The organism is Acinetobacter sp. KS-LM10, assembly GCF_036896575.1.
In the GTDB taxonomy this organism is placed as follows: Bacteria; Pseudomonadota; Gammaproteobacteria; order Pseudomonadales; family Moraxellaceae; genus Acinetobacter; species Acinetobacter avistercoris.
The window spans coordinates 2479874-2537544 of sequence record NZ_CP145906.1; the positions used below are offsets into that span (position 1 = coordinate 2479874).

At 37.4% G+C, this 57671-nt stretch carries 50 protein-coding genes and 1 tRNA gene (2 of these 51 running past the window's edge); 29 read left to right on the forward strand and 22 right to left on the reverse strand.

Annotated features, from left to right (window positions below; translation table 11 throughout):
- The 3 genes from V5M36_RS11255 to V5M36_RS11265 all read right to left on the reverse strand — a co-directional run.
- Nucleotides 1-1024: the 5' portion of a cation:proton antiporter gene (locus tag V5M36_RS11255; RefSeq protein ID WP_338559018.1), read on the reverse strand. Its footprint begins 476 nt before the window's first position; 1024 of the gene's 1500 nt are visible here — the first part of the coding sequence; it begins with the start codon at nt 1022-1024; its stop codon lies beyond the left edge, outside the window.
- Nucleotides 1025-1275: 251 nt separating this feature from the next.
- Nucleotides 1276-2178, reverse strand: coding sequence for a KPN_02809 family neutral zinc metallopeptidase (gene ypfJ / locus V5M36_RS11260; protein WP_338559021.1), 903 nt, complete (start codon nt 2176-2178; stop codon nt 1276-1278).
- Nucleotides 2179-2270: 92 nt separating this feature from the next.
- Nucleotides 2271-3197 carry a DUF808 domain-containing protein gene (locus V5M36_RS11265; protein ID WP_338559024.1) on the reverse strand — a complete coding sequence of 309 codons (927 nt, stop codon included), beginning with the start codon at nt 3195-3197 and terminating at the stop codon, nt 2271-2273.
- Nucleotides 3198-3372: 175 nt separating this feature from the next.
- On the opposite strand from V5M36_RS11265, the gene trpS reads away from it, so the two are divergent.
- From trpS to V5M36_RS11290, 5 genes are all read left to right on the forward strand, one after another.
- Nucleotides 3373-4386, forward strand: coding sequence for a tryptophan--tRNA ligase (gene trpS / locus V5M36_RS11270; RefSeq protein WP_338559026.1), 1014 nt, complete (start codon nt 3373-3375; stop codon nt 4384-4386).
- 536 nt (nt 4387-4922) lie between these two features.
- Nucleotides 4923-5567 (forward strand): YqiJ family protein, encoded by a 645-nt coding sequence (locus V5M36_RS11275; RefSeq protein WP_338559028.1) that lies wholly within the window; start codon nt 4923-4925, stop codon nt 5565-5567.
- Nucleotides 5568-5590: 23 nt separating this feature from the next.
- Nucleotides 5591-7300 carry a flotillin family protein gene (locus V5M36_RS11280; protein WP_338559031.1) on the forward strand — a complete coding sequence of 570 codons (1710 nt, stop codon included), beginning with the start codon at nt 5591-5593 and terminating at the stop codon, nt 7298-7300.
- Nucleotides 7301-7515: 215 nt separating this feature from the next.
- Nucleotides 7516-8250, forward strand: a complete 735-nt coding sequence (locus V5M36_RS11285) for a sulfite exporter TauE/SafE family protein (protein WP_338559034.1) — start codon at nt 7516-7518, stop codon at nt 8248-8250.
- Between the two features lie 196 nt (nt 8251-8446).
- Nucleotides 8447-8761 (forward strand): hypothetical protein, encoded by a 315-nt coding sequence (locus V5M36_RS11290; protein WP_338559036.1) that lies wholly within the window; start codon nt 8447-8449, stop codon nt 8759-8761.
- Nucleotides 8762-8894: 133 nt separating this feature from the next.
- Here the strand turns inward: V5M36_RS11290 and V5M36_RS11295 are convergent, their stop codons facing one another.
- Together V5M36_RS11295 and V5M36_RS11300 are read right to left on the reverse strand one after the other, a co-directional pair.
- The gene (locus V5M36_RS11295; protein ID WP_338559039.1) at nt 8895-9476 is read right to left on the reverse strand and encodes a 1-acyl-sn-glycerol-3-phosphate acyltransferase; all 582 of its coding nucleotides are present in this window, start codon (nt 9474-9476) and stop codon (nt 8895-8897) included.
- A gap of 370 nt (nt 9477-9846) precedes the next feature.
- Nucleotides 9847-11448: an isocitrate lyase gene (locus V5M36_RS11300; RefSeq protein ID WP_338559041.1), complete on the reverse strand. Its 1602-nt coding sequence runs from the start codon at nt 11446-11448 to the stop codon at nt 9847-9849.
- 581 nt (nt 11449-12029) lie between these two features.
- Between V5M36_RS11300 and V5M36_RS11305 the strand changes: the two genes are divergently transcribed.
- From V5M36_RS11305 to V5M36_RS11315, 3 genes are all read left to right on the forward strand, one after another.
- Nucleotides 12030-13022, forward strand: a complete 993-nt coding sequence (locus tag V5M36_RS11305; protein ID WP_338559043.1) for a LysR family transcriptional regulator — start codon at nt 12030-12032, stop codon at nt 13020-13022.
- Nucleotides 13023-13149: 127 nt separating this feature from the next.
- Nucleotides 13150-14472 (forward strand): hemolysin family protein, encoded by a 1323-nt coding sequence (locus tag V5M36_RS11310; protein ID WP_338559045.1) that lies wholly within the window; start codon nt 13150-13152, stop codon nt 14470-14472.
- A gap of 724 nt (nt 14473-15196) precedes the next feature.
- Entirely contained in the window at nt 15197-16537 is a 1341-nt protein-coding gene (locus V5M36_RS11315) for a CitMHS family transporter (RefSeq protein WP_338559047.1), read from the forward strand.
- 135 nt (nt 16538-16672) lie between these two features.
- On the opposite strand, the gene V5M36_RS11320 is transcribed toward V5M36_RS11315, so the two are convergent.
- On the reverse strand, nt 16673-17185 hold the full coding sequence (locus tag V5M36_RS11320; protein ID WP_338559049.1) for a hypothetical protein: 513 nt from the start codon (nt 17183-17185) through the stop codon (nt 16673-16675).
- Between the two features lie 128 nt (nt 17186-17313).
- On the opposite strand from V5M36_RS11320, the gene V5M36_RS11325 reads away from it, so the two are divergent.
- Complete coding sequence (locus tag V5M36_RS11325) at nt 17314-17967, forward strand: IS1595 family transposase (protein ID WP_338558390.1); 654 nt, start codon at nt 17314-17316, stop codon at nt 17965-17967.
- Between the two features lie 301 nt (nt 17968-18268).
- Nucleotides 18269-18943, forward strand: a complete 675-nt coding sequence (locus V5M36_RS11330; RefSeq protein ID WP_338559051.1) for a DUF421 domain-containing protein — start codon at nt 18269-18271, stop codon at nt 18941-18943.
- A gap of 181 nt (nt 18944-19124) precedes the next feature.
- Here V5M36_RS11330 and V5M36_RS11335 read toward each other — a convergent pair whose 3' ends face one another.
- Nucleotides 19125-20030: an AEC family transporter gene (locus V5M36_RS11335; RefSeq protein ID WP_338559054.1), complete on the reverse strand. Its 906-nt coding sequence runs from the start codon at nt 20028-20030 to the stop codon at nt 19125-19127.
- A 345-nt stretch (nt 20031-20375) separates the two neighbouring features.
- Here V5M36_RS11335 and V5M36_RS11340 point away from each other — a divergent pair, with 345 nt between their 5' ends.
- Nucleotides 20376-20864 (forward strand): hypothetical protein, encoded by a 489-nt coding sequence (locus tag V5M36_RS11340; RefSeq protein WP_338559057.1) that lies wholly within the window; start codon nt 20376-20378, stop codon nt 20862-20864.
- A gap of 474 nt (nt 20865-21338) precedes the next feature.
- Nucleotides 21339-22526 carry an ammonium transporter gene (locus tag V5M36_RS11345; RefSeq protein ID WP_338559059.1) on the forward strand — a complete coding sequence of 396 codons (1188 nt, stop codon included), beginning with the start codon at nt 21339-21341 and terminating at the stop codon, nt 22524-22526.
- Nucleotides 22527-22863: 337 nt separating this feature from the next.
- On the opposite strand, the gene V5M36_RS11350 is transcribed toward V5M36_RS11345, so the two are convergent.
- Together V5M36_RS11350 and V5M36_RS11355 are read right to left on the reverse strand one after the other, a co-directional pair.
- Nucleotides 22864-23595 (reverse strand): HAD family hydrolase, encoded by a 732-nt coding sequence (locus V5M36_RS11350; RefSeq protein ID WP_338559061.1) that lies wholly within the window; start codon nt 23593-23595, stop codon nt 22864-22866.
- A gap of 136 nt (nt 23596-23731) precedes the next feature.
- On the reverse strand, nt 23732-24991 hold the full coding sequence (locus V5M36_RS11355; RefSeq protein WP_338564171.1) for an MFS transporter: 1260 nt from the start codon (nt 24989-24991) through the stop codon (nt 23732-23734).
- A 159-nt stretch (nt 24992-25150) separates the two neighbouring features.
- Here V5M36_RS11355 and V5M36_RS11360 point away from each other — a divergent pair, with 159 nt between their 5' ends.
- The 5 genes from V5M36_RS11360 to putP all read left to right on the forward strand — a co-directional run bounded on the left by V5M36_RS11360 (nt 25151) and on the right by putP (nt 29961).
- Entirely contained in the window at nt 25151-25768 is a 618-nt protein-coding gene (locus V5M36_RS11360; RefSeq protein ID WP_338559063.1) for a 1-acyl-sn-glycerol-3-phosphate acyltransferase, read from the forward strand.
- 74 nt (nt 25769-25842) lie between these two features.
- Nucleotides 25843-26775 (forward strand): patatin-like phospholipase family protein, encoded by a 933-nt coding sequence (locus tag V5M36_RS11365; protein ID WP_338559065.1) that lies wholly within the window; start codon nt 25843-25845, stop codon nt 26773-26775.
- A gap of 95 nt (nt 26776-26870) precedes the next feature.
- The gene (locus tag V5M36_RS11370) at nt 26871-27344 is read left to right on the forward strand and encodes an NfeD family protein (protein WP_338559068.1); all 474 of its coding nucleotides are present in this window, start codon (nt 26871-26873) and stop codon (nt 27342-27344) included.
- A gap of 83 nt (nt 27345-27427) precedes the next feature.
- Nucleotides 27428-28282, forward strand: a complete 855-nt coding sequence (locus tag V5M36_RS11375) for an SPFH domain-containing protein (RefSeq protein ID WP_338559070.1) — start codon at nt 27428-27430, stop codon at nt 28280-28282.
- Nucleotides 28283-28470: 188 nt separating this feature from the next.
- A complete protein-coding gene (gene putP, locus V5M36_RS11380) occupies nt 28471-29961 on the forward strand; it encodes a sodium/proline symporter PutP (protein ID WP_338559072.1) in 1491 nt (496 codons plus the stop codon).
- Between the two features lie 376 nt (nt 29962-30337).
- Here putP and V5M36_RS11385 read toward each other — a convergent pair whose 3' ends face one another.
- From V5M36_RS11385 to prpF, 3 genes are all read right to left on the reverse strand, one after another.
- The gene (locus V5M36_RS11385) at nt 30338-31246 is read right to left on the reverse strand and encodes a polyprenyl synthetase family protein (protein ID WP_338559074.1); all 909 of its coding nucleotides are present in this window, start codon (nt 31244-31246) and stop codon (nt 30338-30340) included.
- A 172-nt stretch (nt 31247-31418) separates the two neighbouring features.
- Nucleotides 31419-32372: a sensor domain-containing diguanylate cyclase gene (locus tag V5M36_RS11390; protein WP_338559077.1), complete on the reverse strand. Its 954-nt coding sequence runs from the start codon at nt 32370-32372 to the stop codon at nt 31419-31421.
- A 610-nt stretch (nt 32373-32982) separates the two neighbouring features.
- Nucleotides 32983-34170, reverse strand: a complete 1188-nt coding sequence (prpF, locus tag V5M36_RS11395; protein ID WP_338559079.1) for a 2-methylaconitate cis-trans isomerase PrpF — start codon at nt 34168-34170, stop codon at nt 32983-32985.
- A 313-nt stretch (nt 34171-34483) separates the two neighbouring features.
- On the opposite strand from prpF, the gene V5M36_RS11400 reads away from it, so the two are divergent.
- From V5M36_RS11400 to V5M36_RS11420, 5 genes are all read left to right on the forward strand, one after another.
- The gene (locus tag V5M36_RS11400) at nt 34484-35836 is read left to right on the forward strand and encodes an amino acid permease (protein WP_338559082.1); all 1353 of its coding nucleotides are present in this window, start codon (nt 34484-34486) and stop codon (nt 35834-35836) included.
- A gap of 124 nt (nt 35837-35960) precedes the next feature.
- Nucleotides 35961-36033 (forward strand) — tRNA-Arg (locus tag V5M36_RS11405).
- Between the two features lie 232 nt (nt 36034-36265).
- Complete coding sequence (locus V5M36_RS11410; protein WP_338559084.1) at nt 36266-37498, forward strand: OmpP1/FadL family transporter; 1233 nt, start codon at nt 36266-36268, stop codon at nt 37496-37498.
- Between the two features lie 355 nt (nt 37499-37853).
- Nucleotides 37854-39182 (forward strand): outer membrane protein transport protein, encoded by a 1329-nt coding sequence (locus V5M36_RS11415; RefSeq protein WP_338559086.1) that lies wholly within the window; start codon nt 37854-37856, stop codon nt 39180-39182.
- A gap of 334 nt (nt 39183-39516) precedes the next feature.
- Entirely contained in the window at nt 39517-40671 is a 1155-nt protein-coding gene (locus V5M36_RS11420; protein ID WP_338559089.1) for an OmpP1/FadL family transporter, read from the forward strand.
- Nucleotides 40672-40776: 105 nt separating this feature from the next.
- Here the strand turns inward: V5M36_RS11420 and thrH are convergent, their stop codons facing one another.
- Nucleotides 40777-41394 carry a bifunctional phosphoserine phosphatase/homoserine phosphotransferase ThrH gene (gene thrH, locus V5M36_RS11425; protein WP_338559092.1) on the reverse strand — a complete coding sequence of 206 codons (618 nt, stop codon included), beginning with the start codon at nt 41392-41394 and terminating at the stop codon, nt 40777-40779.
- Between the two features lie 199 nt (nt 41395-41593).
- Between thrH and V5M36_RS11430 the strand changes: the two genes are divergently transcribed.
- Together V5M36_RS11430 and V5M36_RS11435 are read left to right on the forward strand one after the other, a co-directional pair.
- Nucleotides 41594-42328: a phosphoadenylyl-sulfate reductase gene (locus V5M36_RS11430; protein ID WP_338559094.1), complete on the forward strand. Its 735-nt coding sequence runs from the start codon at nt 41594-41596 to the stop codon at nt 42326-42328.
- Nucleotides 42329-42479: 151 nt separating this feature from the next.
- Nucleotides 42480-43835, forward strand: a complete 1356-nt coding sequence (locus V5M36_RS11435; protein WP_338564174.1) for a WS/DGAT/MGAT family O-acyltransferase — start codon at nt 42480-42482, stop codon at nt 43833-43835.
- A 262-nt stretch (nt 43836-44097) separates the two neighbouring features.
- Here the strand turns inward: V5M36_RS11435 and V5M36_RS11440 are convergent, their stop codons facing one another.
- From V5M36_RS11440 to V5M36_RS11465, 6 genes are all read right to left on the reverse strand, one after another.
- Nucleotides 44098-44271 (reverse strand): PA1571 family protein, encoded by a 174-nt coding sequence (locus V5M36_RS11440; RefSeq protein WP_338559095.1) that lies wholly within the window; start codon nt 44269-44271, stop codon nt 44098-44100.
- A gap of 133 nt (nt 44272-44404) precedes the next feature.
- Nucleotides 44405-45859, reverse strand: a complete 1455-nt coding sequence (gene rng, locus V5M36_RS11445; RefSeq protein ID WP_338559097.1) for a ribonuclease G — start codon at nt 45857-45859, stop codon at nt 44405-44407.
- A 51-nt stretch (nt 45860-45910) separates the two neighbouring features.
- Nucleotides 45911-46477, reverse strand: coding sequence for a Maf family nucleotide pyrophosphatase (locus tag V5M36_RS11450; protein WP_338559099.1), 567 nt, complete (start codon nt 46475-46477; stop codon nt 45911-45913).
- Nucleotides 46465-46962, reverse strand: coding sequence for a rod shape-determining protein MreD (gene mreD / locus V5M36_RS11455; protein ID WP_338559101.1), 498 nt, complete (start codon nt 46960-46962; stop codon nt 46465-46467). The genes V5M36_RS11450 and mreD overlap by 13 nt, the downstream gene beginning before the upstream one ends.
- Nucleotides 46949-47806: a rod shape-determining protein MreC gene (gene mreC, locus V5M36_RS11460; protein WP_338559103.1), complete on the reverse strand. Its 858-nt coding sequence runs from the start codon at nt 47804-47806 to the stop codon at nt 46949-46951. The genes mreD and mreC overlap by 14 nt, the downstream gene beginning before the upstream one ends.
- A 28-nt stretch (nt 47807-47834) precedes the next feature.
- Nucleotides 47835-48875, reverse strand: a complete 1041-nt coding sequence (locus V5M36_RS11465; RefSeq protein WP_338559105.1) for a rod shape-determining protein — start codon at nt 48873-48875, stop codon at nt 47835-47837.
- 134 nt (nt 48876-49009) lie between these two features.
- Here V5M36_RS11465 and gatC point away from each other — a divergent pair, with 134 nt between their 5' ends.
- The 3 genes from gatC to gatB are packed head-to-tail and all read left to right on the forward strand — an operon-like array spanning nt 49010 to nt 52330.
- Nucleotides 49010-49324, forward strand: a complete 315-nt coding sequence (gene gatC, locus V5M36_RS11470; RefSeq protein WP_338559107.1) for an Asp-tRNA(Asn)/Glu-tRNA(Gln) amidotransferase subunit GatC — start codon at nt 49010-49012, stop codon at nt 49322-49324.
- 49 nt (nt 49325-49373) lie between these two features.
- Nucleotides 49374-50852 carry an Asp-tRNA(Asn)/Glu-tRNA(Gln) amidotransferase subunit GatA gene (gene gatA, locus V5M36_RS11475; protein WP_338559109.1) on the forward strand — a complete coding sequence of 493 codons (1479 nt, stop codon included), beginning with the start codon at nt 49374-49376 and terminating at the stop codon, nt 50850-50852.
- Nucleotides 50852-52330, forward strand: coding sequence for an Asp-tRNA(Asn)/Glu-tRNA(Gln) amidotransferase subunit GatB (gene gatB, locus V5M36_RS11480; protein ID WP_338559112.1), 1479 nt, complete (start codon nt 50852-50854; stop codon nt 52328-52330). The genes gatA and gatB overlap by 1 nt, the downstream gene beginning before the upstream one ends.
- Nucleotides 52331-52386: 56 nt before the next feature.
- Here the strand turns inward: gatB and V5M36_RS11485 are convergent, their stop codons facing one another.
- Nucleotides 52387-53490 (reverse strand): GTP pyrophosphokinase, encoded by a 1104-nt coding sequence (locus V5M36_RS11485; RefSeq protein ID WP_338559115.1) that lies wholly within the window; start codon nt 53488-53490, stop codon nt 52387-52389.
- Between the two features lie 378 nt (nt 53491-53868).
- Between V5M36_RS11485 and V5M36_RS11490 the strand changes: the two genes are divergently transcribed.
- Nucleotides 53869-54339, forward strand: a complete 471-nt coding sequence (locus V5M36_RS11490; protein ID WP_338559117.1) for a hypothetical protein — start codon at nt 53869-53871, stop codon at nt 54337-54339.
- 331 nt (nt 54340-54670) lie between these two features.
- Nucleotides 54671-56314 (forward strand): SLC13 family permease, encoded by a 1644-nt coding sequence (locus V5M36_RS11495; RefSeq protein ID WP_338559119.1) that lies wholly within the window; start codon nt 54671-54673, stop codon nt 56312-56314.
- A gap of 361 nt (nt 56315-56675) precedes the next feature.
- On the opposite strand, the gene V5M36_RS11500 is transcribed toward V5M36_RS11495, so the two are convergent.
- Complete coding sequence (locus V5M36_RS11500; RefSeq protein ID WP_338564176.1) at nt 56676-57131, reverse strand: hypothetical protein; 456 nt, start codon at nt 57129-57131, stop codon at nt 56676-56678.
- 400 nt (nt 57132-57531) lie between these two features.
- On the reverse strand, nt 57532-57671 hold the 3' end of the coding sequence (locus V5M36_RS11505; RefSeq protein WP_338559121.1) for an Ig-like domain-containing protein. It continues 2050 nt past the right edge of the window; 140 of the gene's 2190 nt are visible here — the last part of the coding sequence; its start codon lies off the right edge, out of view — the gene reads right to left on this strand; it ends in the stop codon at nt 57532-57534.

The following is a 57671-nucleotide window of genomic DNA, read 5'->3' on the forward strand; positions in this document are numbered from 1 at the left end:
TGGCTGCAAAGCGTGAGAGATGCAACAGAATAAATGCAACAATGCCACCCAGAATCATACTGGCGCTTAAATCTAATATGAATAACTCTAAACCGATTAGCGTAAACAGGAATGAATTAATAATCCCTTCAACGGTATGCCAAAAATGATTCACTTCTCGTATTTCACGATCTTGTAATATTTCTTTCCATCTATTACCAACAATGAGCCCACCTATAACACAAGCAATCGGCGCTGAAGCATGTGCAAATAAGGCAACCAAATACGTACCACAGGCCAAGAGTGCCGTTGTCAGAATCAAGGATTCCATTTCATGCTTACCACGAAGTATTCGTAAAATGGCCCAACCAAAAGCCCATCCGATCGCAACGGCTACAACAATCTCGTACAACAATGTCTGTAAAGTTGCCAATAAACTAAAATGCTCTCCTTCCAATACATTTAATAAAGTCATGAAGACAGCAATACACATTGCATCATTAAATAATGATTCGCCTTCAAGTTTCACTATTAAATGATGCGGAGCTCGAACTGAACTTAATACCCCTTTAATACCAATCGGATCCGTTGCACCAAGTGCCGAACCGAGTAATAACAGCACTAAAATCGGCACGGGATTACCGATTAAATATTGAAATCCAAAGATCAATCCACCAAACAACGCAGCGCAAATGAGGAGTGCAATAGTGGCCAATATACTGATAGGCTTCCAATAAACCTGTAGATCAGAAACCTTAAATTTCAAAGCAGAAGACGTTAAAATAAAACAAATCACACCATTGACCAAAAAGTCATAGAAGTCGATTTTACGGACGGCGGTTTCAATGTTTTGCAGATTAATCGTAATAAATTGATTGTCACCGAGTAAGTTAGCAGCCCACTGTAAAATAAATACAAAAATAGCCGAAACAATAGGTACACCAATGGCTTGAGGAAAACCCAATACACGCTTATTAAAAATGGTTGTGGCTATCGACAGTGCAAAAACGACGTTGAATACTTGAAGAAAGAAATAACTACCCATTTAACGCCTCTCTCTAGATTCAAGTATTCACAAATGAATGTTCACAAATACCTATATTTATTTAATAAATGACAACCTTGCGATCATTTATAAATTTTATACGTATTTAATTGATAATAAAACCTCAGTTTTCATTAATTTTGCATAATTGGTTCATAAGAAAAAGGGCACGCAATTAATAATCCCCTAAATATCAACTTTTTTAACGATTCATTTCATCATATTTTTTCAGTGTTCGATTTGAATCAAAACTAAATGTTTGACTTAAAGGTATCGCATTGATTTATATCTCCAGACTGCAATCCTTTATCAAACCATTGCATGCGTTGCGCACTTGTACCATGGGTAAAACTATCAGGTACAACTTGTCCACGACCACGTTTCTGTAAGTAGTCATCACCAATTTTATGCGCAGCATCCATCGCTTCCTCAACATCCCCCTTTTCAAGAAATTGCGTGCGTTGCTGATTTGAATTAGCCCATACACCAGCAAAACAATCTGCCTGTAACTCTAGACGCACAGACAGCTGGTTACCCTGTGTTTCACTTGCTTGTTGACGTGCTTTCTGAACTTCTGAAGAAATACCCAATAGATTCTGAATATGATGCCCGACCTCATGAGCAATCACATAAGCTTGAGCAAAATCACCTGCTGCCTGATTATCAGTAAGTTCTGTATTGTTTTGCTCTCCAGAAATTCCCATCTGAGTGCGCATATCTTTAAAAAATTGTGTATCGATATAAATTTTTTGATCAGCGGGACAATAAAAAGGACCCATGGCAGAATCTGCTGTACCACAACCAGATTTCACCATTCCATTAAACATAACTAACTTCGGTGCAATATACTGTGCACCGTTTTGTTGAAAAATTGGCGTCCAAGTATCCTCAGTATCCGCCAGAACTGTACCAACAAATGCAGTCGCTTCTTGCTGCTGAGGTGTCGGATTTTCTATAGCAGATGCTTGCTGAGCAGCTCCTTGAGAAGTCACCTGTTGGGTGGCTTGATAAGCTTGCTGTGGATCTACTCCAAAAAACTTCCATGCAATAAATGCGACGATTAATCCGAGGATACTGATCCCACCCGCTTTAACCCCGCCCCCGCCTCGACGATCTTCTAAATTATTACTGACACGACGCCCTTTCCAACGCATAGTCTTATCCTTATTTTTAAAAAAAGTAACGCTGTATAAATATGATCTGATGTATCTAAGTCTGCTGTTTCTGAATCTGCTGTATCTAAAAATTAAGATTTATTTGATTTTGAAAAAACTTTTTTTGACATCATCACAATCAACAACACCACGAGACCAGCAATAAAACCAATCACAAAGTTAATTAAAGTTGGAGTCAAAGCGCCAACAATATTACCGACAGCAGGTATGTGCTCTACATAATCCACTGAGTCTTCTGAAAAATGATGAAATAGTGGAATACCATGATTGATAATACCGCCACCCACTAAAAACATAGCGATGGTCCCTACAATCGTTAGGGTTCTCATTAATTTCGGTGCAAAAGCCAGTAAACCACGACCTATTGTTTGTTTTAAGGAAGATGTTTTTTGGACCAGATAGAGTCCTAAATCATCAATTTTGACAATCATCGCCACAAACCCATAAACACCAACAGTCATTAAAATTGCAATAAAACAAAGTGTTGCTATTTTTACCGTTAAAGTCGCCGCAGCAACTGTCCCCAAAGAAATTACAATAATTTCAGCAGATAAAATAAAGTCAGTTCGTATAGCCCCTTTGACTTTCTCTTTCTCAAAAGTGACGAGGTCTGTTTCGATGTTTATTTTTTCAATCTCAGCAACTTCAGGCGTCTTTGATTTTTTATGTTGAATGGTGTGCAATACTTTCTCAACGCCCTCATAACATAAAAAAAGACCACCGATCATTAACAACGGTGTAATCAGCCACGGAATAAAAATACTAATTAACAACGCCAGAGGAACCAAAATACATTTATTGACGAATGATCCCTTTGCCACAGCCCAAACCACGGGAAGCTCACGATCAGCTTTGACGCCACTGACTTGTTGAGCATTTAGGGCCAGATCATCACCCAGCACACCTGCCGTTTTCTTAACAGCCATTTTGCTCATGACTGCGACATCATCAAGAACTGTTGCAATATCATCCAATAGTAATAATAAGCTACTTGCCATTTTTATTATCCTCGCGTTTTTTCTATTTTAATAATTCATCAGCAAGATTCTGTATGTATTTGATATTTTTTTATAGTTTTTTAATTTTATTCTTGCTGACATTAAAAAAAGAATTACCGTACAATATTGTCATTCTTATATCAAAGTAGCGCTGACTACTGTTTCAGGATTTAAAATGAGCATACAAGATAATCGTCCAGTGATTTTGACTGGCGACCGTCCAACTGGGCAACTTCACCTCGGTCATTTCGTCGGTTCATTACGTTCACGCGTAGGTTTGCAAGATTCTCATCATCAACATCTTCTTTTGGCCGATGCCCAAGCGTTTACCGATAATGCGGATAATTTTGAAAAAGTTCGTCGCAATATTATTGAAGTCGCTACAGATTATTTAGCTGTTGGTATCGATCCTACAAAAACGACAATATGTGTTCAATCAAGCCTTCCAGCTTTAAATGAACTCACTATGCTTTATTTAAACTTTGTCACTGTATCGCGTCTAGAGCGTAATCCTACGATCAAATCTGAAATTCAGATGCGTGGCTTTGAGCGTGACATCCCTGCTGGTTTCTTGTGTTATCCAGTTGCACAAGCTGCGGATATCACAGCCTTTAAGGCGTCTATCGTTCCTGTGGGTGAAGATCAAATTCCAATGATTGAACAAACGAATGAAATTGTTCGTCGAATCAATCGCCAGATCGGTCAAGACTTACTTCCTGAGTGTAAGGCTCTGCTTTCAAATATGAGTCGCTTACCTGGTTTTGACGGCAAAGCTAAAATGTCTAAATCACTTGGCAATACGATTGTTCTTGATGCTTCTGATAAAGATATTAAAAAAGCAGTTAATGCAATGTATACGGATCCAAATCATTTACGCGTTGAAGATCCAGGTCAAGTTGAAGGCAATATTGTATTCACTTACTTAGATGCATTCGATACCAATACCGAAGAAGTGAAAGAGCTAAAAGAACATTATCGTCGCGGTGGTTTAGGCGATGGTACGGTTAAAAAGCGTCTTGAAGGCGTACTTAAAGAGCTAATTACACCTATTCGTGAACGCCGCATGGAATTGGCAAAAGATCCTGACTATATTATGGATATTTTAAAGACTGGCACTGCAAAATGTCGTGATATCACTCAACAAACCTTAGATGAAGTGAAATCTGGATTAGGCGTCTTTCATTTTTAAATATTCATCTAAGATGTATAAATAAATTTCGTTTTGATATAAAAAACCTCTCTTGATGAGAGGTTTTTTAATTTTGTTCATGCGATATGTAAAATTCAGTATTTAAAAGTCCTGATTTTAACGTGAACTTACACTATTTTACCTGAAAGTAGATGATCGTTTATTTGATACTCATTATTATTACTAAACAGTTATGAACATTCCCCAATGTTCATAACATTTCTCCTTAACCGGAACTACGAAAGTAGCTTCGTTGTTATACGCACTGATCACCCCAATCATTGCGTATTTTTTTTGCTTAAAATTTGATTTGTATTCATATTTTTTATGGTTTTTTGACATCGCTTGAGATCACAAAACGCTAATCACATTATGCATATTGTTAATTATTAATACATTATCAGCATTTATTTTTATAGTGAATAAACAGTAAATTGCCATATTGGTAGATATAATTTAGTATATTTGCGCATATTACTGTATAAAAATACAAGATACATCAAATTAAAATGAATGATAAAAGTTGAGAGTTTTTTATGTGGGATCTTTTCATCCACCCTGCAAACTTATTTTTTAGCGTTAGTTTAGTTTTAATGCTCCTAATGGGCATTTGTGAATGTCTGCTCTTGATTGTCGGTGCAAGCTCTCAGGGTTTTCTTGATCAGTTTATTCCTGACTCATTATTTGACGCTCAACATCCAGATCTTAATATTCAAGCTGATCACAACATTGGGATTCAATTTTTAGATTGGCTGTATCTAGGCCGCATTCCCGTTCTCATTTGGTTTATTATTTTTCTCACCACCTACGCGCTATTTGGTTTTTTCGTTCAAGCAATTTTCTTTTATTTTACTGAACACTATTTTCCAATCTGGATTATTGCACCTGCCAGTTTAGTTCTATGTATGCCACTGGTGCGTGCTATATCTGCCATCATCGCTAAAATTATCCCTAAAGATGAAACCACAGCTATTCATAGTGATCAATTGATCGGATTAACCGCCACCATCATTATGGGTGATGCAAAACTAAATTATCCCGCCCAAGCCAAAGTTAAAGATCAATTTGGTTTAACCCATTATGTAATGGTTGAACCCGAAACAGATATTCTTTTTAAACAGGGTCAAAATGTTATTTTGACTCAAAAAACGAAAATTGGCTTTCAAGCCATTTCAACTTAATACAAACGCTTAGTGAGCACTTCATGATCAATTCTAATTTATACGAAATTTTAGTTATTGCAGGGATTATTTTAATTGCATTCGTTATTGTGGGAACCATTATTGCCCGGCTTTATAAACGCTCTAGTAAAGAGGTGTCTTTTGTCCGTACTGGTTTTGGCGGTGAAAAAGTCATTTTAGGTGGCGGTGCCATCGTGTTACCTGTGTTACATGAAGTCATTCCTGTAAATATGAATACGTTACGTTTGGAAGTGAAACGTGCTGCTGATCAGGCTTTGATTACTAAGGATCGTATGCGTGTTGATGTTGCTGCTGAATTTTATGTTCGAGTCAAACCAACTGAAGAATCAATTGCAACTGCAGCACAGACATTGGGTAAAAAAACCATGCAACCCGATGAGTTAAAATCATTGGTTGAAGGTAAATTTGTCGATTCATTACGTTCTGTTGCAGCTGAAATGGCAATGGAAGAGCTACATGAAAAGCGTGTGGATTTCGTACAAAAAGTACAACAAGCAGTTTCTGAAGAGTTATTTAAAAATGGTCTCGAACTAGAAACTGTATCTTTAACAGGTCTTGACCAAACAGATTTTAAATTCTTCAATCCACAAAATATTTTTGATGCTGAAGGTCTAACTAAACTGACCGAAACGATTGAAGATCGTCGTAAAAAACGAAATGGTCTTGAACAAGATGCTGATCTTGCAATTAAAACCAAAAATCTTGAAACCGAACAAGCACGTCTTAAAATCACTCGTGAAGAAGAGTATTCTAAGATGGAACAAATCCGCGAACTTTCAATCCGTCGTGCAGAACAACAAGCTGAAATTGCAACAAAAGACTCAGAAAAACAACGTGAAGCAGGAGAAGCAAAAATTGTTGCTGATCGTCAAGTTGAATTAAAACGTATTGCAGCCGATCGCGATATTGAAAATGAAAATATTATCAAATCTCAAGCGATTCAAAAAGCACAAGTCGAACAAAAGAAAACCATTGAACTAGCTGAGCAAGACCGTGCGATTGCCATTGCTGAAAAATCTCGTGCTGAATCTGAGGCAAAAGCACTGGCTGACCAAGCACGTGCTCAAGCGGTAAAAGCAGAAGAAGAAGTCATCACCGTTCGTGAAACACAACGTGCAGAACGTGTAAAAGCTGTCGAGTTAGTCGCTGCAAAACAGGCAGCTGAAACTGATGCAATTTCAATTACTGTTGCAGCAGAAGCCTCTAAACAAGCAGCCGCAGATGATGCAGAAGCAGTTCGAATTGGCGCTGAAGCAGAAGCTGAAAAAGTTCGTTTAAAAGCGAAAGGTGAAGCTGATGCGAAAATCTTGCTGGCTGAAGCACAAGAGAAGCAATATCAAGTTGATGCTGAAGGTACACGCGCTGTGAATGAAGCCAATAATATCTTGTCTTCTGAACAGGTCGAAATGCAAATTCGCTTGGCTTTACTCAAGTATTTACCTGAAATTATTCGTGAAAGTGTTAAACCGATGGAAAACATTGATGACATTAAGATTCTTCAGGTCAATGGTCTAGGTGGCTTAGGCGGAAGTTCTGTATCTGTCGGAGAAAATGGTGAACAAGGTCAAGTTGCGCTATCAGATCAAGTGGTCAATAGCGCCCTTCGTTATCGTTCACAAGCACCTTTAATTGATAGCTTAATGAGTGAGTTAGGGATTAATGGTGGTGATATTAATGGATTAACTCAAACTTTAAACAAAAAAGCAGATTGATGCTTTAACACAACGTTTAAAAAAAGAGCCCTGATTTAAATTTTCAGGGCTTTTTATTTTTTGTGCATTCTCTATAGTTTAAATATTCATAAAACCTGCTGAATACATTATTTTAAATTAACTTCTCAAAGCCGTATTCTCTCTCCAAGAAGATTGGACGATCATATGTACTGCTGTCATTTTCACTTTACACATATAAAACCATTTAACTGAATATGTGGATTGTATTTATATTCGGGGCTGTAATTGCAGGCTTTGTACAAGGATTAACAGGCTTTGCCTTTGCCCTTATTGCCATGTCATTTTGGGTATGGATTCTTCCACCTCAAATCTCAGCTCCGCTTGTGGTTTTTGCTTCGCTTTGGTGTCATCTCATTTCACTTGGCAAAGAGCAAAAGTTCCATGTTGACCGTCGTTTAGTTCTACCCTACATCATCGCTGGTTTGTTAGGTGTACCTCTGGGAACTTCATTGCTATACATTGTAAATGCAGAGATTTTCAAACTCATTTTAGGCATTTTTCTTATTCTGTGGTGCCCTTTTATGTATTTTTCTCCCCGCATAAATGCAATACATCATGCAGGTAAAATAGCAGATTCAAGCATTGGTTTTATAGGCGGTATTTTCGGTGGCCTTGGTGGATTTTGCGGCGCACTTCCCTCCGCCTGGGTCATGCTCAAAAATCTGCCCAAAGATCATCAACGTTATATCTTACGACATTTTAATTTTGCGATTCAATTGTTTACACTTGCCGTTTATATTTTTCAAAATACAATAAATAAAAATCATCTCAGTTATATGATCGTTATCATTTTAGTCGTCAGTTTACCTGCTATATTTGGCGCACAATTATTTTATAAAATTTCTGAAAAACAATTTAAAAATATCGTTTTAAGCTTGCTCTTTATGTCTGGCTGTATTCTATTAATCACTGGATTGAATAAATATTGAAAAGCTTTTAAATTTTAAAATCTGTGTTAACTAAAGCAAAAACTAAAAAACTCTTTTTTTATTCACTATCAAAATCGTTCAATATAAAAATTCTTTTAAATCAATGAAATTTATTATCAAGTTCGAGCATTTCATTAAAAAAAACACGTAAGATAGCGCTACACTTATTGTTATTATATTTGTAATGAAGATCCCCTTGTTTCTAAGCCTATTGTTCTTAACAGGTTGTACATTTGGCACATCCAGCGAAATCAAAGTCGCAGAAGAGTTACTTAATCAATTTGAATGTAGCAATGTTGATTATGAACAATTGGGACATAATCCGATTATTGACTTTCATCAACGGACTTTAGCTGTCAGTAAAGTTAAAGCAAATACCTATATCGATGACTATAAAGCTGGAGATACATTATTCGATGTGCCATTAAGCCAAATTATTCAAAATGAATATAAAGCTTTTAGATTAGCTTGCTATTACTTAGGTGGTGCAACTCAAGTGGCTCAAGAATAAAACCTGCTCACAACATTATAAAATAGAGAATTTTTTAAATTTAATCTCACTTTAAATACTTGTCTAAAAAAGACAGGATGAACCTGCCTTGTTTTTACTTACGTTAATCTTGACGATTTTATTTTACATAGCGTTATTTTACATAGCGTTGATCGACACTAAAGTTATTTAGAATTTTCCCGCTAATTTGGGCGTAAAACGCCATAATCTCAGTCATGTCTTTATCCATATCACCAGATGGATAGATAATTTTGCCCACACCTGTTTTCTTTTTTGCATAATCCATATACGCCAAAGCAATTGGAACTCCTGCTGTCACAGCAATGTGATAAAAACCCGTTTTCCACTGTTCTTGTTTAGCACGTGTCGCTTCGGGTGTCACCAGCATGACTAATTTAGGATGCTTGTTAAATAACTCACTCATCACTTCGACCATGCTTGGTCTTTCTTGACCCGCGGCTTTTGGACTGCGATCAATTCCTATGCCTCCCATTGCTCGTACAAAAGGTCCAAGCGGGAACTTCATATAACTATCTTTAATCGTAATTCGAACATTTACGCCCAACGCTTTTAAAGCTAAGCGAGCATAAAGTGCGTCCCAATTACTGGTATGTGGTGCTGCAATCATCACGCATTGATCAATATTCAAATCCCAGTGATTATCGATTTCCCAACCCAATAAATTTAAACTTTTTTCAGCCGTTTTTTCAAACACAACAACACCAAATCTAAAATTTGCGCGAATTGTACCAACATTAGATCTGATTAAATATCTTTAACTTGAAAAATTGATTGGTTTTATTGAGGACTTTATTTTATTGAAAATAATAAATTTATTATCTTTCACTCAACAATTATCTTAATAATTGTATTGTCTTAATAATTGTATTGTCTTAAAAATTTAATTAGTAAGCAAAATTACTCCATTAATATGCACAAAAATTTTATTTTAGATTAAAAATAATTAACTAAGAAAATTCAAATCGACGCTGTAACGACTTAAAGCGATTATAAATAAATACTTTTAAAATTTAATCATTAAAAAACCCCGCTTTCGCAGGGTTTTTTTGAACTACTCGGAAGGATTAACCACCAAACTGGTTCATTGTATTTTTAGAGTCATCGCCTGCTTTTAATGCATTGTCACCAGCGAAGATTTCTTTGTGATCATCACCAATGTCAGAACCAGCCATTGCTTGGTGTTTAACACATGCAATTGAACCGCGGATTTCTTTACGTTGTACACCAGCAACATAAGCAAGCATACCTTCGTCACCGAAGTAACCTTTAGCAAGTTCGTGTGTAGAAAGAGCTGCTGTGTGGTAAGTCGGAAGTGTGATCAAGTGATGGAACACACCAGCTTCACGAGAAGCATCTGCTTGGAATGTACGAACTTTTTCATCAGCATCTTTTGCTAACTGAGTTTCATCATATTCAGCGCTCATTAACTTAGCACGGTCGTAAGCAGAAACATCTTTACCTTCAGCAACATAACGGTCATAAGTTTGTTGACGGAAGTTTAAGGTCCAGTTGAATGATGGGCTGTTGTTATAAACAAGCTTAGCATTTGGAACTGTTTCACGAACACGATTAACCATGTGAGCGATTTCATCAACGTTTGGAGTCGCAGTTTCGATCCAAAGAAGATCCGCACCGTTTTGAAGGCTAGATACACAGTCAAGTACAACACGGTCAATTTGTGTGTCAGCACGGAACTGGTATAAACCAGACGGTAAACGTTTAGGACGATGTAATTTACCATTACGTTTAATTAGAATTTCGTCTTCTTGAGCATCAGCGATGTCAATTTCAGAGGTTTCTAAGAAACTGATGTATTGAGAAGCGATATCACCTGGCTCTTTAACCACTGGGATTTTTTGAGTCAAGTCAGCGCCTTCAGAGTCAGTACGCGCAACGATAATACCGTCATCAAGACCCATTTCTAAGAATGCATAGCGAAGTGCATGGATTTTCGCGATGAAGTCTTCATGTGGAACAGTGACTTTACCAGCTTGGTGACCACATTGTTTCGCATCAGAAACTTGGTTTTCGATTTGAAGTGCACATGCACCCGCTTCGATCATTTTCTTCGCTAATAAGTAAGTTGCTTCTTCGTTACCAAAACCAGCATCAATGTCTGCAATAATTGGCACAACATGCGTTTGGAAACCATCGATTTGAGCAGTGATTTCTGCAGCTTTAGCAGTATCACCTGCTTCGTTTGCTTTTTTCAGCGCACGGAACAAATCATTCAATTCTTTCGCATCAGCTTGACGAAGGAAAGTGTAGATTTCTTCGATAAGTGCAGGTACAGATGTTTTTTCGTGCATAGATTGGTCAGGCAATGGACCAAATTCTGAACGAAGTGCAGCAACCATCCAACCAGATAGGTAGATGTAACGCTTGTCAGTCGTACCGAAGTACTTTTTGTTCGCAATCATTTTTTGTTGTGCGATGAAACCGTGCCAGCAACCCAAAGACTGTGTGTATTTGCTTGAGTCAGCATCATACTCAGCCATATCACGACGCATAATAGCAGCAGTATATTTAGCAATCTCTAAACCCGTTTTAAATTGGTTTTGCATTTGCATACGCGCAGCATCTTCTGGACTGATGTCGCGCCATGTGCTTCCGAATTTTGCTTTTAATTCACGGATTGCATCAATCGCTGTTTGGTATGTAGTCATGATATTTTACCCTGTATATAATTTTAGGATTTCATCAATTAAAGATCTAAATCAATACTAAATCTGATTGTATAGATTTAAATCACTTCGTTGTTATGAACCTAGCTTAGTTTGACTGTTACAATTAATCCAATAGTCTGCAAGAATCTTCAGTATTTATTTAAAAAATATGTAGATTAAAGTCTTAGTTAAATAACAATCATAATGATTAAAACACTGAAATATAATAATTTATTTATAAAATCAACAGGTCATATTTCAAACTTTCTGTTCATAAAAAAATCATTAGACTTAAGTCTCTAGCGTCACATTTCTCTATTTTTTTGTGAAAAACAATAAATATCTGTTTAAAAAAATATCATTCATTTTAGTAAAATTTAAAATATTTTGAGAGCTACAATCTATTTTATGTGAAATGTATTACATCTATACACGCTCAATTGAACTTATTTTTTTTAAATTTTAACTTTAGGTTTTTCAAGCACAAATCTGATGATTTTTTCGACTTCCTTTTACACAAAGCCTTCCTGTTGTGGCATAATCACCGATGATTTCAAGAATTTATTTTCGGTATTTATTTTATGAATCTGGAGCGGGTTGATCTCAATCTCTTAATTTATCTTGACGTATTGCTACGTGAAAAAAACGTAACTCGTGCTGCTGAACAATTGGGTGTTACTCAACCTGCCATGAGTAATATTTTAAGACGTCTACGTAATTTATTTAATGATCCTCTGCTTATCCGTTCTTCTGAAGGTATGACACCAACAGAGCGGGCATTAGAATTACAACCACGTATTCGTGATGCACTTTCAGATTTATCTATGATTTTGGAACCTCGAACAGAGTTCCGACCTTATACATCCAATCGCGTTTTCCGCATTATGACTTCTGACTATGCTGAGGCAACGTTAGTTCCTCGTTTAGTAAAAGCACTACGTTCAGAAGCACCTAATGTGGTCTTGGATTTCTTGACTCCAAGTGATGTGTCTTATCGTGACATGGAACAAGGAAAAGTCGATTTAGCGATTAATCGCTTCAATGAAATTCCCCAAAGTTTTCATCAAGTCCTCGTTTGGCGTGACAGTTTTTCGTGTTTATTAAACAATAAACATCCTGCTGTAACCAACCTTAATCTTAAAAGCTATTTGGATGCTCAACATATTTGGGTATCTAAAACAGGTATGGGTGTTGGTTTTGGTGTTAATCCAGAAAAACAAGCAGGTTTAGGTTGGATTGATCAAGCTTTAGAACGAATTGGTCAAAAACGTAAGATATCAGTATTTACTCGACATTATCAAATGCCAGGACTACTAGCTGCAAATGTAGATCTGATTGCAACATTGCCTTCTCGTATTGCTCGTTTACAAGCCAAAAGTCAAAACTTAATCCTGAAAGACCCTCCATTTTATATTCCAGAATTTGAATTAAAAATGGCGTGGTGCCCTTTACTTCATCATCATCCTGCACACCGTTGGTTGCGTCAGCTTATTTTATATGTCGCGCGTCAAATGGTTGAAGAAGAGAATCGAGAGTTCTTGTCGAATAATAATACTCATTTTCCTCAGTATTAATTTCAACAACATCTCAGATTCATTGTGCAATACATGTCTATTGATCAATTCTGGTGGTGAATTTGTTTACCGCCAGATTAATTTTTATGATAAAACTTCAATAATAATTTAAATTTAAAGGTGTTTTGTGAGTCTGTTTCAGAATTTCGTGATCATCATGATTTTGATAGCGGGGGCTGGATTTTTATCACTAAGTGAAATCGCCTTGGCTGGATCACGTAAAGTAAAATTAAAAATTTTAGCTGAAGCTGGAGATGAACGCGCACAGAAAGTTTTAGATTTACAAGAAAATTCAGCAGATTTTTTTGCAGCATCTCAAATCGGTTTAAACGCTGTTGCAATTCTAGGCGGTATATTAGGTGAAGCTGCTTTTCGTCCCTATATCGTGAATTTCGTAGAGCGTGTTTATCAAGGACCTTGGACGCAAGCTATCGGCTTTAGTTTATCGTTTACTGTTGTTACTTCATTGTTTATTTTATTTGCAGATCTCATGCCGAAACGTATGGCAATGATCGCACCTGAAAAAATCGCAATTTCAGTTATTAACCCTATTCAGATTTTCATTAAAATCTGTAAGCCGTTAGCATTGTTTATCAATGCGATCGCAAATTTATTGTTCCGATTATTCAAAGTAAATACGACACGTGAAGACAATATTACTTTTGATGATATTTCTGCCGTTATGGATGCGGGTGCTCAAGCAGGCGTACTGCAAAAGCAAGAGCATCACTTTATTGAAAATGTATTTGAACTTGAAGAACGAAATGTTCACTCAAGTATGACCACACGAGAAAATGTGGTTTATTTTACGATTAATGAATCTGAAGACAGTATTCGTCAAAAATTAGCCAACTTCCCTTTTTCTAAATATTTAGTCTGTAGTGAAAATATTGATCAAGTGATCGGTTATGTCGACGCTAAAGATATTCTGATTCGTATATTGAACAATCAAAAATTTAATCAATTGAATGAATCAACGATACGAACTGTACTCACAATTCCAGATACCTTAACACTTTCTGAAGTACTGGATCGTTTTCGCTCCAGCAAAGAAAAGTTTGCCGTCGTGTTCAATGAATATGCTTTGGTGGTCGGTGTCATTACCCTCTCTGATATTATGATTACCGTCATGGGAGACTGGGTCACCCCGACCGAAGAAGATGTACAGATTATCAAGCGTGACAATAATTCTTGGTTGATTGATGGCAGTACGCCGATTGAAGACATGCAACATGCACTTGCTATTGATGAAATGCCTGATGATGAAAACTATGAAACACTAGCTGGCTTCATGATGTATAAGCTGCGTAAAATTCCACGCCCCGCAGATACTGTGATTTTCGGCGGTTATAAATTTGAAGTGGTCGATGTTGATCACTTTAAAATTGATCAGCTTCTGGTGACACGTTTACTCGATATTGAAAGTGATCCTGCACCACTTGAAGATTAAAATTTTCCTCATGTACATATTTATTTGATTATAAGTTTCATAGCTTTATTAGACTTCTTTCAAAAGTCATTATTCACACAACACACTCATTATGAGTATTCCCTCATTTTAGCCTTCTCCCTGAGGGAGAAGGCGTGTTTATATCCATTGATAACAGCTCAATCATCTATTTTGATTTTTTGAAAAAGATCAAATGTTGTATCTTCTACTTTCGAATAAATTTTTTATTGTTTAATACTGCTTACTTATCAAACTTCAATAATGATTGATGATTGATGATTGATGATTGATGATTGATGATTGATGATTGATGATTGATGATTGATGATTGATGATTGATGATTGATGATTGATGATTGATGATTGATGATTGATGATTGATGATTGATGATTGATGATTGATGATTGATGATTGATGATTAGAAATACAATTCTCAATTTTCTCCCACAGTTAAGTTTTTCATTTATCTAAATCTGGCATTGATACCAGTATTTTCTAAAAAGACTAAATCCCAAATAAATCAAAAAAAGCACCTTAGAACAATAAATGCTTAATTATTAATCAACTTAGATTTCATATACTCTTGTTTTTATTTGAGTATTTTCTTTGGCAATACTTTGCTTTTTTACATTTTCTAATCAATATTTTGTTCTACAAAATATAGGATTATGATCGCCTTGTATTACCCAATAAAAAAACGACTTAGAACTCAAGGAATGATTCATGCTGACCCTATTAGGTCTTGGAATGATTTTGTGCTTTATGTACTTAATCATGTCAAGACGTTTAACTCCACTTGTCGCTTTAACTTTAATTCCTGTTATTTTTGCTTTAATTGCATACGGTTTAGGATACTTTTTTGAAAGTTTAAGTCATATTCAAATAAATGAACTTGGTGAAATGATGTTGGATGGTGTTAAAAAGCTAGCACCTACTGGTGTCATGCTTTTGTTCGCTATTCTTTACTTTGCCATAATGATTGATACAGGATTATTTGATCCATCTGTTAAATTCATTTTACGTCTGGTTAAAGGTGACCCACTAAAAGTTGTATTAGGCACCATCACATTAACAATTATTGTCTCCTTAGATGGTGATGGTTCTACCACCTATATGATTTGTGTTGCAGCGATGCTCCCTCTTTATAAACGTCTGGGTATGAGTCCATTAATCATGGCCTGCTTAATGTTGCTTTCAAGCGGTATTATGAACCTCACACCTTGGGGTGGACCGACAGCTCGTGCTGCGAGTGCCTTACAAGTAGACCCTAGTGATGTATTTGTGCCAATGATTTTGCCAATGTTATTTGCAATTGCTTGGCTTTACTTTTTAGGCTTTATGTACGGACGTATGGAACGAAAACGCTTAGGCATTATTGATATAGATGTCAGCCATGGCGACAGTATTCAAATTTCAAATAATCCTGAAGCCAATCGTGCGCACTTAAGATGGTTTAACGGTTTACTCACATTAGGACTCATGATCTGCTTGGTGAAAGGCGTATTACCTATGCCTGTGCTGTTTATGATCGCGTTGTGTATCGCTTTGGTGGTGAACTATCGTGACATTGATATGCAAAAAAGCTTGGTCGCACATCACGCAGGAGCAGCATTAAACGTTGTCGGTATTATATTTGCAGCTGGTATTTTTACAGGGCTACTGACCGGCACAGGTATGGTCGATGCGATGTCCAAAGAGTTGGTGGCTATTATTCCGCAGAGTATGGGCCCTTACTTAGCCCCTATTACGGCTGTTCTCAGTATGCCTCTGACCTTCTTTATGTCAAATGATGCTTTCTATTACGGTGTACTTCCGATTCTGTCTGAGGCAGCAAGTCATTATGGTATTGAGCCTGTAGAGATGGCGCGTGCCGCAATTGTGGGGCAACCTGTTCATTTACTTTCACCATTAGTGCCTTCAACGTACTTACTCTGTGGTTTGGCTGGGATTGAATTTGGTCAACATCAAAAATTCACCATTAAATGGGCCATTATTACGTGTTTGGTTATGCTGGTATCTGCCCTAGTTTTTGGAATGTTCCCCTTTTATTCGACATTAGGCTAGTAATGCTAAAATAAAAAGAGTATCGCTAAAACGAGTACTGCTATAACAAATATCCTTTAAAACAAAAAAAGCACCGATGGGTGCTTTTTTTTTTCTTAAATTCGCCTTTTAAAGGCTGACAAAATTGAGTCGCAATTAACGACCATAACCCGTCAATAATTTATCTAAAGTTGCTTGATAGTGAATATCTATATCTTCAGCCAAAATCGTATACGCATTATCAAACTGAACCATAGGCCAGCCTTCTTTCCAGAATGGGAAAATATTGTGTAAACCTTCATTCACAATGCCGTCTTCACGTACAATCGCTTGAGATACTTGAGACAAGACATGAGCTGTTTCTGCACCATCAATGGCTAAATAATCTATCCCGCGTACTTTCAAAATACGGATACGATCTTTTTTATAACGAATTTTTTTTGCTTGACCTTCATTTAAACCTAGAGCCAAAGTTACCGCTTCTACAAATTTCTCTTCGAAAGAGTTATGCAATGCAACAAGTGCATTTTTATACGCTTCTTGACGACCCGCTTTCCCACCTGCACGAATGATCTCTTCCGCTTCAACATCAAGTTTGTCGTCTTTCATTGATTGTAAAACGTCTAAAATTTCGATATCGCTTAAGGATTGAGGAGACTGAACTGTCATACGAGCTCTTAAATAAATATATAAAGGCATATTTTCGCATAATTCAGCATTAAATTCAGAAATAAAATAATTCGTAATAAAATTAAATTTGGGGCTGTAGTAGATTAGCTTTATGTTAGTCTACGAAAATGAAGATAATCAATTGTAAATTAAATAAAAAAGTACAGAAAAAGTTGCTGGAATATTTTGTACTTGAAGTTACTGCTCGTTCTGCTGCTGATTTACTTGAAATTCAGCCTAATAGTGCAGCTCTGTTTTATCGCAAAATACGTGAGGTAATCACCTACAATTTAGAGCTCGAAGCAAACGAAGTATTTGAAGGTACTGTTGAATTAGACGAGAGTTATTTTGGTGGTGTACGCAAGGGTAAACGGGGTCGTGGTGCTGTTGGTAAGGTTGCTGTATTTGGTATTCTCAAAAGAGGTGGTAAGGTCTATGTCAAAGTAGTTTCAGATACCAGAAGTTCTACCTTAATGTCTATTATTACTCGAAAAATAGCGCCTGATAGTGTGGTCTATACAGATTGTTATCGAAGTTATAACGCATTAGATATTGCGGGTTTTTACCATGAAAGAATTAATCATTCAAAGCAGTTTGGTATAGGTAAAAATCACATCAATGGTGTTGAGAATTTTTGGAATCAAGCCAAACGAGTATTAAGAAAGTACAATGGCATTGATCGAAAAACATTTCCCTTGTTTCTAAAGGAATGTGAGTTTAGATTCAACTATGGATCGCCCAAAGAGCAGCTAAAAACACTGCTAATTTGGACGAAAATTTAACCTGTTCTACTACAGCCCCTTAAATTTTATTAAACTTCTTTCATAAGTCATTATTCAAATAATATCACTCATCATGATTACTCCCTCATCCTAACCTTCTCCCAAAGGGAGAAGGGATAATGACATATCAATTTATTGTCATTCAATTATCATTTTTTGACTTATGAAAGAGACCTATTAAATATAGAAAAATTAAATATCAAATTTTAGATACAAATATTTCCAAAGTATCTACACAAATCAGACTCTTTATCTCAATGAAATTGATAGATTTTAATTTCAGGGAATAGAAGGTGTAAATATGGATTTTTTTAGTATTTTTATCCATGACACAACATGGGCGTTTGTTGCGGAGATTTTGATTCGCTGCGTACTGATGTTTTGTATGATCATTCTTTTTTTACGGCTCACAGGTAAACGTGGTGTTCGACAGCTTTCAATATTTGAATTAACCATTATTTTATCTTTAGGTTCGATTGCTGGCGATCCGATGTTTACTCAGGATCTCCCTTTAGTCCAAGCCTTTATCATCATGGCGACCATCATTTTACTTTATCGCGTTACCACATGGCTAATGATGAAATATCAACCCTTTGAAGATTTGCTTGAGGGTAAACCACTGTATATTTTAAAGGACGGTGAGTTATTAGTAAAAGACATCAAAAAAGGGAAATACTCGCATGACGAATTCTTTGCAGAAATGCGCCAACAAGGTACAGAACATTTAGGTCAAATCCGAACGGCTTTATTAGAAAGTGATGGTAAATTTAGTATTTTATTTTATCCAGCAGAAGAGGTTCACTACGGATTACCTATTTTTCCTGATGCTTATCCAGTCATTGATACCGTTAAAGCTCATACTTTTTATGCATGTACTTATTGTGGCCATATTAAAATGCTCGATCGTCACAATGAAGCCTGCCCACACTGCGAATGTCAGCAATGGTTTATTGCGATTAATCACCCCAGAGTCTGAGGTGCTCGATCTTCGTTTAAATAAAGATTTTGAACATAATAGATTTCTTTCATTCGCTATTTTCAAATCTCAATAACTTGCCGTTCTATGATTTTTTTATAGATAAAAATTAATCTATTCAACGTTATTAAAGCCATTAAAAAATAAGTACAAAGAATCTAGTTAAAAACTTATGAACGCATTACATGATCAATGCCAACACAAATGGTAAGGTCATGGCTGAACATAAAGTTTGTAAACTAATAATCCCAGCCATCAATTGACTATCGCCTCTAAGCACCTTCGTTAAAATATACGCAGCTGAAGCTGTTGGCAAAGCAAAATAAAGCACAATGATTTGTGTCTCAAGTATTGAGAAATTAAGTAATAAACACACTACATATGCCAAGGCAGGCATAATCATTAATCTTGAAAATGTATTGATCAATAAAGGCAATAGGTCTTTTTTTAATGCCATAAATTGTAATGCAGCACCAACACACATGAGACCAAGCGGCAAACTACAACCCGCAAGCTGTTGTATAAGCGAACTTAATCCAGCCCAAAGCGGTAAGCCAGAAAGATTAAATAACACTCCAACCAAACAACCCATAATCAAAGGATTTTTAACCAGAGATAAACTAATACTCCTTAAGTCCATCCCCTCTTTTTCAGTCAATGCTAAAACGGAAAGAATATTTACGACAGGAATGCTGATGGCCAAAATAATGGCGAATAAAGTAATGCCTTGTTGCTGAAATAATGATGCGACCACGGCCAAACCGATATAAGTGTTAAATCGGATATTACTTTGCGTATAGACTCCAAAACGTGCAGAGGGAATACGATATATTTTTCGAATAAGATAGAGTGCAGTGCAAGTAATACTTAGCATGATAACCAAGATCAAAAAAATGCTATGAACCATACTCAAATCAATATCTGCTGTGGCTAAATTTCCAAATAACATTGTTGGAAATAAAAAATAATAATTGAGCTTCTCAACACCTGTCCAAAAACTATCTGAAAAAAACTGTTTCTGTTTTAAGATATAGCCCGTGAAAATAAGGGCAATGAGTGGAAAGAGTGATAATAATATACTGTGCATAGCTGTTTAATTTACGCCTCTTTTTATCTTATTCCCATCCATCATTTTTTCATTCAATTTAAAATTTAAATGTGTATTGAAGATTAGATGTCTGAGATAAGTGAATCCATTCGAAAAAATACGGTAAGCACTCTTAATCTTACTATTTTACACATTTTGTTAATATTTGAGGGGCTGATTGAATATATAAAATAAGGGATATCTACAACATATTTCAGCTCTTAAAAGAACAATCTCGAAGGCTAGGCATGAAGTGCTTGGATTAATTGCTTGTTAATCGATTTTTTTCAATTAAAATGCTAATTAGTTAACACAATAAATAAAATTATGGATAACTTTGTATTTATGGACAATCTGATAATTAAAAAATTATGTGCTTTATGTATTCCCTTTTTCGCTTTAATTCATACTTCAGCGTTTGCGATGCCAGATGTGTCAGAAGAACATCGCGCTATATTCACAGCGGCAGGATTTAAATATGCCAATGGTGCTTGGCGTGGAAAGTGTAGCTTTGGTCATATCTCATTCATTAAAGATTTCAATGGTGATGGTCGACCTGATGCAATCATTAAAGATGGAGGAACACGATGCTATGCCCATACAGGAGTCGGCTTTCATCTCGTGACTAAACAAGCCAATAATAAATGGACACGAATTTTAAATAGTCCCGGTGAACCTGTTTTTTTGAAAACAATTGGTCGACATGGCTGGCCCGATTTAGCCATTACCAACAGCAGCCAGTGTCATCAAATTCTAAGTTGGGATGGAACTCAATTTGCAAAAACTCGTCAGGAGTTTAAAGGTAGGCCATGTATTCTTCCAAATTCAATATAATATATCCACATCAGATCAGGTGAAGTCTTGGTCTTTAAGAGCTGAATTTATATTTATACTTAAATATCTGAACTTTATGAGTGATCAAATTTTGCGAAAAGATCTAACTGATCATCATAAAAATACCCACTACGCTTCACAGTCTTATTGAAATTAGTTCACTGTTCAGTATGTTACAAAAAATGTTACAAAAATCATTGGATTGTTTTTAAACGTTAGTTTACAAATCAAAATATAGAAAATTTAAATTAAAAATAATAATGATATAAATCAATACTATAGGATTTATTAATAAATAGATTTCGCGTTAAGTTGGTGCGGATTATTTATTTTGGTGCATAAAATGCTTTATATCGAGTCTTGATGATTTTTCTAATTTTTTAATCATTTTTTCCCTAGATGTTGAATCATCATGCTGCAAAATCAATCGTTATACTAGCGCGATTGTGACTTTAAGCACCATTTATAACCCTCATGCAAAATATAGATCTACTTTTTCTCCTTTTAGGTGCAATTCTTGTTCTGGCCATGCACGCAGGCTTTGCGTTTCTTGAGCTAGGAACGGTTCGACATAAAAATCAGGTCAATGCACTCAGTAAAATCTTAACTGATTTTTCTATTTCAGCCATCGCCTATTTTTTCATTGGCTATTACATTTCCTACGGCGAACACTTTTTTCATACAAGTCAAATTTTAGTGGAAGAACACGGCTACAACTTGATGCGCTGTTTCTTTCTTTTGACCTTCGCAGCAGCGATTCCCGCCATTATTTCTGGCGGTATTGCTGAACGTGCAAAAATGCGACCTCAAGCGATTGCAACAGTATTTATAGTTGCCTTGGTCTACCCTTTGTTTGAGGGAATCGCTTGGAATGGAAACTTTGGTATCCAAAAATGGTTAGCTGACAGTTTTGGTGCAAGTTTTCACGATTTTGCAGGTTCTGTCGTGGTTCATGCGATGGGAGGTTGGATCGCGTTAACGGCTGTTGTTTTACTGGGTGCACGTCATGGTCGTTACAAGAAAGATGGTCGAATCAGTGCCCATCCGCCCTCGTCTATTCCTTTTTTAGCATTGGGTTCTTGGATTTTAATTGTCGGCTGGTTCGGCTTTAACGTTATGAGTGCTCAAAGATTAGATGCCATCTCAGGCTTGGTGGCAATGAACTCCCTGATGGCAATGGTTGGTGGAACATTGGCTGCCAACGTCTTTGGTCAAGAAGACCCTGGCTTTTTACATAACGGCCCATTGGCGGGTTTAGTCGCAATCTGCGCAGGATCTGATATCGTCCATCCACTCGGTGCCTTAATGATCGGAGCCATTGCAGGATTTATTTTTGTTAAACTTTTCACCTACACGCAAAATAAACTCAAAGTCGATGATGTATTGGGGGTATGGCCTTTGCACGGCGTCTGTGGCGCTTTTGGTGGTATTGCTGTCGGTGTTTTTGGTCAACAATGGTTAGGCGGTTTGGGTCAGGTTTCTATAATTTCTCAACTTATCGGTACGCTTCTCGCCATCATTATTGCATTGCTCGGCGGCTGTCTAATTTACGGTGTACTCAAAGCCACTCTCGGGATTCGACTGACTCAGGAGGAAGAATATCGCGGTGCAGATTTATCCATTCATAAAATTACAGCCAATTCAGAAGATGCCATTTTTTAAGTCACGTATTAAGTCACGTTTTAAGCCACGTCTTAATTCATCTCTTAGACCATTTTAATCCTCCTTGAATCCTTTACGCTGCTGAAGGTTCAAGGAAAATTTCTCATTTTACATCTCTACTTTTTACTTCTCTTTTTTCAATGTTTTAGTATTCGCTCTATTTCATAAACCCAAAAAATCAATAAGCTGCAATAAATTGAGAGGTAAAATTCCTTCTCCCTTCGAGACAAGGTTAGGTTGAGGGTATACTCATGATAAGTGGATGTGGTGAATAATGACTTTTGAAAGACGTCTATTATTAATAACCATATTCTAATGATCGTTTTTGATCTTCAATTTAAACGTCAAGATATTTTAAGACTTCATGCAAATGCTGAATGACTCGATCTTTTGGAATATGAAGCTGATCGTCCAACCGATCGGCGTTCAGTTTAGGGTGAAATCCATCGAGTAATAAAGCGTTCAGACCTACACTCGTTGCACCCTGATAATCATTTACGGGATGATCACCTATATATAAGCAATGCTGAGGCTCTATTTGAATCTGAAAGCAACTGTGTAAAAAGATTTCTGCATTTGGTTTTGCAATACCCACAGATTCTGAACTAAAAATTTCTTCAAAATATTGATGAAAACCTAAACCTTGTAGAATCTTCAAGCGTGTTGCATGCCCACCATTCGAAATGACTGCCAGCTTATAATTTCGCTGTTTTAAATGTTCTAACAATTCAACTGCCCCTGTCATAGCAACAGCAGACAGACCAAACTCTTCAAACCAAAACTCAGTCAAAGTTTCTAACGATGGCGTTACATCCCAATTTAATTCCTGAATCAGTGCCTGAGCAACTGAAGCAGCGATACTCGGATGCGTGAGAAACTCCTTTTTAGGATAACCGCCATTATCAATTCGCCGGATAATTTCAACTGTTCGAGATAACGTTGCATGATCTTCGGCATCTACAAGCTGCCCACTAAAATGATTGAGGAGATGACGACTATACGCTTGCAAACTCTGATCACGATGCGTCAAAGTATTGTCTAAATCAAATAATACTGCTTGTATTGCCATCCTTAAAATTCTTTATTTGTTAGTTCATGTAGTAGATCTTAACAAATATATCATCAACGTCTATATTCATATTAATGAAGATCATTGCACGAATAACTCTATTATTTTGAGTATTCATCATTAGGTGAGAATTAATTTAGACGAGCTCGTTTTGGACTTTTCGCCATAGAAATAAAGGCATCAGTAAAATAATACCCAATATTGAAATGATCAATAAATAGTTCTGATAACCCATTAAGTCACCCGCAATACCACTTACTGTATACAGAGCACCGCTAACCAATGCCATTAATGACACTTGGAACGTAAAATCGGTGCCCGCATATTGTTTGCGACTATATTGCATCACTATCGTTAAAATGATGACCAGTACCATGGCAGAAAACATATCTTCTAAAGCATTAATGAGGTAAATCACCCACAGCTCGATAGGTTGCTGCTCTGTATGTAACTTTGCCAACCAAGTAAAACCAAATAAGCTGATCAACTTTAAAACTGAAAATAAAATTAAAGCCTGACTGCGACTAAAATACCGAAGGTACAATGCTGCCACTCCTGCACCTAATAGTGCCGCCAAAGCACCCAACATGGTGATATATACGCCTATCTGAGACAATGTTAAGCCTAAATCAACCAACAAAGGCTTAATGATTGGTCCCGACAAGCCATCTGTTACTTTGATACAGCACAATACAATGAACCAATAGATCATTACTTTTGAAGATAAAAAGTATTTTAAATATTGTTGAATCGCATAACGTGTCAGACCTAATTTATGATTATTTTGCAGAGCGTTTCCATTCATTTGCCGCGTATGCTTAGGCTCACGATAAAACAAGATAGGTAAAGTATTAAGTAGCACTATCGCAGCTAAAATCAAAAATGTACTCTGCCAACTCAACCAATCCAAAATCCAGAGCAGTGCTCCGCCACCCACGATAAAACCAAAGCGAGAACCCACCACTTGGAACATATTTCCCATATGCTGTTTTTGAGTATCTAAAATATTGACAGCTAAACCATCAGTGGCGATATCTTGAGTCGCTCCGACGCTATTCATACACAGTAGTGCGATAAAAAATGCCAATAGGTAGATGGGATTATTTAAAGACTCAATCGGCAAAAAGGACAAAATGATAAGCGTTAAGATTGTTAAAAGTTGCGTCGGGATGATCCAACTTCGATAATGACCAAAAACTTGATGTCCATAATGATCGACCCACGGTGCCCATAATACTTTAAGTGCCCAAGGCGCCATCAACAATCCAAAACCACCAATATGAGTCAATGATACACCTTGGGCACGTAACACCACTGGAAGTGCATGTGTCATAAAACCCACAGGTAGACCTTGTGCCAAGTAGAGAGAAAACAGCAGTAAATAGATCTGGGGCATTTTTTTCATATATGTGAAAATCAATTAATCGGGCAAAAGGATGACTAAGATAAGGTTTAATTTGTATTTTTTTATCAAAAGGATATTATTGAATTTGCCAATGTAGCAAAGTATCGACATCTTTAAAATACTCACAAAGTTAAAATAAAGACAGCAATAATGACTAAACATTTTCCGACATTACCCAAAGACATTCCACATCGCGGTTCAAGATTGAGTCGTCAATTTTTTAAAAGACTTTATTTAGCACAAGGTTGGCAGTTTGAGGGAGATTTTCCTAATCTTCCAAAAGCAGTCGCTATTATTTCTCCGCACACTTCAAATTATGATGGTTGGTATGCGTTTATCGCAATGCTCGGCATAGGAATTCGGGTCACTATTTTTGGCAAAGACACTTTATTCAAACCTCCATTTGATCAGTTTTTATCATGGTGCGGTGTAATCCCCGTGAAACGGGATACTCCGCATGGATTGACTCAGCAGATTGTCGACGTGGTCAAGAGCAAAGATAAAATTTGGATTGCAATGGCGCCTGAAGGTACACGTAAAAGTGCCGAAAATATTCGCACGGGCTTTTATCATATTGCCACAGGTGCCAATATTCCAATTGTGATGTTTGCCTTTGATTATGATCATAAAATAATTCGCTGCTTAGGTGTGATGCATCCAACTAATGACTATAAACAGGACTTAAATGAAATTTTAGAACGGTATAGAGGCCAGTTTTCACCTAAAAATTTAGCTCAACTGGCAAAACCACTTAAAAATCTTTTGTAACAGCGCTAGAAACTTCAGCCACAATCTGTTGAGATATGCTTTAAAAATAATCGTATATTTATAGATCTCCCCTTATGCACATTCGCTCTACTGTACAAAAAATCGGATTTGTTAGCCTTATTGCGCTCAGCCTAGCAAGCTGTGACAAAGCCACCAAAACACCGACTCAAACGACGCCACTAAAAGCCCGTGAACCCGTCATTGCTATCGCTCTCGGCGGTGGTGGTGCTAAAGGTTTTGCTCATATTGGTGTATTGAAAGTCCTTGAATCACACGGTATTAAACCGAAGATTGTGACAGGAACCAGTGCCGGAAGTTTTGTGGGCAGTATATATGCCAGTGGTAAAACCCCCTTTCAATTACAGCAAATTGCCCTGCAACTCAAAGAATCAGATATTCGAGATTTAACTTTTAATCGCCAAGGTGTGATTCTGGGACAAAAATTGCAAGACTATGTCAATCGACAAATTGGCAATAAACCGATCGAGCAATTCCCTATTCGATTTGCAGCAGTAGCTACACGTTTAGATAATGGTAAACGTGCTGATTTTATTAAGGGTAATGCAGGTCAGGCTGTACGTGCCTCATGCAGTATTCCAAATGTCTTTGTACCAGCAACGATTGGTAATGCAAAATATGTTGATGGTGGTTTAGTCAGTCCTATTCCTGTGCAAACGGCCAAAGATATGGGTGCTGATATTGTGATCGCAGTGGATATTTCTGCACGTCCTGCGGGAGACAAACCCTTAAGTATGCTGGGTCTACTTGATCAGACCATTAATATTATGGGTCAACAAAGTATTAATAATGAACTCAGTCTGGCCAATATCGTGATTCAACCTAAGGTTGGACATTTGGGTACTCTTGATTTGAAAACCAGCAATGAATCCATTCTAGAAGGTGAAAAAGCTGCACAACTCAATATAAAATCGATTGATATTGCGATCGCCAATTTCAAGAAATCACCAGCTGCATTTAAACCTGCTCCACGCTCACGCCTGCAGTAACCTATTATCTTTAAAGTATATTCAGAATTGTCTAAGTCTGTTATCTTGATATTGATGATCCCCATCTATATCAATGATAACGATAGAGTAGATGTATGAATTTTATATTTGAGCCATGGCATTGGTGTGTGTTGGGCATATTGCTCATTTTATCTGAATTGATCTTGCCTGCTTTTGCAGCACTGTGGTTTGGTGTTGCTGCAGTGCTGGTCAGTATTCTTTTGTGGGTTTTTCCAGAGATGAGTTTTGTTTTACAGCTCGTTTGTTGGATTATTTTGTCGATTTCATGCACGTTATTGTGGTTTAAATTTATTAAGCCGCTGTCGGTAGATAAAACCAAAGCAGGTCTACCACGTGAAGCAACCATCGGACAAACCGGTATGGTCATTCATGTTGGATTAGACGCAGAACTTATTCGTGTTCGTTTCTCATTACCTGTATTGGGTTCAGATGAATGGAATTGTCGTTCTTTATTGCCTGTCAATGTGGGTGACCGTGTTCGTGTGGTCGACATCATCGGCAATGAGCTTTTGGTACAACCACATAATAATGCGACTTCACCACTCTAAACGTGTTTTCTAACTGGTTTATAGCGCCTGAGAATAAACTCAATTTAATTTTATAATCATAAATATCAAAAAGAGGAACAGACATGTCTGGTTCAATTATTGCGTTAGCAATTTTAGTATTCGTCGGTATCACCATTTTCAAAGGTGTTCGTATCGTTCCACAAGGCTATAACTGGATTGTGCAACGCTTGGGTAAATACGAAAGTACACTCAGTCCTGGCTTAAACTTTGTGATTCCATATGTCGATGAAGTTGCTTATAAAGTAACGACCAAAGATATTGTTTTAGATATCCCTTCGCAAGAAGTGATTACACGCGACAACGCTGTTTTAGTGATGAATGCTGTGGCTTATATCAACATCACCATGCCTGTAAAAGCGGTATACGGTATTGAAAACTATATTTGGGCTATTCAAAACTTAGTTCAAACATCATTACGTTCTATCGTCGGTGAAATGGATCTAGATGATGCATTATCTTCACGTGATCATATCAAAGCAAAATTGAAAGCTGCAATTTCTGATGATATTTCAGATTGGGGTATTACGCTAAAAACTGTTGAAATTCAAGACATTCAACCCTCTACAACGATGCAGTCGGCAATGGAAGCACAGGCAGCCGCAGAGCGTCAAAGACGAGCAACAGTCACCCGTGCAGATGGTGAAAAACAAGCCGCTATTTTAGAAGCAGAAGGTCGTCTTGAAGCGTCTCGTCGTGATGCTGAAGCACAAGTCGTCTTGGCAGAAGCGTCAGAAAAAGCCATTAACATGGTCACCAATGCAGTCGGGGATAAAGAAATTCCTGTTGCATACTTATTGGGTGAACAGTATGTCAAAGCCATGCAAGAAATGGCTAAATCTAATAATGCCAAAACAGTGGTTCTACCTGCCGATATTATGAATACTATTCGTGGTGTTATGGGTCGTAATCCATCTTAATAAAAAATTGATTTATAATTTATACAGGCAGCTTTCGAGCTGCCTGTATTTTTTGACTCTAAAAAATTTATTTGAACTCTACAAGCTTCTGAAATATTCAGCATTTTTTTCTAAATTATGTTTAAATTTCCACTAAATTTAGATTTGTTATTTTGCAATCTACAATCCTACATCAATATGGATATCGTATGAGCTCCCTAAATCCCACCTTAATTACTTTTCTATTCTATATAGTCGCCATGGTTATCATTGGATTAATGGCATATCGCGCGACCACTAACTTTTCAGACTATATTTTGGGTGGACGTCGTTTAGGTAGTTTCGTGACAGCACTGTCTGCGGGTGCTTCAGATATGAGTGGTTGGTTGCTCATGGGTCTGCCTGGCGCTATTTACTTGTCAGGTTTATCTGAAATTTGGATCGCGATTGGTTTGATTATTGGTGCGTGGTTAAACTGGTTAGTGGTTGCTGGACGTTTACGTGTGCACACTGAAGTTCAATATAATGCATTGACTTTACCAGATTATTTTTCTAATCGCTTCAATGATCAAAAGAAAGTACTACGTATCGTTTCAGCATTCATTATCCTGATTTTCTTTGCAATTTACTGTGCATCTGGCATGGTTGCAGGAGCACGTCTATTCGAAAGTATGTTCGATATGCCATACAGCACAGCGTTGTGGATCAGTGCTATTGCGACCATTAGTTATGTATTCATCGGTGGTTTCTTAGCAGTTTCTTGGACTGATACGATTCAAGCTGGCCTGATGATTTTTGCATTATTACTGACTCCTGTCATGGTTTTACTCAGTTTTTCAGATATGACTCAAGTGACCTTAGCACTGGAAGCAGCACGTCCTCAGGCCACGAATATAATTGGAGATTTAAGTACGGTTGCGATTATCTCTTTATTGGCATGGGGTTTAGGTTATTTCGGACAACCCCATATTCTTGTACGTTTTATGGCTGTTGATTCGGTGAAATCGATACCAAATGCACGCCGCATTGGTATGACGTGGATGATTCTTTGTCTGGGCGGTGCTGTTGCTGCTGGTTATTATGGAATTGCTTTCTTTCAACAAAATCCTGAATTCGCTTCTATAGTTAACAATAATCCTGAAACTGTGTTCATGGAATTAACTAAAATTTTATTTAATCCATGGGTCGCAGGTATTATTTTAGCTGCAATCTTAGCGGCAGTCATGAGTACATTAAGTTGTCAACTTTTGGTGTGCTCAAGCACATTAACCGAGGATTTTTATAAATCCTTGCTGCGTAAAAATGCGACTCAGAAAGAATTGGTTTGGGTCGGTCGTTTCATGGTACTTGCTATTGCCCTATTGGCGATCGGTCTAGCTTCAAATCCTGAATCTAAAGTACTTGGTTTGGTTGCCTATGCTTGGGCTGGTTTTGGTGCGGCATTTGGACCATTAATTTTGCTTTCTTTATTCTGGAAACGCATGACCTTAAATGGTGCTTTATTTGGAATGATCGTCGGTGCTGTCGTTGTGATTGTCTGGAAAAACTTCTGGAGCGACACTGGACTTTATGAAATCATTCCTGGCTTTATCTGCTCGGCGCTCACTATTATCATCGTGAGTTTATTGGGTAAAGCACCGAATGAAGAGATTACCCAGCGTTTTGATGAAGCAGACCGTCTTTACAAAACGACGAAGTAATGAATATGATCAAATCAATACGTGAAATCTTTTAACTGCATTCTGTTGAAGTAGATCGTCATTGAATAATGAAAAGTAAAAAATGAATCATTCAGAAAGTAACTAAATAGAGGGCAGCTTTGTCCTCTTTTTTAACTCTAGGGTTCTTATATTTTTAAAATTATTATATTTTTAAAATTTATCTTTAATAATCTTCTTGCATAAATCGATAAAGATTTTTAAGAGCAATAAATTAATGTTTAAAACAGCCTTCTCCCATTGGAGGAAGACTGAGATAAGGACATACTAATAGCGAGATTTTTGTGTAAAAACACTGATGAAAGAGATCTAATAATTTCAGTGCTTACAATGATGTCTTGATTGAACGAAATAAATTTTAACTTTTTCGTGCCAATAAAAACTGCGAAATTTGATTAAGATCATCCGCATTTTCGAAATATGCCAAGGCTTGAAAAGCTTGATTATGCAGTTGTTGAGCATAAGCTTTCGCACCTTCTAATCCCAAAAGTGCTGGATAAGTCGACTTTTCAACTTGTTCATCTTTACCTGCGGTTTTACCCAATGTTTCAGTATCAGAAACGACATCTAAAATATCATCTTGAACTTGAAATGCTAAACCAATCGCTTGGCCATATTCTCGCAATTTTGGAATGGCAGGATCTGCACCTTGATATAGCGTTACAGCAGACATCATGATCGCAGCTTGGATTAAAGCTCCCGTTTTATTACGATGAATAGTTTCCAGTTCAAGTTGATCGATAGCTTTACCCTCAGCTTGTAGGTCTAAGACCTGACCACATACCATCTTAGAACTCGACGTCGCTAAAATCTGCATCTGACGTAGTGTAATATTTGCATCAACTGAATGTTGAGTATCAAACAATCGACTGCCAAGAACTTCGAATGCCATTGATTGCAAGATATCGCCCGCCAATAAGGCTGTGTCTTCACCATATTTCGCATGGCAAGTCGGCTGCCCACGACGCAATAAATCATTATCCATGCATGGCAAATCATCATGAGCCAATGAATAGCAATGAATTAACTCTATCGCCACTGCAGCACGACGCACAGCGGCAAAATTAATATTATTGGCTATGAGTTTGGATGTTGCATAACACAAAGCTGGACGAACGCGTTTCCCGCCCAACATCACCGTATGATGAACTGCACTTTTTAAAGGTTCAGGAATAGAAAAAGCCTCTAACGCTATGGTTAAATCTTGCTGAATCTGTTCCTGAGCGTTTTTTAAAATTTCAGTGTTCACATGAGCAATTGATGTCACTTTGGCCTCTAAATTTCAAGTTTGCTTATCTACAGGACTCAATCTATTCTTGAGTCGTCGCCATTCTACATCATTCAATCAAAGGCACATCAAATTCTCAATAAAACTGTTTGTATATCTTCGTTCTTGATGAGTATTTTCGTACTTGCTGCAATAACTTGATCAACAGTCTCTAATCCAAAACATAAATTGAATTTTGACCTTGATTTTTAGCATTTCTCACTGCAACATCCAGCTCTCTCAAAATATCAGAACCTGTCATTGGATCGTACATTTTGGGGTGATAAATACCAATCGTTACTGTTAATTTTTCATCGCTTTCCGAATGAAATACAATCTCGGACTTGATCATTTTCTGACGTAATCTTTCAGCAATCGTGAGTACTTTCCAAGGTGTCGAATCCTCTACGACCACCACAAAGCTTGCTGAATTTAAACGATATATTTCTGCTTTATCCTGCAAAATTTCTTCACTAAACTCTTGACCAATACGCGTTAAAGTCTGATCGCCAATATTATAACTGTTCATTTGATTAAACTTTTTAAAATCGTTTATATCTATTTTAATAAAGGCATATACTTCACTTTCATCACCGACAAATTTCTCAGAAATAAAAAGCTCCAAAGCTAATTTACTTTTTAAACCTGTCACCTGATCTATATAAGCATATTCATGTAATTTTTTATTATTTTGAATCAAGACTCTTTCACGTCTTTTTAATTTGGTGATATCTGCACCAACAACAACGATTGAATAAATTTTTCTATCTACATCCCTTAACGCTCTAAAATAAGCAAGATAAAAATGGCCCTTTGAATAAAATTCATTTTCAATATCATTTAAATATAAATCATCCTGAAAACTACTGATCGCACTTAAAAAGTGAGCATAAACTACAGTTGAGAATTCATTTAATTTCTTCCCCATCATATACATTGCATCGCTTTCGTAGATATCAGCAAAACATTGATTTACACCTAGGAAAACTGCTTCTATATTAATGATTGCAATCGGAACTGGAAACTTTGAAAAAGTAGATACAAAACTCCTTTTATCTATATTTTGAACCAACTCCAAAAAAGAATCATTACTTTTGAGTCGACCTGCATCTTCAGATGAATTCATGGGTTCCTCATTATAGTCATAATTATATTTGAAGATTATTTTAAGTCATTGAGTTAAGATTCATTTCACTACTTAATAGAATATAGTTAAATAGAATAAAGCTAAGTAGAATAAATCAAGCATTGACCTCTTCAGTAAAATATATCATCTCTAAAGTCATAGAATTGTTCTATTTCGTGACCCATGAATCCAACAACCCACTAATAATAATTAATTTCATTATATGTTTCATGTTAATTTTCTTAGATTAAAACTCATTCATTTTAAGATGAATTTTTAATCTATAGATTTATTTCATCCTTGAATTGGCTTTATCCTGATTTTGATTTAATAACAATTCGTAATTTAAAAACATTCTTATTTTTGAAATATGATTTCCCAGGATTTACTACTCACGACTGTTATTCATTACATTTTTTATATCTTCAATAGACTTCTTTTCAATCGTCATTATTCACAGGACACACTCATCATGATCATTCCCTCATCCTCACCTTCTCCCAAAGGGAGAAGGTATTTTTATATATCAATTTATTACCACTGGATGATCATTTTTTGATTTATGAAAAAGATCTACGATTTTATTTGACTTATTTATTTAACTAACTTTTTAAAAACTATCGGCTGGAATACGAACCCACCCCTCCATTAAGACGCGAGCACTTCGACTCATTATGGCTTTTTTAACCATCCATTGATTATTTTCAAATAATGCCTGTGCACCCACTCGTAAAGTGCCTGATGGATGACCAAAACGTACAGCTTCTCGCTCACCCCCACCCGCGGCTAAATTTACCAGTGTTCCCGGAATTGCCGCAGCTGTACCAATGGCAACTGCTGCTGTACCCATCATTGCATGATGCAGTTTGCCCATTGATAATGCTCTGACCAACAGATCAATGTCTGATTCATTTACCTGCTTACCGCTCGAAGATACATAAGTTTTAGGCGCTGATACAAATGCCACTTTAGGCGTATGTTGACGAGAAATAGCCTCATCGACATGCTGGATAATTCCCATTTTCACTGCACCATAAGCTCGAATTTTTTCAAATTTAGCCAGTGCAATCTCATCATTATTGATCTCATCCTGCAGTTCACTCCCCGTATAACCTATTTCCTTTGCATTCAAGAAAATAGTGGGAATACCAGCATTGATTAAAGTGGCTTGGAATGTACCAATTTCAGGTACTTCAAGTAAATCTACAACATTTCCTGTTGGAAACATTGAGCCTCCATCTTCACCATCATCAGCTGGATTTAAAAATTCAATCTGTACTTCAGCAGCTGGAAAAGTCACTCCATCTAACTCAAAGTCACCTGTTTCCTGTACTTCACCATTGATGATTGGCACATGAGCGATGATTGTTTTTTTAATATTGACTTGCCAAATACGAACTGTACAAATGCCATTATCAGGAATTCGTTCTGCGCTCACTAAACCATTTGAAATTGCGAAAGAGCCCACTGCCGCAGTTAAGTTTCCGCAATTACCGCTCCAATCCACAAACGCTTTATCAATCGCAACTTGTCCAAACAAATAATCTACATCATGATCTAGATGTTCGCTTTTCGATAAAATAACGGTCTTACTCGTACTCGAACTTGCACCCCCCATACCATCGATTTGTTTGCTATAAGGATCTGGGCTACCAATAACGCGAAGTAATAAACGATCTCTTGCTTCACCAGCGACTTGGGCACGCTCAGGTAAATCATCTAATTTGAAAAAAACACCTTTACTCGTGCCACCGCGCATATATGTCGCTGGTATTTTTACTTGTGCTGCAAAGCTCATTGTTCTGCCTATCCTTACATGACTTTATTTAATTTAAATTTTTTTATGATGCTGTATTTTATAGTGCCTAAAATTCAACACATTGACCAGATGACTTAAGTATAAAAATTATTTAAGCAAATTTATCTAAAATTCCAACCCGAATCAAACAAGATAAAAAACAAAATTTTAAAATTAAATGATTGTTAAATATTAACTTTATATAAAAAAATTAAACAGTAAGAGGCTCGCTATCGCTTAAGTCGCAGATTTACTAGGATTAAATAAATCTATCCTTTACAATGTTTTAAAAATCACTCGGCGAGCTGAAAAATTGGACAACAATTCTTCTCAACTTCAGCGCGGCCTCAAAAATCGTCATATTCAATTGATCGCTATGGGCGGCGCAATTGGTACTGGCCTATTTTTAGGTTCTGCGCAGGTCATACAATCTGCAGGCCCATCCATTATTTTAGGATATGCGATCGGTGGACTAATCGCATTCCTGATCATGCGTCAACTCGGTGAAATGATTGTACATGAACCTGTAGCAGGTTCATTTAGTCATTTTGCTAATCGCTATTGGGGTAAATTCCCTGGCTTCTTAGCAGGCTGGAACTATTGGATTCTTTATGTCCTTGTTGCAATGACGGAACTGACTGCCGTTGCAAAATATATTAATTATTGGTGGCCGCAAATACCTGCATGGGCTTCAGTTTTCACATTCTTCATCATTATCACGTTAGTCAATCTAGGCAACGTTAAATTTTATGGCGAGTCTGAGTTTTGGTTGTCGATTATTAAAGTAGCTGCTGTCGTTTCAATGATTGTTTTCGGTCTTTATCTATTATTGACTGCAGATGCCAACTCGACTGCTTCATTTAGCAACCTATGGAGTCACGGTGGATTTTTCCCACATGGTTTCGAAGGTTTGTTTTATATGCTTGCATTTTTAATGTTCGCATTTGGGGGTATTGAACTGATTGGTATGGCGGCTGCTGAAGCTGAAAATCCTGAAAAAACCATTCCTAAAGCAATCAATCAAGTCGTCTTCCGTATTCTACTTTTCTACATCGGTTCATTGACGATTTTACTTTCATTGGTTCCTTGGGATCAGCTTGACCTAGGTGGCTTAGATAAAAGTCCATTCGTCATGATTTTCAGCCAATTGGGTATTGGTTGGGCCGCGCATTTACTCAACTTCATTATTTTGACTGCTGCACTTTCCGTTTATAACAGTGGTATGTATGCAAATAGTCGCATGTTGTTCGGTTTGGCTAAACAAGGAAATGCACCTAAAGTATTTCTGAAAGTGAATAAACAAGGCGTGCCAATTCCCGCTGTGCTTTTCTCAGCCTTGTTAATTTTCGGGTGTGTCTTATTAAACTACTTCGTTCCTGAAGATGCTTTAAGTCATCTCATCTATATTGTTGTAGGTGCCTTAGTACTGAATTGGGCGATGATTACTTTGACTCACTTGAAATTCAAACAAGCGATGAAAAAAGATAATTTAAAGACGAGTTTCCCTGCACTTTGGACACCAGTGAGTAATATTATTGTACTAATATTTATTGCTGTGGTTCTGTTTATTATGTGGACTCAAGGCTTTAAGGAATCAGTATTAATGATTCCTATCTGGATCGTGGTTATGCTTGCTTTATTTAAAAGTTTGCAAAAACTTAAATAATTATAATTTATAATCCAATAGGGGTATTATTTACGAATACCCCTATTCTGCACTTCTCATTAAATTTTATTTTTTATCAATTGTTTGTGTTCGACTATATTTCTTTTATAATCTCCTCCACTTTGCGCTCTTAGCTTAACTGGATAGAGCAGTTGCCTCCTAAGCGACCGGCGTGGGTTCGAGTCCCGCAGAGCGCATATCCCTTTTTTAAATGATTTAAATCACATAACATTTCCTTTATTGACCATTTTTCTCATTTCACTAGTCAATTTTGTCATTTTTTTTGTTGCAACTTCGAAAGTTTATGATATGTTGAAAACATGAGTGAAAATCAGCCAAAATGTAAAAAAATTTATTTTTGGTCCTCATAAAAAGTAAAAAAACAGTTTAAAAAAGAAACATAAAATTTATTATCTAAGGATAGATAACATGAAATTAAAAGCCATCAGTTCGTCTGTATTACTTGCTCTTTTACCTGTATCTGGTGTCTATGCCGCGGCACTTGATCGTTCTGGGCAATCGATTAGTGCTTTTCTACAGCCTAATAATTATTTTGAAGCGGGGATTTCTATTCTAGATCCATCTGTAGGTGGTATTACTGGTGCAGACAATGGCAATGCTAAAGTCAGTGACATGGCTGGTGATTATTATTTCCCTAGCGCAGCACTAAAACTTCAATTAAACGAACAATTTTCATTTGGATTACTTTACGATCAACCTTTCGGTGCTGATGCATATTACACAGATGGCGGCAAATATACAGGCACAAATGTTGAAGTTAATTCGAATAACATTACGGCATTAGTCGGTTTTCAACCTAACGAAAGTTTTAATTTCTATGGTGGTGGTGTTTATCAAGATGTTAGAGGGGATTTAACACTTTCTAGTATTGGTTACACTGCACAATTTAAAAGAGATGATGGTTTTGGATGGTTGGCAGGCGCGGCTTATCAAATACCCGAGATCGCCCTTAAAGTTTCTTTAACATATCGCTCTGAAATAGATCATGAGTTAGAAACGAATGAAACTGCGAATGCTATCGCAGGTCAAATAGCAGCGGGTATCGCACAAATCCAAGCAATCCCAGCACCTTTAAGACCACCAAATGTACAAGCACAATTGGCTGCTTTGCAAGGTGTTAGTGCCAAATTGAGCAGTTCCTCTAGAGATACTAAAATTACGACGCCACAATCTGTAAACCTTGATTTTCAAACTGGGATTATGGCAAACACAGTCGCATTCGCTAATGTAAGATGGGTTGAATGGGGTGGAATGGATATTGATATTGATAAATTCCGAGTGATTACAGCCTTTAATGGTTTAAATGGTGGTCAAGGTGAAAATATTATCGAATACAAAAAAGACCAATGGTCTGCCAATGTCGGTGTAGGTCGTAAGTTCAGTGATCAATGGGCGGGTAATTTTTCTGTCGGTTGGGACTCTGGTGCGGGTAATCCAGTCACTGCGCTTGGACCAACAGAAGGATATTGGAACATAGGTTTAGGTGCACAATTTAGCCCTACCCCTGCAACATTTATTTCTGCTGGCGTTAAATATTTCATGCTTGGTAATGCGGATGCTGTATCAGCAGGTCAATCAGTTGGCCGCTTTGAAGACAACGAAGCATTGGCATATGGTCTAAAAATGGGTTATAGATTTTAATGATCTGCATACAAAAAAAGAGCTTTAAGCTCTTTTTTTGTAACTATAATCTATAAAAATCACATGAAAATCATTATTTTTTAAAGATGACTGATGCGTATAATTCTTAAAATCACCTTTAATATTTTTAAATAAATTATTAAATTTATTATTTTCAATAAGTTATTTGTGTACGTTTGTATTTTATATTAAAAATTAATTTTTAAGCGAAAAATTTCATATTTCATAGAGTATTTACTCTTATTTTTAATGTGTTATTTTGTGTCTAGAAGCCACTGTAAGTATCAAAATATAAGACTTACACCTTCATTAGGATTAAAAATTACAAAATCTGTTCAATTAGGGAAAGATTAAAGTGAAATTAAAAACATTATCTATAGCTGTCCTCTTAGCTTTACCAACTGCTGGAACTTTTGCAGCAGCCCTAGATCGCTCAGGCCAATCAATTTCTTCTTTTCTTCAACCAGGCAATTATTTTGAAGCAGGCATTTCAATTCTTGATCCTTCTGTTTCAGGAAAAGAAATTGATGCCACTGGTGGTCGTCAAATTTCAGATATGGCTGGTGATTACTATTTTCCAAGTGCAGCATTAAAAATTCAAGCAACTGACAATTTCTCTGTAGGTTTAATCTACGACCAACCTTTTGGTGCTGAAGCAGAGTATTCAGGTAAAAATATATTTGTCGCTGCTCCTTCAGATAATATTATTACGGGTTTACCTACTGCATTGGTCGGTGGCGTAACTGGCAATACTAAAGTTGATGTTGATACTCAAAATTTATCTTTAATTTTTGGTTTCCAACCAAATGAAAGCTTAAACTTCTATGCGGGTGGTGTTTACCAAACGATTAAAGGGAGCGTAAGTCTTCGTGGTAATGCTTATAGTTTATATAATGGTTACGATGCGCAGATTAAAGAAACTGATGGTGGTGGCTGGCTTGCTGGTGCCGCTTTTCAAATTCCAGACATTGCTTTAAAAGCATCGATTACTTACCGTTCTGAAATTGATCATAAAGTTAATATCAATGAATCGGTTCGACTGCTTGATCAATTAGAGCAAGCATTACCTGGATTAGCTAGTAATCCTGTTCTAGGACCTCAACTCGCACCTTTAGTGCCGACCATTAACGGTTTAATTGCAGCAAATAATTTAGCAACTCAAGAAACTAAAATTACCACTCCTCAGTCTGTAAACATTGATTTCCAAACGGGAATCATGGCAAATACAATTGCATTTGCGAATTTACGTTGGGTTGATTGGTCAAGTTTCTCTATTCGTCCTTATAAATTTGGTCAAATTTCTCAAGTTGCGGGTCAGTTACCAACGATCAATAGACCAAATGGCTTCAACTTGGTTGAATATTCAGATGATCAAATCTCAGCAACAGTTGGTGTTGGTCGTAAAATTAATGAAAAATGGGCAGGAAATGTCTCTGTAGGTTGGGACTCTGGTGCAGGTAATCCTGTTTCAACGCTCGGACCAACAGAAGGTTTCTGGAATATTGGACTTGGTGTTCAATATAGTCCAACACCAGCGACGTTCATTGCTGGCGGCGTAAAATACTTCATGCTTGGTGATGCAGATGCACAAACGGGCGCACAAGCAGGCGGTAATAATTATGTTGCTCGTTTCGAAGACAATGATGCTTTGGCGTATGGTCTAAAAATCGGTTATAAATTCTAAGTTATCAATTTCAATACGATCACTAAAAAGACCATTATCATTAATGGTCTTTTTTTATTCAAATTAATTATTGTTTAAATCTATTCAGTTTAAGTGTTTATTATTCAAACAAATAATTCAAAATATTAATATTCCATCTAATCATATTAAAAATGAATATTTTTACTTCTAAATCATTAATATACATTTAAATAATTAGTATAATCACTCAACTCACCTTATAAATCTATAATTCAAGCTTATTTTTAAAGCTAACTGAGTATTTACTCTTTTTTTTATTATGTTATTTTTCATTCACTTTTAGCAATATTTGGCCCTTTGGGATATATAAATCATGAAATTGACTGCGATCAGCGCTGCTATTTTCCTCACCATTCTCCCCGTAACAGTGACTTTTGCAGGTGGTTTAGATCGTTCTGGTCAATCTATTCAAGCATTCTTGCAACCGGGAAATTATACTGAAGCCGGTATTTCTATTCTTGATCCAGATGTTAAGGGTAAATCAAAAATTCTAAAAGAAAACATCGATGATATTGCTGAAGATTATTACTTCATTAATTCTGCAATCAAAGTTCAAGCAACGGATAACATTTCACTGGGTTTAATTTACGATCAACCTTTTGGTGCTGATGCAAAATACGCAGATAATAGCCTTAGCTTTGGTAATAACGGTGAAGGAACTTCAGTCGAAGTTAAAACACAAAATCTAACAGCACTTATTGGTTACCAACCGAATAAAAACTGGAATATTTATGCAGGTCCAGTTTGGCAAACAGTTGAAGCAGACATTAAACTACGTGGTTATGCATATGGTGGGCCATCAAAATTAGGCACCTACGATATTAGAATAAATGAAGAACCTGCTTTTGGCTGGATTGCAGGTTTCGCATACAGTATTCCTGAAATTGCTTTAAAAACATCAATAACTTACCGCTCAGAAGTGAAGCATAAAACAGAGTCAAATGAATCTCTAAATCCAGTAATTGACGCATTTGGTTCAACGTTAAACTTTAATCATGAGACATCAACTCAAGCCGTTACGCCACAGTCTGTGAATATTGATTTTCAAACAGGTGTTGCCGCAAATACTTTAGCATTTGCTAATGTTCGTTGGGTTCACTGGGATCAATTTACTGTAAGTCCTACTTTCCTTAAATCTATGGGCCAAGATCTGATTTCTTATGACAAAGATCAATGGTCGGCAAATGTAGGTGTTGGCCACAAATTTTCTGACAAATGGTCTGCTTCAACTTCTGTCGGTTGGGATTCAGGCGCTGGTAACCCTGTCACCACACTTGGTCCAACAGAAGGTTATTGGAGTTTGGGTCTAGGTGCACAATATAGTCCTGCTACAAACTACTTTATTCAAGCTGGCGTAAAACATTTATGGCTAGGTGATGCAAAAGCTCAGACAGCGGGTCAAATTGTAGGTGATTTTGAAGATAATAATGCTTGGGCATACGGCATGAAAATTGGTTATCGTTTCTAAGCATTCATCTTAGCTAGAACTGTACAATTAATTAAAAAAGGCGCTCTATGCGCCTTTTTTAATCTACCTAAGGATCAGACAATTCAAAAAAAAAATTTTTTAAAATTAAGCAGGAATATCACGATTTGAAACTTGACGAATCGCTTCTTTTAATGCTGCATAGCCATTAATTGCAGGGAATTGTGGAAATTCAGCAATTACATTGTCTGGTGCATCAAACAAGAAACCATGATCAGCTTCACCGAGCATAGTTGTATCATTATATGAATCACCCGCTGCAATCACACGGAAATTCAAACCATGTAAAGCTTGAACAGCCTTACGCTTTTGATCTGGTTGACGTAGCTTATAATCGGTAATCATGCCTTTTTCGTCAGATTCTAATTTATGACAAAAAATAGTCGGCCAACCCAATTGCTTCATCAATGGATGAGCAAACTCATAGAAAGTATCTGAAAGAATAATTAATTGAAAATGGGTGCTGACCCACTCGACAAATTCTTTTGCACCAGGAAAAGGCCCCATGTCTGCAATCACTTCCTGAATATCATTCAAACCCAAGCCATGTTCTTTCAATATATTCAGGCGTTGTGTCATTAAAACATCGTAGTCAGGAATATCGCGAGTGGTCGCTTCAAGTGCTTTAATACCTGTTTTTTTTGCAAAATTAATCCAAATTTCTGGAACAAGAACACCTTCCAAATCAAGACATACGATTTCCATTCAACTACCCTCTGATGATTTTTAAATTTTGCAATATCATAGCGTAAGTCAGGATTTTTATACTGTACTTTTTTAAATCTATTTTTTTCATAAGTTTTTCTTTTTTATTGATAAGTCGATTATTGCATTTCTATTAAAATACGTTGAATTTCATTTATCATAGGCTTCAATGTTTCCAAGCCTATACGCCAGGACACCCATGAATATTATCCCCACCATAAATGAAGTGGATGCACTTGCATCTGAATATGCAGATAAATCACCGAGCGAGATTCTAGCGCTGGCTTTAAACCAAGCAGGTGAAATTGCAATTTCTTTTTCAGGTGCTGAAGATGTTGTGCTCATCGACATGGCATCTAATTTGGGTAAGCCATTCCGCGTCTTCAGCTTAGATACAGGCCGTTTGCATGCAGAGACCTATCAATTCATTGACGCTGTGCGTAAACATTATAATATTCAAATCGAAATTTGCTTCCCTGAAGCGGAAACTGTTCAAAAACTTGTCAATGAAAAAGGCTTCTTCAGTTTTTATCAAGATGATCACAAAGAGTGCTGTGGTATTCGTAAAGTACAGCCACTAAGAAAAAAATTAGCAACATTGGATGGTTGGATTACGGGTCAACGTAAAGATCAAAGTCCAGGGACACGTACTGAAATACCCGTCATACAAGCAGATAGCGGCTTTTCAGGTGAAGGCAAACAACTTATTAAATATAACCCTTTAGCAAATTGGAGCAGCGCTGAGGTCTGGAGTTATATTCGTATGATGGAGGTGCCGTATAATCCTTTGCATGAAAAAGGTTTTATTTCTATCGGTTGTGAACCGTGTACTCGAGCTGTATTACCGAATCAACATGAACGTGAAGGTCGTTGGTGGTGGGAAGAAGCAACACATAAAGAATGTGGCTTACATGCAGGCAACTTAAATAAATGATTAAAATGAAGCCACTGATTTAAAGTGGCTTTTTTGTACTCACAATTCATCAAATTGCTTAGCAATTACGAATAAAAAAGGTCTATACTCAGTAAACGGACTTATAATTCTAAAAAGATTTTGAACTTTTGCAATGAGGCAAATCCTAACTATGCGCCCCTTACATCCTATTGATTTTATTTTTCTATCATTAGAAAAACGTCAGCAACCTATGCATGTCGGTGGACTATTCCTATTTCAAATCCCTGAAGATGCACCAGCAACGTTTATTCAAGATCTTGTTGCAGACATTCGAAATTCGAAAAGTATCCCTATTCCGCCATTCAATAATCGGCTCAGTGGTTTATTTTGGGATGAAGATGAAGAGTTTGATATCGACCATCATTTCCGACATATTGCTTTACCGCATCCAGGGCGTATACGCGAGCTTTTAGTTTATATTTCACAAGAGCACAGCACCTTAATTGATCGTGCTAAGCCACTATGGTCATGCCATATTATCGAAGGGATTGAAGGTAATCGCTTTGCCATGTATTTCAAAATTCATCATGCAATGGTGGACGGCGTAGCGGGTATGCGTTTAGTTGAAAAGTCGCTTTCTAAAGATCCAAATGCCAAAAGCATTGTGCCACTCTGGTGTGTCGAAGGGGAAAGACACAAGCGTATGACTGAACCTAAAGTCAGTAAAATTAAAAATATTTTAAATACCGTCAAAACACAAATGGCCGCAACGCCCTCTGTTACACAAGAACTTTTTCAAACTGTATTTAAAGAAATGGGCAGAAATCCAGATTACGTTTCTAGTTTTCAGGCTCCCACGAGTTTATTGAATCAACGCGTGAGTTCATCTCGCCGTTTTGCTGCACAGTCTTTTGAGTTTGCACGTTTTAGAGGTATTGCGAGTGCCTTAAATGCCACCATTAATGATGTGATTTTAGCGGTGTGTTCAGGTGCATTAAGAGAATATCTGATTTCATATAATGCCCTACCGAAGAAGCCTTTAATTGCGATGGTACCTGCTTCTGTAAGAGATGATAACTCTGATATGAGTAATCGGATCACCATGATTTTGGCCAACCTAGGCACACATAAAGAAGATCCTCTAGAACGTTTAAATATCATTATTCGCAGCGTAAAAAATGCAAAACAACGTTTCCGCCGTATGACGTCTAATCAAATTTTGAATTATAGTGCTTTTGTGTATGGACCAGCGGGAGTCAACATCCTGTCAGGGATCATGCCTAAACGACAAGCGTTTAATATTGTGATTTCCAATGTACCTGGTCCATCAGAACCTTTGTATTGGAACGGCGCACGTTTAGAAGCCCTTTACCCTGCTTCAATTGTATTAGATGGTCAGGCACTGAATATTACGATGACCAGCTATTTGGATAAATTAGAAGTTGGCATTATCGGTTGCCGCAACGCCCTACCTAAGATGCAGAATCTTCTCACGCATTTAGAAGACGAAATCCAATGCTTTGAAGCACTGATTAAGCAGCGTTAAAAGAGGCTATATTGTTAAAGGTACTTTACTTTACTGAAGAGACAACACTGACGCAGAATGTTGTTTGTAAATGTTGTCTGTATAGGAATGGATAAATCTTAAATAAGCTAACTTGAATATTCTTAATGTTGAAGATTATCAATGTTGAATATGATCAATCTTGGATATTCCATATAACGAAATACTTGTATATGCAGAATAGTTCAGTAAAGAGCTTAATAAAAAAAGAAGCTCAATGAATTAAGAGGCTAAAATTAGCCTCTTAATTTTTAATATTACGACACTGTTTCAGCAACTGTTGGCAAACAGATACCACCATTGCTTTAGTTACGTGCACTTCTTGACCTTGATCATTCAACATCACACATGCATTCTTTTTTTGCGACTCTAAAACAGTTTTAAGACCACGACTGATAATTTGTTCACTTACATTCATAACTGTCCTCACTTTGCTAAGACTCAAAGATAGAGTCTTTGGCTACACTGGTTTATGTGTCTAGTATTGTGAAAACAGCCCCGAATGTAAAATTTCAGTTGTAACAAGTATTTAACGATATTCTGTTACAATTTTAATTTAAAATGATATCGTATTGCTCTTGCGTATATAAATTTTCGACTTGAAACTTTATGACACGTTTCACAAAATGCTCTAGATCCGAGACAGCGGCTGCTTCTACAGTTAAAAGCCGATCAACTACCGCAGGATGCGCAACGACAGTAAAGCCAGTCTGAGATTGGAAATCTCGTGAATATCTTAAGATCTCTCGAAATATTTCGTAACAGACTGTCTCTGGAGATTTAACATATCCACGCCCCTGACAGGTTGGGCACGATTCACACAGCAAATGTTCCAGTGATTCACGCGTCCGTTTCCGCGTCATTTCGACTAAGCCTAACTCAGAAACTTGGGTAATTTTGGTTTTAGCGTGATCTTTTTCCAATACTTTTTCAAATTGCTGTAAGACTTCATCACGATGAGAAGCTTCTTGCATATCAATGAAATCAATAATAATAATGCCGCCAAGGTTACGTAGTCTTAACTGGCGTACGATCACTTGTGTTGCTTCCATATTGGTTTTAAAGACCGTGTCTTCGAGCGTTCGCCCGCCCACATACGAGCCTGTATTGACGTCTATAGTCGTCATCGCTTCAGTTTGGTCAATCATCAGGTAACCACCTGACTTGAGTGCTACACGCGTTTGTAGCGCCTTTTGAATATCATTTTCGACATTATATAAGTCAAAAATCGGACATTCTCCAGGATAATGCTTTAAACGTGTACTCATCATCGGCACGAATTCGTCAACAAACTCTTGAAGTTTTGCAAAGACTTCACGGGAGTCGACTTGAATCTTGGCTGTTTCCTCATTCGCAAGATCACGTATGACGCGTTGAGGTAAAGGCAACTCTTCAAACACTAATGAAGGCACTAAAACACTTTTTTGTTTTCGTTGAATAAAATCCCAAAGCTTCGCTAAATAAGCCATATCTTGTGCAATGGCTTCTTCTTCTATCCCTTCGGCAGCAGTACGGACAATCACTGAACCTGGGAGTTTATGCTCTGCTTGAATACGCTCAATAATTGAGCGCAGACGTTCGCGTTCCTTTTCTGACTCAATACGTTGTGATACACCCGTATGATGACCATAAGGCATCATAACCAAATAACGCGACGGGATCGAAAGATCTGTACTGAGTCGAGCCCCTTTGGTGCCAAGCATGTCTTTCATGACTTGAACTGTTAAAATTTGCCCTGGCTGTAAAAGCTCAAAAACATTGGGAATCGGTTGATTCCGCGGCCAAATCATATCGTTAATATGTAAAAAAGCAGTCCGCGATAGACCAATATCGACAAATGCGGCTTGCATACCTGGCAGCACACGCACCACTTTGGCTTTATAAATATTACCCACCAAACCACGCTTGGCTAAACGTTCAACGAATAACTCATTGACTGTCCCATTTTCAACCAACGCAACACGACACTCCATGGGCGTGACGTTGATCAACAGCTCGTCAGACATAAAAAATACTCAAAACATTATAAAAATTATATCAATGGTTAATTTAGTGACTTAACCATTATTCATGACTTTTGCGTATAACTGTAGGGTTTCATGCAAAGGCAATCCCACTACATTGCTATAACTCCCGATAATATTCGGGATAAATTGAGCTGCATAGCCTTGAATGGCATAAGCACCCGCTTTACCAATCGGTTCACCTGTGAGCCAATACTTTTCCATGTCACTTTGTGTCAGTGTCTGGAATTCAACTTTTGTGCTGACCACACAACTTATTATTTTTTTTGCGCTTGCAACACAGACACCACTCAACACCTCATGTTGACGTCCAGACAACGAAGTCCAAATCTCAAATGCATGTTTTTTGGATTCTGGTTTACCAATAATTTGGCCATCTAAGCTTAAACTGGTGTCTGCAGCAATCACAATTGTATGGGGAAATTGAGCCAAAACTGCTTGAGCTTTGGCTTTTGCTAATCGTTCAACATAGCATTCGACAGACTCATTTCCAGAGACAGATTCATCAATATCTGGACCGTAAATATCAAAACTGAGTCCAACTTGTTCAAGCAATTCTTTGCGTCGAGCTGAACTCGATGCGAGAATTAAATTCTCCATTTTCTTAAACAATAATAAAGTACAGGCCACAGTAGAATGCTGCTGATTAACGGCAGCCAATGACGAGTAATGGAAAACTGTAATCCAGCAATCACTTGGAATAACAAAATAAAGATCAAATGCGCCAGTAAAGCCAAACTTGCAATGACCCAAGTATTGCTAAAGGTCATTATTCGTCTTTCGCGGATGAGAAAACGAATGAGAAAAGTAGATATCACATAACTTAAAGCATTTAGACCCAAGGGCATATCAAGCAAAAGATCTGTAAAAATTCCGACTGCGAAAGCAAACCATACGCCACACCATGTCGGTTGGCAGAGAATCCAGAATAAAGTCACCATCATCATGATGAGTGGTCGCCAACCCGCAAGATCATAAGACAACGGATAAACCACCACCACTGAACAGATCACAATAGAAATGACCATGACCAATAATGGATCTTTATGGGTTTGATTCGACAATAATTTTTTAGCGCTGAGCATTTGGCTGCTCCATAGCTAAGGAATCTGAAAAAAGCACCACGACATGATGTCCACCGGCCAACTGTGCAGCCGGTTGAATATCGATCTCTGCAAATTCACCCGTATTCTCACGTTTCACTTTGACAACTTTTCCAACCAAATAACCTGCAGGGAAATGCTGCCCTAAGCCAGAACTATACACATTATCGCCAACTTTGACATTTGCACTGGTGGGTACATATTCCATTTTAAGACGACCTAAATCACCTGCCCCACTCACAATCGCACGCATACCTGAACTTTCTAAACGCACTGACAGAGAATGTTCTTTATCAGACAATAACATCACTCGACTACTGTGTGGATAGACGTTGATGATTTGCCCCATGATCCCTTTATCATCCAGTACGGTTTGCCCCACCTTTAATTGGTTCGCTGCCCCACGATTGATAATAATAATATGTCGTAAGGGATCTGCATCCGTACCGATCACTTCTGAGATTTCCATACGACCGTCAATAATCAATGGGGTATCGAGCAATCCTCTTAATCGCGTATTTTCAGCAGACAATTCAGATAGTTTTTGTAGGCGTACTTGTGCCTGAAGCAATTCAGCTTGCATCGCAGTATTTTCACGGCGCAACTGAGCTTCAGATTTGGTTTGTTGACGAAGCCATTCTTTCGATAAAACGGGATAACTTGCAACGGCATAAATTGGATTATATGCCGCATACAAAACATCTCTTGCAGGCTGAATCAAATGAGGCATGCGCCAATTAAACAGGAGCACGACAAAACACGTAATTACCGCAATAATAAAAGAGCGAAAAGATGGCGGTTGTCTTGAAAAAAGATTCGGTTGCACCGCCTATTCCTTAATGGGTCGAAAACAATTAGCCAACGAACAACATGTCATGGTTCGGATTATCAAAGAGCTCAAGTACTTTACCACCACCGCGAGTTACGCAAGCCAAAGGATCTTCAGCAACAACGACTGGCAAACCGGTTTCTTTCGAAAGTAATTGGTCAATATTACGCAATAATGCACCACCACCTGTTAACACAATACCGCGCTCAGCAATATCCGAAGATAATTCTGGTGGAGTTTGCTCAAGTGCTGATTTTACAGCTGACACAATGCTACGTAGAGGTTCTGAAATCGCTTGAGTAATCTCATCCGAAGTCACAGTAATTGCGCGAGGTACACCTTCAGCAAGATTACGGCCACGTACTTCAATTTCTAAGGTCGTGCCATCAGAGATTGCCATACCTACTTCTTTTTTAATAATTTCAGCAGTCGTTTCACCGATCATACAACCATGCGCTTTACGCACATAATGAATGATCTGTTCATCAAACACATCGCCACCAATACGCAATGAATCTGAATAAACACAGCCTTGAAGTGAGATAATCGCAATTTCAGTGGTACCACCACCGATATCCACCACCATCGAACCACATGCTTGCTCAACTGGCATTCCTGCGCCAATTGCTGCTGCCATCGGTTCTTCGATTAATCGAACGTCACGCGCACCTGCGTTGAATACAGCTTCACGAATCGCACGGCGCTCAACCAAAGTCGATTTACACGGCACACAAACAACAACGCGTGGTGCGGGTGGAAAAAGACGTCTTTCATGCACTTTACCAATAAATTGGTTTAACATGGTTTCGGTCACTTCAAAATCTGCAATAACACCGTCTTTCATCGGACGAATTGCAGAAATGTTGGCTGGTGTACGACCCAGCATTCGCTTAGCATCTAAACCTACAGCGGCTACAATTTTTTGTGATCCGCTATGACGAATTGCCACCACGGTAGGTTCGTTTAATATAATGCCCCTTCCTGGTGCGTAAATTAATGTATTTGCTGTGCCTAAATCAATGGCAAGATCTGGCGAAAACAAGCCAATTAGTCGTTTTAGAATCACGGGTCATTCCCAGTTAAACTTTATATGGTCGCAAGATGGCAACTTTAACTAAATGTGATGCTTTGAACAAGTCAATCGCTTATTATAACGCATGATATTTTGAATATTTTTTAATACTGATTAGGTGAGACATCATGTCAGCTACAGATGGTCAGCATTCTGCAGATTTAAATGTACAAACAATTTCAAGTATTGCTCACTTAGCACGCTTGTCTTTGGATGAAAAACAATCTGCTGAATATGCTCAAAGTTTGAATAAAATTTTAGGAATGATGGAAAGCTTGAAAGGCATTGATACCGATGGTGTTGAGCCACTTAAGAGTCCTTTTGATCATCCACAACCCTTACGTGCAGACGTTGTTTCCGAAGTCAATCATCGTGAAAACTATCAAGCCGTTGCTCCTGCAACACAAGATGGTTTGTACCTTGTACCACGCGTGATCGAATAATTTCGAGCCGGAAAATCTCATTTAAATTTGAACGTAAAGAATTGTACTTATGACTGATTTACATCGCTTATCAATTCGTGAAATGGCAGAAGGCTTAAAGTCAGCTCAATTTTCATCTCGCGAATTGACTCAACATTACTTAGATCGTATCGCTAAAATTGACCCGCGGGTTAATTCTTATGTCACGGTGACCGCTGAATTAGCGCTTGCAGAAGCAAATGCAGCAGATGAGTTACTTAAATCTGGTACATCTGGGCTAATGACGGGTATTCCACTGGCACATAAAGATATTTTCTGTACCCAAGGCATTAAGTCCTCTGCGGGTTCAAAAATGCTGGATAACTTTATCTCGCCTTATGATGCAACCGTTGTGGCAAAAGCCAAAGCTGCGGGTATCGTGACTTTAGGTAAAGTGAACATGGACGAATTCGCCATGGGCTCTACCTCTGAGAACTCATACTACGGCGCAACGGCAAATCCATGGAATTTAGACCATGTGCCGGGTGGTTCATCAGGTGGTTCAGCTGCGGCTGTTGCAGCAGACCTTGCACCAATTGCCACAGGTACAGATACAGGCGGTTCAATTCGTCAACCTGCATCATTTTGTGGTTTGACTGGTCTTAAACCAACGTATGGCCGTGTGTCTCGTTTCGGTATGATTGCGTATGCATCATCACTCGATCAAGGTGGTCCATTGGCACGTTCTGCTGAAGACTGTGCTTACCTGATGAATGTGATTGCAGGTCATGACGAAAAAGATTCGACTTCTATTGAAAAAGAAGCGGATGATTACGTTGCAAACTTAAACGGCACATCGGTAAAAGGTTTACGCATTGGTATTCCAAAACAGTATTTTAATGTTGCAGGCTTAAATGCCGACGTTAAAGCACGTGTTGAAGAATCATTGAAAAAATTAGAAGAAATGGGCGCAATTTTGGTTGAGATTGATCTCAACATGACTGAAGCCTATGTACCAACGTATTATTTGATTGCCCCTGCTGAAGCATCGTCAAACCTGTCTCGTTTTGATGGCGTGCGTTATGGCTACCGTGCTGAGAACCCTGTCGACTTGATGGACTTATATAAACGTTCACGTTCAGAAGGTTTTGGTGCAGAAGTTCAACGTCGTATCTTGATTGGTACTTACGCGTTATCTGCTGGATACTACGATGCTTACTATGTAAAAGCACAAAAAGTTCGTCGTTTAATTCAGCAAGATTTCTTAAAAGCATTTGAATCAGTCGATGTAATTGCTGCCCCTTCTGCGCCGACTACAGCGTATAAGATTGGTGCTAACCTCAGCCCTGTTGAAATGTATTTAGGTGATATTTATACCATCGCTGTGAACTTGGCAGGTTTACCTGCAATCAATGCGCCTGTAGGTTTTGATCAAAATCAACTGCCTGTTGGCTTACAATTGATTGGTAACTATTGGTCTGAATCACAACTGTTGTCTGTGGTGCATCAGTATCAACAAGCAACCGATTGGCATAACCAACGTGCTGCAATTGCTGAGGAGAATGCATAATGTCAAACACTCAAAAAACAGCACAAAAATCATTGCTTATTGATGGCTGGGAAGTGGTTATTGGTATTGAAATTCATACGCAATTGAATACCAAAACCAAAATTTTCTCAGGATCATCTACTACTTTCGGTCAAGATCCAAATACTCAAGCGAGTTTGGTTGATTTGGCGATGCCGGGTGTATTGCCTGTTCTGAACAAAGAAGTGGTTGATCTTGCGATTCGCTTTGGTTTGGGTATTGATGCGTATATCGATCAAGCCTCTATTTTTGCACGTAAAAACTATTTCTACCCTGATTCTCCTAAAGGCTATCAAATCAGCCAAATGGACAATCCGATTGTTGGCTTAGGTCATATCGACATTCAACTTGAAGATGGCACAGTGAAGCGCATTGGCGTTACACGTGCGCATTTAGAAGAAGATGCTGGTAAATCGATTCATGATCAATTTGAAGGCATGTCAGGCATCGATTTAAACCGTGCTGGTACACCGCTGCTTGAGATTGTGTCTGAACCCGATATGCGCTCAGTTGAAGAAGCTGTGGCTTATATTAAAGCCATTCACACTTTGGTGCGTTGGTTGGGTATTTCTGACGGCAACATGGCAGAAGGTTCATTCCGTTGTGACTGTAATGTGTCGTTGCGTCGTCCGGGCAATGAGTTTGGTACGCGTTGCGAGCTGAAAAACCTCAACTCATTCCGATTCATTGAACAAGCGATTAATGTTGAAATTGAACGTCAAATGGATATTTTGGAAGATGGCGGTAAAATCGACCAAGAAACGCGTTTGTTTGATCCAGTGAAAATGGAAACGCGTTCAATGCGTTCGAAAGAAGAAGCGAACGATTACCGCTACTTCCCTGATCCTGACTTGTTGCCTGTGCTGATTTCGGATGCGCAGATTGAAGCAGCACGTTCGTTATTACCTGAGTTGCCTGCAGCACGTCGTGAGCGTTTTGTCGCTGACTTTGCGGTGACTGAGTATGATGCGCATGTATTGACGCTTACACGTGAAATGGCGGACTTCTATGAAGCTGTTGTGGCTGCGTCTGGCGGTGCTGCGCAAGGTAAAGTTGCAGCTAACTGGGTGATGGGCGAATTCTCTGGTGCTTTAAACAAGGCTAGCTTAGATCTTGCTGAGTCGCCTGTTTCTGCTGAACAGCTTGGCGGTATGATTGCGCGTATCATCGACAACACCATCAGTGGTAAAATTGCGAAGCAAGTCTTTGGCTTTATGTGGGAAGAAGGCAAATCTGCTGATGCCATTATTAGCGAAAAAGGCTTGAAGCAAGAAACTGACACAGGTGCGATTGAAGCAATTATTAAAGATGTGCTTGCAGCCAATGAAAAAATGGTTGAAGAGTTCAAAGCGGGTAAAGAGAAGGCGTTTAATGGTCTTGTCGGTCAAGTGATGAAAGCATCTAAAGGTAAAGCAAACCCTGCACAAGTAAATGAATTAATGAAGAACTTGATTGGTTAATCTGATCTTTTTCTATAAGAAAACCCGCTTAAGAGCGGGTTTTCTTGATCTTCTATTTAATCTTCGAGGGTTTCATTACTGCGAAATAGTTGTAATTTTTCTATCGTTTGATCAACCAAATCTTCATTATAAAGTTTTGTTAAACTACTATAAATATCATCATATATAGGTATATTTAATTGCTTTAATACCAGTAAAAATTTTTCTAAATCTTCGATAGCAAACATTCTAGAATAAAATGCGCTTAAGTATTTTATTTTGTCTTTATTCTCAAATATTCTAGCCTCATGTTTTCTCCACATTTTTTCAATATCTATAATTTTCTTTAAATTAAAGACTTTATGGAAAAAATATATAACATTTCCTTCATAATCAAAATTAATGATTGAATATTTTTTTGGATCTAAGCCGTGTTCCTTCACGTTTCTGTTTAAAAAATTAATCAAACTTAATTTATTTATATCTTGATCAAATAATTCATATTTATCAGATTCTTGCAATTTAATCTTATACAAATTTATTTCTTCTGATAAACGATTAAATTCTAAATCAGCTGACTCTAAAAGGCCTGAGAGTAAATTAAATCTACGTTTCAAATGCGCGGGCAATTCTCCACCAAGTTTATAGCCACGATCATGTTCTATCTCAGCCCACGCATGTGATAATGCTGTCCTAATCTGTATTTCAAAACATAAATCTTTGTAGAGTGAAAACTCAGGAAGCTTTTCTCGTTGCTTGCCTATATCACATACAAAATGGATTGAACGATAACCAAATTTATCGGCTCCCAATAAATCAGCTTTGTCACCTGAATCTTCTTCATGAACATTAAAGTTTTCAGAAATAATTTTAGATACTTTTTCTAAATCACTCTCTACAAGTGTTATTATTCTTAAGCCTGCTAAATCAGTCATATCCTCAAAAGAGGTGTAATCACTTTTCTTTTTTAGTTTTCCAATACAACTATCTTTTGTTTTAACCCTATATGGCACATCAACAAATGAGATTTTTTCAGCTTTCATTATACTTTTAAGAATTTGCACAACTGACTGTGCCAATGAATCGTAAAGATGAGCATTTTTTACATACCATTGATCAATTTTTTTATGATCCATTGCTTTCCCCCAATCTAAATAGAATATTAAAGTAATTTGTTTCATGTTCAGTTTCAATGTTATCTTAATTTAAGTATTAATTACTAATCATCATCCATGTAAATTAATCGTATATTTAGAAAACAATATGACCACCCAAAAAATATCCCCTATTACCAAACTCGAAGACTTAGGACGCATTTAACTTTCAAAGTCCTTCTTTATACGTGATTAAGAAAATCCCTTTCCTTGCGAAGCTTCTCTTCTCACCTTTAAAAAAGGGAGACTTTGTCATGCGATTAATTTGATACGCGTATTTCTCATTTTACATATGAATGGATTGTTAGTGGTCGAACACCATCTAGCATACTTCACAAAATCCACTACACTAAACGTATTCTATTAATCAAAACATTCACGACTTATAAAAATAAAGAATAAAAAATGAAAATAATCATCCTCACACTATCTACCCTTGCCCTCCTTAGCACCTCAACCTTTGCAGAAACCAAACCCAATATTCCTACAAAAGAAGCCAGCCAAATATTTAAAGCAGCAGGCTTCGCCAAAACAAAGAATGGTTGGAAGGCTAACTGCGACAACGGTGAAATCACATCATACAAAGACTTAAATGGCGATGGTCTAAAAGATGCAATCATTTCCGACCACAGCAGCAAGTGTTATGGCAATACAGGTGTCGGCTATCACATCGTTGCACAACAACAAAAAGGAACATGGAAACTTATTTATGAAAATATGGGCATTCCAACTTTCATGAAAACCAAAGGAACAGATGGCTGGCCAGATATTGAAAATGGTGGTTCCGGATTTTGTTTTGCTGTTTATCGCTGGAATGGTCAAAAATATGAAGTGAACCGTTATGAATACAACGGTAAGACATGTACATTATTCTAGAAAAAACTGAATGAATCCTGAGTTTTAAAATTTAGAAAACGCGCTTAACTTAAATAAAAAAATTAAAATTGTTTACATCAATATCAAAGCTCATCCAATTATTTTCAACTTTGGTGAAGGATTGCAACCCTACAATCTAAGACCATTAGACTAAAAAAACATAGAAATTAAGGCTCTTAAAACTGTAACTTCATATAAAATATTACTTTATTATTCACATAACTTTTACACTATTAAAAAATATACTTTAGAGGTATTTCAACATACTTAATGAATCTTTGTGCTTCATCAGCTAAGCCTACAGAATACGCCCATTATATGGAGATAAATTATGCTAAACAACTTATGGCAAAGTTTATGGTACAGACACAATAAAACCAAAAACATGTTTAATCATCTCAATCCCAACTACATTCTGTCACAACAACACAACTCCGCAGACATACCGAGCCCACCGACAACCACCTCGCAAAAGCAAAGTGGCTTTAACGGCTCATACAACAAAACCCAATGGCTTGGACTTTTGCTTGGGCCACTCATGTTTGCATGGCTGTATTTTGGTATGGACTTTGAAGGTCTCTCCCGTGAAGGCCAAGGTGTTTTAGCCCTGACCGCATGGCTCTCTATCTGGTGGGTTTTAGAGGTTTTACCTTTAGGGATTACTTCACTTTTACCTATTGTGGTTATGCCACTCATGGGTACGCTGACTATTTCTAAAGTTACGTCTAGTTATACAGATCCCAATATTTTCTTATTTTTAGGTGGCTTTGCCATCGCCATTGCGATTGAAAAATGGCAACTGCATGAACGTATTTCTTTAGCGATTATTAGTTTTTCAGGCTCAACCATTAACGGTCTGATTTATGGTTTTATGTTTGCAACCGCATTTTTATCGATGTGGATTTCCAACGTAGCAACGGTGATGATGCTACTGCCGATTGGTACAGCGATCGCATTTAAGATTATTTCATTACTTAAAAAGCAACCAGACTTTGATCCCAATGATGAAGTGAAATTCACCAAATCACTGATTTTTGCCATTGGATTTGGTGGAATTATTGGCGGTAGTGCAACACTGATTGGTACACCGCCTAATTTAATTTTGGCAGGCTTAGTCAAAGAACTGTATGGTTATGAAATCAGTTTTGCCAGTTGGTTTATGTTTGCATTTCCACTGTGTGCGGTGTTAGCGGTCTTTACTACCTTTTGGTTGACCAGAATCGCTTACCCAATGAAAGCAAAACATTTAAATGAAGGCAAGACCTTTATTTTAGAAGAGAAAAAACGTTTAGGCTCGATGAGCTATGAAGAAAAAGCGGTCGCGATTATTTTTGCTGCCACTGCATTTATGTGGTTAACCCGTACTTTTATTTGGACAGATTTAATTCCTGGAATTTCAGATACCGTCATTGCTATCACAGCGGCGCTTACTTTATATGCACTTCCAGCGAGTGATGGAAAACGTTTACTCAATGCTGATTCTTTAAATGAAATGCCATGGGATGTTTTGTTATTGGTTGGTGGTGGTTTAGCTTTGGCCGCAGGTTTTGGCAATACCGATCTTTCTCAATGGATTGGTCAAAAACTTCTTTACCTACAAAATGTACCGTATTTTATTGCATTATTACTGACCACGTTATTGACCATTAGTTTGACTCAAGTTGCACCCAACACAGCCATTACGACTATTTTTGTGCCTATTGCTGCAACACTGGCTTATGCATTAGGCGTGCACCCTATTCCATTTATGGCCGCGGCGGCTTTAGGTGCTGGTTTCGCATTTATGCTCCCGATTGGTACACCATCACAAGCAGTGATCTTCGCAACAGGCAAAGTCACTATTCGTGACATGTTGGCGCAAGGGACGCTGGTAACAGTTTTAGCGACTGTATTAATTGTGCTTTCGGTTTACTTTATTTTCCCTCTGGCATTCGACATCAATTTATTTGAATTCCCGACTCAGTGGAAAAAGTAATTATCGTTTCGTCCTGATATAAAAAAGACCTGCAATTTCAGGTCTTTTTTATGATGCAAAGATGAGCTAACTTCAGATCTTAAATTTACATTCTAAAATCATATTCTTAAAATCACACTTTTAAATCACATTAGAAACTAATATCCAAATACATTTTAAAAGTGAAGAGCAAACTTAATTTCTAAAGCTAATCTCTAAAATTAAATTTCTCTCAAAATCAATCATCTCTTAGAGAATGTTTGGAAAAGTGATTACTGATTCTGATTTTGTTGTTTAAAACAACTTATGAAAAAAATCAAGAAGTGCTGTTAAATGACAGATAAATCAAAAATAAGCCTTTTTATTAATCGTGTCATGTTACTTATCGAGTAATGCCTAACTTATTAAAAATATCAGGCGTTAAAAAAGTGGTGACCAATTTATTTAAGTCCACATAACGGATCACACCTTTCAACTGCTGCTTCACTTCAGGGTTTTGAATAATTTCTTCACCTGTAGTACGGCCTAGAGCTTGAAAACTATCACCCACTGCTTGTAAACCATCAGCTTGTATAACAGCTTTGGTCTGCGCTGCGCACTGTTCGACAATCACACGTTGTAAAACCTTGGCAAAATTCTGATCCAATTGCGCTCTTTGTGCATCCGTTACATTACTCAGCGCTTTCAAATCTGGATGTGTTGAAAGTGCAGAGAATGTCCATTGCAGCACTGCAGTTTTATCGGTTGCTGTGGTCGATTTAACGAGACAATCACTGAGTTGATCTCCCGCAACACTGGCCGTTGAAATTTGACTGCTCATCAGCACTATTCCCGCCATAACTGCTGCCATATAGTGAGACGTTTTTTTATTTAATGACGCTTTTTTAAATGGCGATTTATTTAATGTAATAGATTTTTTTTTGAACATTAGAAGTGATCCAATCGATATATTTTTCTACTTTTAGCACAAAGTTCAAATTTAGACCTGTATGACTGTGTAATCGTTTCTTCTTAATCCCTGCGATATTAATGTTCAAATTAAAAAAAGATGGAGCATTGTGCTCCATCTTTACTTGAACAATTGCAACTATTGAAACTTTGGATATTGAAAAAAGGCTTCACTCGTTTATATGATTCAATAATTGCCATTTCGACTGGACGCTTTATAAAATCAAGTTGCACCCAGTCTTAGCATTATCAATCAAACCTTAACCAATCAAACTTTATAGCATCAAACTTTAACGAATCACTGCATTTTTAAATAAGCTATTCTCTTCAATTAAAGGCCAACCTGCTGCTCCTGCAGATTTAAAGCTGAGTTTCCAACAGCTTTGATCTTTAATATTCGACGCAAATGTCGCTAAATTTGTTCGATCAA

What these genes read in the sequence shown, in the direction of transcription:
- V5M36_RS11490 (WP_338559117.1), top strand. Translation starts at nt 53,869, where the DNA reads ATGAAAATAATCATCCTCACACTATCTACCCTTGCCCTCCTTAGCACC.
- V5M36_RS11350 (WP_338559061.1), bottom strand. Translation starts at nt 23,595, where the DNA reads ATGGCAATACAAGCAGTATTATTTGATTTAGACAATACTTTGACGCAT.
- ypfJ (WP_338559021.1), bottom strand. Translation starts at nt 2,178, where the DNA reads ATGCGTTGGAAAGGGCGTCGTGTCAGTAATAATTTAGAAGATCGTCGA.
- V5M36_RS11370 (WP_338559068.1), top strand. Translation starts at nt 26,871, where the DNA reads ATGAATTTTATATTTGAGCCATGGCATTGGTGTGTGTTGGGCATATTG.
- V5M36_RS11355 (WP_338564171.1), bottom strand. Translation starts at nt 24,991, where the DNA reads ATGCCCCAGATCTATTTACTGCTGTTTTCTCTCTACTTGGCACAAGGT.
- rng (WP_338559097.1), bottom strand. Translation starts at nt 45,859, where the DNA reads ATGTCTGACGAGCTGTTGATCAACGTCACGCCCATGGAGTGTCGTGTT.
- V5M36_RS11265 (WP_338559024.1), bottom strand. Translation starts at nt 3,197, where the DNA reads ATGGCAAGTAGCTTATTATTACTATTGGATGATATTGCAACAGTTCTT.
- gatA (WP_338559109.1), top strand. Translation starts at nt 49,374, where the DNA reads ATGACTGATTTACATCGCTTATCAATTCGTGAAATGGCAGAAGGCTTA.
- V5M36_RS11410 (WP_338559084.1), top strand. Translation starts at nt 36,266, where the DNA reads ATGAAATTAAAAGCCATCAGTTCGTCTGTATTACTTGCTCTTTTACCT.
- gatC (WP_338559107.1), top strand. Translation starts at nt 49,010, where the DNA reads ATGTCAGCTACAGATGGTCAGCATTCTGCAGATTTAAATGTACAAACA.
- mreD (WP_338559101.1), bottom strand. Translation starts at nt 46,962, where the DNA reads ATGCTCAGCGCTAAAAAATTATTGTCGAATCAAACCCATAAAGATCCA.
- V5M36_RS11435 (WP_338564174.1), top strand. Translation starts at nt 42,480, where the DNA reads ATGCGCCCCTTACATCCTATTGATTTTATTTTTCTATCATTAGAAAAA.
- V5M36_RS11440 (WP_338559095.1), bottom strand. Translation starts at nt 44,271, where the DNA reads ATGAATGTAAGTGAACAAATTATCAGTCGTGGTCTTAAAACTGTTTTA.
- V5M36_RS11500 (WP_338564176.1), bottom strand. Translation starts at nt 57,131, where the DNA reads ATGGCGGGAATAGTGCTGATGAGCAGTCAAATTTCAACGGCCAGTGTT.
- thrH (WP_338559092.1), bottom strand. Translation starts at nt 41,394, where the DNA reads ATGGAAATCGTATGTCTTGATTTGGAAGGTGTTCTTGTTCCAGAAATT.
- trpS (WP_338559026.1), top strand. Translation starts at nt 3,373, where the DNA reads ATGAGCATACAAGATAATCGTCCAGTGATTTTGACTGGCGACCGTCCA.
- V5M36_RS11430 (WP_338559094.1), top strand. Translation starts at nt 41,594, where the DNA reads ATGAATATTATCCCCACCATAAATGAAGTGGATGCACTTGCATCTGAA.
- V5M36_RS11360 (WP_338559063.1), top strand. Translation starts at nt 25,151, where the DNA reads ATGACTAAACATTTTCCGACATTACCCAAAGACATTCCACATCGCGGT.
- V5M36_RS11330 (WP_338559051.1), top strand. Translation starts at nt 18,269, where the DNA reads ATGGATTTTTTTAGTATTTTTATCCATGACACAACATGGGCGTTTGTT.
- V5M36_RS11365 (WP_338559065.1), top strand. Translation starts at nt 25,843, where the DNA reads ATGCACATTCGCTCTACTGTACAAAAAATCGGATTTGTTAGCCTTATT.
- V5M36_RS11315 (WP_338559047.1), top strand. Translation starts at nt 15,197, where the DNA reads ATGCTGACCCTATTAGGTCTTGGAATGATTTTGTGCTTTATGTACTTA.
- V5M36_RS11420 (WP_338559089.1), top strand. Translation starts at nt 39,517, where the DNA reads ATGAAATTGACTGCGATCAGCGCTGCTATTTTCCTCACCATTCTCCCC.
- putP (WP_338559072.1), top strand. Translation starts at nt 28,471, where the DNA reads ATGAGCTCCCTAAATCCCACCTTAATTACTTTTCTATTCTATATAGTC.
- V5M36_RS11485 (WP_338559115.1), bottom strand. Translation starts at nt 53,490, where the DNA reads ATGAAACAAATTACTTTAATATTCTATTTAGATTGGGGGAAAGCAATG.
- V5M36_RS11335 (WP_338559054.1), bottom strand. Translation starts at nt 20,030, where the DNA reads ATGCACAGTATATTATTATCACTCTTTCCACTCATTGCCCTTATTTTC.
- prpF (WP_338559079.1), bottom strand. Translation starts at nt 34,170, where the DNA reads ATGAGCTTTGCAGCACAAGTAAAAATACCAGCGACATATATGCGCGGT.
- V5M36_RS11390 (WP_338559077.1), bottom strand. Translation starts at nt 32,372, where the DNA reads ATGAATTCATCTGAAGATGCAGGTCGACTCAAAAGTAATGATTCTTTT.
- V5M36_RS11340 (WP_338559057.1), top strand. Translation starts at nt 20,376, where the DNA reads ATGGACAATCTGATAATTAAAAAATTATGTGCTTTATGTATTCCCTTT.
- V5M36_RS11375 (WP_338559070.1), top strand. Translation starts at nt 27,428, where the DNA reads ATGTCTGGTTCAATTATTGCGTTAGCAATTTTAGTATTCGTCGGTATC.
- V5M36_RS11450 (WP_338559099.1), bottom strand. Translation starts at nt 46,477, where the DNA reads ATGGAGAATTTAATTCTCGCATCGAGTTCAGCTCGACGCAAAGAATTG.
- V5M36_RS11300 (WP_338559041.1), bottom strand. Translation starts at nt 11,448, where the DNA reads ATGACTACATACCAAACAGCGATTGATGCAATCCGTGAATTAAAAGCA.
- V5M36_RS11280 (WP_338559031.1), top strand. Translation starts at nt 5,591, where the DNA reads ATGATCAATTCTAATTTATACGAAATTTTAGTTATTGCAGGGATTATT.
- V5M36_RS11285 (WP_338559034.1), top strand. Translation starts at nt 7,516, where the DNA reads ATGTGGATTGTATTTATATTCGGGGCTGTAATTGCAGGCTTTGTACAA.
- V5M36_RS11325 (WP_338558390.1), top strand. Translation starts at nt 17,314, where the DNA reads ATGAAGATAATCAATTGTAAATTAAATAAAAAAGTACAGAAAAAGTTG.
- gatB (WP_338559112.1), top strand. Translation starts at nt 50,852, where the DNA reads ATGTCAAACACTCAAAAAACAGCACAAAAATCATTGCTTATTGATGGC.
- V5M36_RS11305 (WP_338559043.1), top strand. Translation starts at nt 12,030, where the DNA reads ATGAATCTGGAGCGGGTTGATCTCAATCTCTTAATTTATCTTGACGTA.
- V5M36_RS11275 (WP_338559028.1), top strand. Translation starts at nt 4,923, where the DNA reads ATGTGGGATCTTTTCATCCACCCTGCAAACTTATTTTTTAGCGTTAGT.
- V5M36_RS11495 (WP_338559119.1), top strand. Translation starts at nt 54,671, where the DNA reads ATGCTAAACAACTTATGGCAAAGTTTATGGTACAGACACAATAAAACC.
- V5M36_RS11345 (WP_338559059.1), top strand. Translation starts at nt 21,339, where the DNA reads ATGCAAAATATAGATCTACTTTTTCTCCTTTTAGGTGCAATTCTTGTT.
- V5M36_RS11320 (WP_338559049.1), bottom strand. Translation starts at nt 17,185, where the DNA reads ATGACAGTTCAGTCTCCTCAATCCTTAAGCGATATCGAAATTTTAGAC.